Below are 56,907 nucleotides of genomic sequence, written 5' to 3' on the forward strand. Positions count from 1 at the left end.
GCCAACTCTGAGCCTCCACCCAACGGGGGGAGGTTGGGAGGGGGGACTAGGGCGGCCACCCCGCCCGAGACGCCCGCTCGGCGTCCGTCCCCCACCCCGCCCTTCGGGTCCGGTCCTTCCTCGGCGGGGGAGGGAGACCCTCTACTACGCGCTCTGAAGGTTCGCTGTGCACCCGCCCCGCCCCAGCGCCCACTACAAAGTCCCCTCCCCCGCTGGGAGAGGGACAGGGCGGGGACACGGGCGGGGTGGCGAGCGCCTCGCGAACTCAGCGATCTCGTGTACCAAACAGGTTCTGGGGGCGGGGCGGTCCGTGCGCCACCCCGCCCGGGCGGGGCGGTCTGGCCCCGGCCGCTCAGAACGCGAGCTGGCCCTGCAGGATGACGAGGTGGGCGTCCGGGAGCACGGCGCCGTCGCGGTACTGGTAGGCCAGCGTGAGGCGGGCGCGGTGGTAGGGACCGCGGAGCGCGCCGCTCGGGCTGTAGCTGAGCCCGGCCGTGAGGTAGTCGTCGGCGTCGGCGTCCGTGTCGGCCCAGAACCTCTCGGCGCGGGCGAACGCCTCGCCGTGGTCGAGCACGCGGACGGCCCCGAGCGCCGAGAGGCCGACGGCGCTCTGGCCGCCCCGCCCGTCGTCGGCGTACCGGAGCGCGAGGGCGTCGAGCTTGAGGCGGACCGGCTGGTTGCCCGGCACGGCCCCCCAGTACAGGTGGGCGCCGCCCGTCGTGTAGCTCCGGCCGCCGGCGCCGCGGTCCGTCCGCTCCGGGCCGGCCGCGTTGAGCCCGGCGAACGCGCCGACCTCGACGCCGCCGCCGACCTGGTGCGACGCCGCGGCCGACACGGCGAGCCCTGACGTCTCGGGGCCGCCCGCGACGTCGGGGTTCGAGATCCCCTCGCGGACGTTGCCCGCCGCCGGGTTGAGCGTGCCGGCCCCGTTGTGGACCGTGAGCGTCGCGAGCGTCCGCCCGCGGGCGACCGTCACGTCGACGCCCAGGTCGCGGCCGTCGCCGCCGACCGTCCCGGCCAGCCACCGCTCGGCGACGACCGCCCGGTCGACGGCGTCGATGAGGAAGTACGGCGTGAGGATGCCGCCGCGCGGCTGGGCGACGGGGAAGTAGCCGGCCCGGGCCTGCACGCCTTCGGCGAGGGCCACGAACGCGAACAGGTCGACGCTCTGGACCCGCCCCGCCCCGCCGTCGACGTCGTACTCGACGCCGGCGAGGTCGCGGTACAGCACGCGGACCTGGAGGCGGGCGCGGCGGATGCCAGCCCCGTACCGGACCTCGTCGTCGCCCTCGGCGTCCTCGACGCCGACGCTGACGCGGGGCTGGATGCCGCCGGAGACGACGAGGTCGAAGTCGGGCGCGAGCGGCGCGCGCTGGGCGCTCGCGGGCGGGGCGGCGAGCAGAACGACGAGGGCGGCGGCGGCGGAAAAGCGCACGGGCTGGGATGCAGAGCGGCCCGGAGCACGAACGCGCGCTCCGGGCCGCAGGAGGAAGGGCGGGAGTGGGGGCGGGGCGGTTAGCGGCCGATGGTCTCGGACGTGAGCATCGAGTCTTCGAAAAACTCGACCTCGCCCGTCGCCACGTCGTGCATCGCGCCGATCACGATGAGGTCGCCCGCCTCGACGAGCTCGTGGAGGACCGGACTCCGCTGGACCACGTTCTGGACCTGAATATCGACGTTCTCACGGGCGACGGCGTGGACGAAGTCCTTGTTGGCCGCCGTCCGCGGCCCCTCGATGTCGTTCACCGAGTAGATGGCCGGGGCGATGTTGGCGAGCGTCGACGTCAGGTTCCCCAACTCGACGTTGTCGCAGGCGCCCTTGACGGCCCCGCAGTCGGTGTGGCCGAGGACGACGAGCAGCTTCGCGCCGGCCACGGCCGAGGCGAACTCGAGCGAGCCCAGCATGTCCGTGTTGACGAAGTTGCCGGCGATCCGGGCCGAGAAGATGTCGCCGACGCCCTTGTCGAAGACGATCTCGTGCGGGACGCGGCTGTCGATGCACCCGAGGATCGTGGCCATCGGGTACTGGCCGCCCGCCGTCTGGCGGACTTGGTCGAGGAAGTCGCGCGAGACCGCCTGCTCGTCGACGAATCGTTCGTTGCCGTCTTTGAGGCGCTGGAGCACCTCCATCGGCGTGAGCGCAGCCTGGCTCTCCGCCGTCAGGGCGACGGCCGGGTCGTAGTCGTAGGTCGCGACTTGGGCCTCGGTCGAGGCGCAGCCAAGGAGAAAGAGGGCGGAGGCGAGGGTAAGGAGTCGGGAAGTCATGGGTCTGGGAGGGCGGCGCCCGCGTACAGCGGACGCGTAGATCGAAGGCCGGGTAGCCCGGGGGAGCGAGTCGGTCACCCCGCGCGGGAGCGGGGTAGGGGAGAGGCCGGCACTCAGCGCCGGCCGGTCGACCTACTCCGGGGGCGGGACGGCGGGCGCGGCCATCCACACAGGCGCCGCACGGCGGGCACCGGGCGGGGCGGGGTGGGCAGCAGGACCCACCGCCACTGCTGGGGCGCCGTGGAATGCCTCCTCCTCCGCCCCGCTCTCGGCCGGGGTCTCGGAGGCGTGCGCGGTCCCGTGGACTTCGACCGCGGGTGGAGCGTCGGGCCACGCCGTCGCCGCCCCGCCCGCGAGGACCAAGGCGGCAAGAGCGAGCAAAGACGTCCACCATGACATGCGTGTGAAAGTCTGCCCGCTCTTGGCCCGTTCCCCCGGCGGTCCGCCTTCTTCCCTCCTTTGCATACGCTCGTGCCCGCCCCGCCCCGCTCCCTCGCCTCCGATGACCGCCTCCGTCACGAGGTGGCGGCCCTGCTCCAAGGCCGCCAGGCCCACGTCGACGCACGCGCCGCGCTTGGCGGCGTGCCTGCCGACCGCGTCGGCGACCGCGCGGGCGGCGAACACTCCTTGTGGGAGCTGCTCTGGCACCTCCGGTTTACCCAGGCCGACATCCTGGAGTTCGTTCGGTCCCCCGGCTACCGAACCAAGGACTGGCCCGCAGACTACTGGCCCGACCGCCCCGCCCCGCCCCACGGCTCGGAGTGGGAGGCGACTCGGCAGGCGTTCCTGGCCGACCTCGACGCGCTCGTCGCTCTCGCCGAAACGGGCGACCTGTTCGCCGAATTGGACCACGCGCCGGGCTACACGCTGCTCCGCGAGCTGCTCCTGGCCGCCGACCACGCCGCGTACCACCTGGGGCAGGTCGTCGCGCTCCGCCGGCGGCTCGGGCTGTGGCCGCCGGACGAGCCGTGAGGCGGTGGGCGGGGCGGCTCCGTCCGCGTCGCTACGACCGCCCCGCCCCCGCGGCGGCCCGCGTCGCCGTCCGCGCGAGGCGCACGAGCGCCGTCGCCGCGGCCAGCCCGTGCTGGGCGGGCGGGGCGGGGAGGGCGTCGAGCACGAGGGGGCCGTCGAACCCGGCCGCCGCGAGCGCCGCCAGCTGGTCCGCCCACTCTGCGGCGCCCTCGCCAGGCGCCGCCTCGGCCCACCCCGCCCCGCCGGGCGGGACGGCCCCGTCGCGGACGCCGACACAGACGACATCGACGCCCGCTCCGAGGAGCGCGTCGAGTCCGGCACCCGGCGCCTCGCCGGCGGCGAGCGCGTCGGACGGGCGCCAGTCGGCGCCGACGGCCTCGTGGCCGGTGGCGCTCAAGAGGGCGGCGAGCGCGGCGCCCGTCTCCAGCCCCGTCCCCGCCCCGTTGCGGACGGCGAGGCGGACGCCGCGCGCGCCGGCCACGTCGCCCGCGCGGCGGAGGGCGCCGGCGGCTACGTCGGCGTCGTACGGCCCGCCCTCGCCGCCCAGCGCGCCCGTGCGGACGACGCCGCACCCCAGCCGGACCGCGAATGCGGCTGCCTCGTCGAGCAGGGCGAGGTCGTTTAGCCACCCCGCCCGCGCCGACCACGGCCCCTCCAGCACGCCGGGGTCGACGGCCACCACCGGGAGGTCGGCCTCGTCCAGGCGCCGCCGGGCCGCGGCCTCGTTTACGAACGGCACGCGGTCGCCCACGCCGCCCACCGTCCGCAGCGAGACGCCCTCCAGGCCCCACAGGAGCGTGTAGTGAACGGCCCGCTCCAGGTTGGGCGTAACGACGTCGGGGGTCCAGGCGGGTGTCATGGGGCGGGCGGGGTGGGTACGATGGGCGGGGCGGCGGCTCGCTCCAGGACCGCCCGAACTACGCGAGCGGCGAGGTCGGGGGCGTCGGCCGGAACGCGGGTGACGGGGACGCCGCCGACGACGTCGGGGACCGCCCCGCCACCCACGACGACGACGGCCGCGACGGCCGGGCGCGGCCACAGGGGCGAGCGGAGCGTGAGCGACACGCCTTCGCGGGCGCTGTACGTCCCGGGCCACAGCGCCACACGGACGGTCCGCTCGGGGACGACCTCGACCAGGGACAGGGCGACAAGGACGCGGGCCGCCTCCAGAACGTCGGCCGCCGCCGCCTCGCTCAGATTGGCCGCGACCACGACGAGTTCGGACGCTCGGCTGGGCACGCGGCCCGGCACGAATCCGCCGACGAGTGGGGCGCCCACGCCGGTCTCGAACAGGTCGCCGGCGAGCGGCGTCACGCCCGCGGCGCGGAGCGCGCGCACGGCGACGGCGCGGCGCGCGGCGGGTGACGGGGCCGCCGCGATCGAGTCGCGAAGCGCGGCGACCGCGGCGGAGTCGGGGGCGACTGTGCTCGGAGGGCGCACGGCGCTCTCCGACCCCGCGCACCCGGCGGCCACGAGGCATGCCGCCAGTGCGAGGGCGAGCGGGGCGGGGCGGGGTGAGGGCATGGGCAGGGGGTATAAAAAGAGGCCGCCCCGCCCAAGCGGGACGACCTCTCAAGGTCGGTCAGAGACCCTTAGTCGATCATTCGAAGCCGACCGTGAGGCCCGCCGTGAAGCCGACCGACGGCTTGATCGAGTTGGCGCCACCGATCGGGTACCCGAACTCGGTGTACTCGTCCAGCACCGCGCCCTTCACGAAGAAGGCGGCCGGGAAGCTCGGCGGGGTGATCCGGAGGTACGGGGAGACCGTGCCGGCGTGGCTCCCGATCCCCCTCGTGTTACCCACGTCGAGGACGGTCGGGTTGTTGAGCCGCGTCTGGATCTGGAGCGCCGCGCCCAACTCGAAGACGCTGATCTTGACGCCGGCGCCGAGCAGCATGTTCAGGATGTCGTCGTCCTGGTACGTGGACTCGTCGAAAGCCGTGTTCTCGTCGTTGTCGGCGTCCTGGAGCATGTAGTAGTCGATCCCACCGAACACGCGGAAGTGGTCGCTCGGAACGTCGAAGTCGGCGCCGAAGAAGATGGCGTCGCGGCCGCCCGACGTGGCCAGCTCCGTGGGCGGGACAACGGGACCAAAGGGCGTGTCCACCGCGGCCCCGAACTCGCGCGCGTCGCCGAGATCGAAGATGTACCCGCCGTGGAGGCCGACGACGCGGCCGCGAGCCGATCCGAAGACCTTGAGGCTCTGGAGCCCGAAGCTGCTCTCGATGTCGTCCGCGAGGAGGCCGCCAGCGGCGTCGTCGCGCTCGAACTTGTTCTTCGCGAGGTTCAGCTGGGCGCCGCCGCCGAGCTGGAAGACCGGGAAGCTCACGAAGTTGATCTGACCGCCTACGGTCAGCCGCTGCGTGACGATGTCGCCGTTCGTGCCGGCGACCTGGAGCTCAGCGTCCTCGCCCCGGGTGTCCCAGACGTCGTCGACCTGACCGTACCCGTATGTCACCCACAGCTTGATGGGCGCCACAGCGGACGGCGTGCCGAACGCGTACGTGTCCTGCGTGATCGAGCGGGGCGTCTCGGCCTCCTCGTCCTGAGCGAACACGCCGTCGGAGACGTCGGCTGGTGCAGGCGTAAAGGCGGCGGTGTAGACGGAGTCGGAGGGGACGTCCAGAACCGGCGACACTGAAGCGTCGTCGGCTGGGGCGCCGAGGGCGAAGGTTCCGGCGAGAAGGCCAGAAAGTAGCACGTTCGTCATGAGGGGGCCTCGGAGTCGAGGGAAGTCGGGGGGGACAGGAACAGGAACGGCGTGGAGCGGCCGGTGTCCTGTGGGGGGCTCCTAAGCGGCCCGAGCAAGGCGGTTCCGCCGGTGACCCCCGGGGGACAGAGTTTCGCCCTCTCAGGCGCTCTTATAAAGCCAGGGGCGGGCTCCGCGTACCTTCTTCGTGCACGCTCCCCACTCATTTCCCACTCGTATGGACTCCCCGGCCCGGTCCGCCCACGCCTTCCTCGACCGCGAACGGGGCCTTCTCGCCGCGCTCGGCGCGCTCCTCGACCGCGCGGCGGCCCCCGAGCCCACGCGCCGCCGCACCCACGACCTCGCGCAGTCGCTCGACGAGCTGTTCCTGCTCGTCGTGGCCGGCGAGTTCAACGCCGGCAAGTCGACGCTCGTCAACGCCTTGTTCGGGCGGCGCGTGATGGAGGAGGGGCCGGTCCCGACGACCGACAAGATCACGGTCCTCCGCTACGGCGAGGCCGACGAGACCCACCGCCGCGGCGACTTCGTGACCGAGCGGACGGTGACCGCCCCGCTCCTCGAAGGCCTCGCCCTCGTCGACACGCCGGGCACCAACTCGATCGTCCTCGAACACCAGGCGCTGACCGAGGACTTTATCCCGCGCGCCGACCTCGTCCTGTTCGTGACGAGCTACGACCGGCCGCTCTCGGAGTCCGAGCGCCAGTTCCTGACGTACGTCCGCGGCGACTGGGGCAAGCAGCTCGTCGTCGCCCTCAACAAGGCTGACCTCGCCGACACCGAGGCGGCGCTCGCCCAGGTCGTGGCCCACGTGCAGGACGGGCTCCGCGGCCTGCTCCGCGAGACCGACGACGGTGAGGCCCGCCGCCCCGCCCCGCAGGCGAGTCCGGGCGCAACCGCCCCGCCCGAGCGGAGGTCCGGGAACGGTGCCGGGCGGGGTGGGGGAGAGGGCGGGGCGGTCCCGCTCGTGTTCCCGGTCGCCGCCCGGCTCGCGCTGGCCGCCAAGCTCGACGCCGCCCCGCCCGCTTCGTCCAGTGCGTCGGGCACGGGCGGGGCGGGCGACGTGCGGACGGACCCGCGGTGGGAGGCCAGCCGCTTCGGCCCGCTCGAACGGTTCCTCACCGAGACGCTGACCGACGACGCCCGGCTCGCGCTCAAGCTGGCCGCCCCGCTCGACGCCACGCGCGCGCTCGTGGCCGACGCCCGCGCGCGCCTGGAGGCCCAGCGCGGCGTGCTCGCGGACGACGAGGCCGGGCTCGCCGCGCTCGACGGCCGCTTTGCCGAGGTCCGCGACGCGCTCTCCGAGACCGTCGGGCGGGCCGTGGCCGACGTCGACCGCGAGCTGCTGGAGCTCGAAACGCGCGGCGTCCGGTTCCTCGACGACGCCATCCGCGTGTCGCGCCTCAACCTGCTCCGCGATCGGAACGCGTTCCGCGAGGAGTTCGCCCGCCAAGTCACGCGCGACGCCGACCGCCGGGTCGAGGCACGGCTGGGCGAGGCCGCCGACGCCGTGCTCCGCCGCGTGTTCGAGCTGTGGAACGAGACCTACGCCCGCCTCGCCGACCTCCGCCGCGACCGGACGACGGACGGCGGCGGGTTCCTCTACGACCGCGACGAGGTGCTCCGCGACGTGCTCCGCGAGGCGCGCCGGACGGTCGACCAGTACGACATGCACGAGGAGGCCCGGCGCCTGCTCGAAAACGCCCGCGCCGCGATCACCGTGGGCGGGGTGACGGCGGCCGGCATCGGCACGCTGGCCGTCGTCCTCATCGCGGCCACGGCGTTCGACGTGACGGGCGGGGTGGTCCTGGCCGGCGCGCTCGCCACGCTCGGGTTCGTCGTGCTCCCGGTCCAGCGGCGCCGGGCCGTCCGCGATTTTACCGACCGCGTCCGCGCCCTCCGCGCGGACCTGGAGGCGGGGCTCCGCCGCGAGCTCGACGCCGAGGCCGACGAGGCCGTCGGGCGCGTCCGCCGCCTCGTCGAGCCGGTCGCGTCGGTCGTCGCCGCCTCGCGGGCCTCGCTCGACGCGGCGCTCGCCGAGGCCGACCGCATCACGGCCGAGGCCGCCGCCCTCCGAGCCGACGTCGAGGCCGCCTTCGGGGCGCCGCTGGAGTCGGTGGGGCAGCTGGCCAGTGGGTCGGGGAGTCGGTGAATCAGTGGGGCGGTGGGCCGCCCCGTCCGTGGTGCCGCCCCGCCCGTAGTGCCATCCTGTAGCGTCGTTGCATGCAACGACGCGACGCCGACGCCGGCCGTTCGCAGGCGGGGCGGGGTGGTCGAGCGCCGACCACGTCGCCACCCCGCCCGGACACGCCGCCGCCCCGCCCGCGACAGAGTGGGGCGGGGCGGGGCGGGGCGACGGACCTACTGACTCACTGGCCTGACTGACCCACCGGCTTACTGGTCCACGCGGACGGGGTCGGCGGGCTCCGGCAGCTCCAGCCGCTGGCCGGAGCCGGCGTTAAAGCGGTCCATCCGCTCGCGGACGTCCTCGCGCTCCTGGCGGAGCAGCGAGCGCGGGAGCTCGCCGGCCTGGCGCGTGCGGAGGTCGTCGACGACGCGGGCCTGGAGGACCACGATGAGCTCCTTTTTCGTCACCTGCTTCTGCTTGTACGAGAACAGGTACTTCAGGATCGGGATGTCCTTGAGGATGGGCACGCCGCTCCGCGTGAAGCTCTCCTCCTGCGAGGTCAGCCCGCCGATCGCGCGCATCTCGCCGGAGAGCAGCGGGATCTGGGTCGTCGTCGAGTTCTTGTTGATCGCGATCCCGAACGCCGACGGCGTCCCCGACGACTTCTCGACGTTGACGTCGAGGTGGATAAACTCGACCGGCGCGCCCTCGCGCTCGTCGACGATGAGCGTGGGGAGCGCGTTGATGATGACGCCGGTCGAGACGAACGACGAGACCGTGTTGCCCGAGAAGTCGCGGAGGTTGATCGGGATGTCCTGGCCGCTCTGGATCTTGGCCGTCTCGCCGCTCTGGACGGTGGTGAACGGAGCCGCGATCGTCTGGCCGAACCCCTCCTGCTCGAGGTAGCGGAACAGGTTGAGCAGGAACGAGAGCTCGATCCGGTCGGACGAGACCTCGAGGAACCCGTCGAGCGCGTCGAAAAAGGTCCCGCCGTCGACGTAGAACGTGGGCCGAGCGCCCGCGTTGCCGGCCTGCTCGCCGCCGCCGCCCCCGACGCCGCCGCCCTGCCCGCCGCCCGCCCCGCCCTGCCCGGCCGCCTGGCCGAAGAGGGCGGCCCAGTTGGTCCCGACCTCGCGCGAGCGGCTCGTGTTGAGCTCGAAGATGATGGCGTCGATGCGGATCTCGCGCGTGTCGGCCGTCGCCGGGAGCGTGGAGGCCGCCGCCGCGACCGGCCCGGCCGCCCCGATCGGCGTGGCCACCTGTCCGTCCGATGTCGTCGCCACGACGGCCGGGTCGGTCACGATGAAGTAGCCGTCGGACTCGGCAAAGTCCAGCCCGCCGCGGTCGAGCACGAGCTCGAAGGCGTCCACAAAGTGGACGCCGCTGAGCGAGACGCCGATGGCGTCCTGGCGGTCGAGCGGGTCGACCACGCGCTTGCCGGTCACGCGGAAAAACGTCGGGTTGACGAGCCGGAGGAACTGGTCCATCGGCGTCGACGCCGGGAACGAGACGAGCTCGGCCGGGGGCACGTATCCGCGGACGAGCTCGCTGGCCTGGGCATGCGCCGCGGGCGCCCCGAGGGTCGGGAGCGCGAGGGCCGCCAGGAGCGCGGCCCCGAGCAGGGACGGCGAGGCCAGCGCCAGGAGGCGTCGGGGGCGGGGGGCGGGGTGGGTCATGGTCGGGGAGGTGGGCCGGCAGACGTACGTATCGGCGGGCCGGGGGGCGGGTAAAGCGCCGTCGCGTCGGGCGGGGCGGGGGCGGGGCGGTCGGCCTCTCAGCGGCGGGCGCCCCCGGACTGACGGATCATCTCGTTCAGCTCGTCGACCGTCCGGCCCCGCGAGCTCTGGCTGGGCGCTGGGGCCGCCCCGCCCCGGAGGCGCCGGAGCATCTCGGCCTCGCCGGTCGAGACGCCGACGCGCTCCTGGCTGGGCGAGGAGCGCGCGGGCGAGGAGGCCGGGTAGAGGCCGGCGGCGTCGGCCTCGGGCGTGCCCGGCGCCGGCGGCGCCTCGTCGAGCGTCGGACCGGGCACGACCTCGCCGAGCCGGGGCGGGGCACGGTCGAAAAACTGGCGGTAGCGCGGCTCGGTCTCGAGCTCGAGCGTGACCCGGTCGCGGACGCCGCCGCGGTTGAGGTCGACCGTCACGCGGGCCTCCTGCGGGTCCACGTTGGCGATCCGCCCGAGGTAGACGCGGTCGCCGGCCCGGAGCTGGCGGAGCTCGCCGCCCCGCTCGAACACGGCCGCCCCGCCCACGACGCTCACGAGGGCGTCGGCGCCGACCTCGACGAGGTCGTCGACGTTGGCCGGCAGCGCGTCGAGGACGAACGGGAAGAACGGGTTGACGGCCACGCGGCGGGCCGGGAACGCCTCGGGCGGCGGCTCGACGGCGCCCTCCGGTGCGCTCACGTCGCGGTCCGACGAGAAGAAGGCGTCGACGGTCATTGAGAACGAGGCCAGAACCGTCTCGCGGCCCGGCGACGCCTCCCGCCCGTACGACTCCTCGGTCGCCCCGACCGTCACCACAGACTTGTCGATCGAGAGGTCGCGCACCTTGTAGAGCGCCCGGCTGTTCTCGAGGTGCCACAGGAAACCGAACAGGCTCTCGAAGTACGCCTCGCCCGTCACCTGGTAGGTGTACGACGAGGCCGCCGCGCCCGGCGTCACGCCGACGAGCGAGAGGTCGAAGCGGTGGAAGCCGCGCGCCGAGAGCGCGTTGAGGTAGGCCACGACGTCGGCCGACGAGAGGGACGACGGGAGCACCTTGTAGCGGGCGTTCCACCGGGCGAGCGTGGCCGCGGCCTCCTCGCTCGCGGCCGTCTCCTGGAGCAGGAGCGACTCGACCTCGGCGTCGCGGTTCTCGATGGCCTCGATGTCGGCCTCGATGGCGTCGATCTCGGCGGGCTGCACCCGCTTCGTCACGTAGTACCCCCCGCCGACGGCGACGGCCAGAAAGGCGGAGAGGATGAGCGTGTTGAGGACCTGGTTCGACATGTCGGGCGGGGTGGTCGGTCGCCGGGGGCGGGGTCGGGCGGGGCGGAGGAGTCTCTTGCTCGGCTCGGGCGGGGCGGGGCGCTACGGGCTGGGCGGCGCGGCGTCGGGGGCCGGCGCGTCCAGGCCGCGGAGCGGCTCGGGCGCCGCCCGTTCGAGGTCGGCCTCGGCCCGTGCGCGGAGCACGCGCGAGACCTGCGGGAGCTCGGGCGGCTGCGTAAACCGGAGCCGGTAGGCGTAGACCGGGAAGCCGCGGATGTCCTGGTAGGTGACCTCCTCGATCGTCGCGCCCAGCCGCTGGGCCAGCCCGACGACCCGGCCGCGCTCGGTCGCGAAGCCGGCGAGCGAGACGTCCGCCCCGCCCGGCTCCCACTGCTCGATCCACGCCCCGCCCGTGGCCGCGGCCGCGCGCGTGGTGCGGAGCAGGGTCTGCGTCCAGCGGTCGGTGTCGAGAAGCAGCGAGTCGAGGGCGACGAGCGAGGCCGTGAGGCTCGCTTGGCGGAGGCGGAGGCTGTCGATTCGGGCCTGGAGCGCCGGGGCCGAGAGCCGGGCCTCGGGCGGGAACTCGGCCAGCCGCTGCTCGGCGTCGGCGATGTGCCCCTCCTGCGAGACATAGAGGTAGCTGAAGTAGAGCACGCTCATAAACAGGACGGCGGCGACCACGAGCGTGTGCCAGCCGACCGAGAACTCGACGCGGCGGGACCGCTTGCGGAGCGCGTCGGGGAGCAGGCTCGCGTCGTCGAACGGGCTCCGCTTCGCCGTGCTCAGGTGGCCGGCGAGCGCGGCCCCGGCGGCGCCGACGAGGACGGGCGCGAGCGGCCCGTAGGGGCCGACGAGCCCGAACCGGGCCAGCCCCTCGCGGAGCGTCTCGATGCGGGCGTCGGGGTAGAAGGCGGCGAACCCCTGGACGAGCTCCTTTTCGCGCTCCTCCGACGCCACGACCACGTTGTGGACCACGCCGACGCCCTGGACGTCCTGCTGGAGGAGCACGCGCGAGCACACCGTGTCCGGCCCGTCGAGGGCGGTCACCGACTGCATCTTCTCGTAGTGCCGGACCCGGTCGCCCGAGAGCAGGAGGACGACCGTGTCCTCGGCGCCCACGCGCACGAGCGCCGTGTTCTCGCCGGGCTCCGGGGCCAGCGTCATCCGCACGAGCCCGACGAGCAGCGGGACCTCGGCCTCGATCGTGCGGAACGACGTCTTGCGGTGCGCGCTCTGCTCGCGGAGCATGGCGAGCGACTCGGCGACCGGCTCGGTCGGCTCGGGCACGACGGCGAGGTAGCGGCGCGTCCGGTCGCGGGGCGTCATGGGCACGAACGCGACCCGGTCGCGGTCGACGCCGGCGCTGAGCTCGGGGAGCCGTTCGAGGAGCCGCTCGCGCTTGACCGGCGCCGAGCCGGCCGCCTCGGGCGGGGCGGGCGCGTCGGCCGCCTCCCCCTTTTTCTTTTTGTCCCGGTCCTTCCGCTTGTCCTTCTGCTCCGGCGGCACCTCGACCTCGACGTACTCGACGTCCGGGGCGCCGACGGCGAAGGCGAGGGCGGGGCGGCCGAACCCGGCCGAGGCGCACTCTTCGAGGATGTCGCGGACCTCGAACACGATGGGCTGAACCGACGGCCCGACCCCGCCGACGGCGTCGGGCTCGAAGCCGCCGCCCAGGCCGCCGTCGAGCCCGTCGTCGAGGCCGGCGAACTCGGCCGAAAAGTCGATCTCCGCGGCCGCCTCGAACTGGACCGACACGTCGCCGTCGGCGACGTCGTCGAACAGGAGCTCGTCGGAGCCCGGGACGTCGTCGGGCGAGAGGGCGAGGCCGCCCGCGAGGTCGCCGCCCTCGCTCCGGTGGCGGACGAACTGGCGGAGCGGCTCGTAGCCTCCGTCCGCCGGGCGGACGAGGAGGCCGTAGACCTTGGCCGGCGTGACGTGGAGGCCGAGGACGAGGTCGTCCTTGGCGCGCCTCTTCGGGGCCGGCCGCGCCCCGCCCCGCTCGGGCGCGCGCTCGGCCGGCGGCCCGGCCACGGGGCCGGCGCTGATGGTGGCGGCCTCGGCGAACGAGACGTCGTAGGCGTCCGGGGCCTCCGCCCCGCCCTCGTCGGGCGCGTCGAACGGGGACCCGAACGTCGGCGCGCCGGCGGCCGGAGCGTTGCCCGCCCCGCCCGGAGCCGCGGGCGGGGCGGAGCCGCCCTCGGGGAGCGCGGCTCCAAACGAGGGGGCGTCAAACTCTGCGGTCTCGAAGGCCGTCGCCCCGAAGGCGGCAGCGCCGAACCCGGCGTCCTCGAAGCCCTCTACGTCGAGCACCTCGCCCCCGGAGCCCGCCCCGCCAAAGTCGCCGAGGTCGCCGAACGCCGGGACGTCGGCGGCCGACGCGTCGAGCGCGGGCACGTCGTCGGGGAGCGGCTCGAACGCCCACCCCTCGGGAGCGGCGCCCTCGGGGGCGCCCGCGGAGGCCGCCCCGCCCAGGCCGTCGTCGGGGGCGGGGCCGTCGTCGGCGCCGTCGTCGGGGAAGATCATGGAGTCGCTCATCGGCGTGGGGCGGGGCGGGGCGGCGCTAGCGGCCCTGCATGAGTTGCTGGAAGCGACGCTTGTTGTTGCTGTACTGGAGCCCGGTCTCGGGCGTGATCTTGCGCTCGCGCGCGAGCCGGTAGAGGTCCTGCTCGAGCGTGGTCATCCCCTGCCGGCCGCCCTCCCACATCATCTGGTAGATCTCGCCCGTGTTGTTGTTGTGGATGGCCGCCTTGACCGACGCCGTCACCCACAGGACCTCCTTGGCGAGCACGCGGCCGCCGCCGATCTTCGGCGGCAGCTTCTGCGAGACCACGCAGTTCAGGACGTCGCCCAGCCGCGAGCGCACGCGCTCCTGCTCGAAGGGTGGGTACTCGGCCACGATGCGGTCGATGGACTCGACGGCGCTCGCGGTGTGGAGCGTCGAGAACACCTTGTGCCCGGTGTCGGCCGCCTCGATGGCCGAGTCGATGGTCTCGGGGTCGCGCATCTCCCCGATCATGATGATGTCGGGGTCCTGGCGGAGCGCCTGGCTCACGCCCACCTTGAACGACGGCACGTCGGGGCCGACCTCGCGGTGCCGCACGATGCACCGGGCGGGGTGGTGGACGTACTCGAGCGGCTTGGCGATGATGACGATGTGGCCGTCGAAGTCCTGGTTGTTCGCGTCGATGACGGCGTCGAGCGTCGTCGACTTGCCCGAGCCCGTGACGCCGGTCACGAGGGCCAGCCCGGACCGGACGTTCGAGAACAGGAGGCCGCGCTGGATGACGGGGTGGAACCCCAGCGACTCCAGCCCGCGCACCGTCTCGTTCACGGCGCGCAGACACACGCCGAGGTGCTGGTTGTCGAAGTAGGCCGTCGAGCGGAACCGCTTGCGGGCGCCGTCCTCGCCCTCGACCTGGTACGAGAAGTCGGCCGACTGGGCGGCCCACAAGTCGCCCAGCTGGCGGTCGGAGAGGAGGTTGAGGATGAGGAGGTCGACCTCGTCGTTGGAGGCGATGCCGAGCTCGAAGTGCGGCGTCTTCTCGCCATCGACCCGGTACCACACGCGGCCCGACGTGGCCGGCCCGCCCATGTCGAGGTCCGACGCCTCCATGCCGTGCATCCGCGCCGCGTACTGGTCCACGACGTCGCGCATGGCCCCGCGGTGCTCGGTCGGCAGGCGCCCCACGGCCTCGGCGTAGAACTTGAGCCGGTCCTCGCCGGCCAGCAGCCGCGGGGCCGACCGCGCGACCTGGCGGACGAAGGGCGGGATCCGCTGGAACCCGTCGGCGTCGACGCCGGCCGAGGGAGCGGCGCCCAGGCCGGCGGCGCCCGGGCCGGCCGCCGGCGCCGTCCAAACGGGGGTCGTGCCGGGCAGGGCTCCGGGCACGGCGCCGGCCGCAGCGTGGGGCGGGGCGGGGGGCGCGTCGGCGAGCTCGCGGGGGGAGAACGGGGAGGGCGTCACGGGGGCGGGGCGGGGTGGCGGCCGGGGGCGCAAGGACTGCGCCGCGCCGGCGGCGGGCGCGGAGGTGGCCCGTGGGGTATCGCCGCCCCGCCCGGCGGCCCGCGCCGCGCCCCTCTGGCGGGTCGATCGGTAACGCGGGCCTTCCGAAACCACCCCCTGGGCGGGGCGGCGCTCGCGGGGCACCGCCCCGCCCGGGCTCGCCCCGCTCCCGGCACCGCCCCGCTCAGGCCACCAGCGCGGCGCTGCGCGTCCGGCCGGCGACCGACGCCGCCCCGCCCGAGCGTGCGGGCGGGGCGGTCCGTACGGCGCGGGGGGCGGCCGGACGCGAGTCCAGCCGCCCCCCGTGGGCGTCGGCGGCGGGGCAGGGTCAGCTCCCGCCGAGCCTCCCGCTGCCCGGGGTCGTGGCGACGACGTCGCACGGCTTGGACGCCGGGGTGACTTCGACGAAGATGACCTGGTCGCTAAAGTCGGCGGGGCGGCCCGTGTCGCGGAGGTCGTGGAAGCCGTCCGGCCCGTTGACATCGCTCACAACGTAGCCCCTCGGCCCGTTCTCGACGATCCGGATCTTCCGGTTGTCGTTCCAGCCGTCGCCCTTGCCGTCGCCGTCGGTGTCGTACCCGAACCGCTTGGTGGCCCAGAGGCTCCTGTTCGGGTCGTCGTAGCCGGCGTCGTCGGGGCCGAGGTTCCAGTCGGGGATGTCCTCGAACGAGATCCGCCAGCGCTGGCGGTTGTTGGGGTCCGTCTCGACCATGCCCCACGGGGCCTCCTGCGGGTCGCCGTCGCGGAGGGCCGTCCCGTCGAGCGCCCAATGCGTCCACGCCCAGTCGTCGGGGCGGTACGTGTACCGGGCCATCTCGGCGGCGAGGCGCTCAGCGCCGTAATCGGGGTTCTCGCCGGTCGGGTCCTTCTTCGCGAGCAGGGCCGAGGCCGACGCCATGCGGAGCCTGGGGTGGTGGGTCGGCCGCGTCCCGCCGCGGCCGCATCGGTCGTCGACGCCGATCGCGAAGTTCATCTGGGTCCCGGGCTGGAGCAGGACCTCGTAGCCCGTGTTCCGCTCGCCGTTCCGGTCATTGCCCGGGGCGTAGACCATCTCGGGGGGCAGCGCCGCGCCCGCCACGGTCCGCTGGAGGAAGATGGCGGAGCAGTACCCGGCTCGCGAGTCGACAAACTGGATCTTGAGCTCGCTGCACTGCGTGCTGCTCGGGTCCACCTGGAGGACGTTGACGGAGTGCGACTCGTTGATCTTGTGCGTCTTCGAGACGGGGCGGTCGCCGGCCTGGTAGCCGAACGTGCCCGCCGCGTAGATGTCGATCCCGTTGCCGCCGTCCACGCTGGCCTCGACCACGTAGGTGCCGTCGAGCATCTCGCCGGTCCGGCGCGCGCAGATGGGCTTGCCGTTGGCGCACTGCTCGTCCTCCGGCACCCTCGCGCTCTCGATCCGGGTGCCGAAGTCGAGGAGCGCCTGGTCGATGTCGGTCCCGTGGCGGTTGACGTCGGCGACGCCGGCGTTGTACGCCGAGCGAGCGATCTCGCGGGCGATCACGTCGGCTTCGTACACGCCCTGTGTAGCGGACGCCCTGACGTCGGCTTCTTTGGCGGTGAAAAAGATCGTGGCGCCGGCGATGCCGAAGGCGGACACGAGGAGGAGGGACACTTTACCCATGGAAATAGGAGGTTCGTGAAATGGAGCGGGGCTGGGCGGGGTGGGCGCTAGAAGGGGCGCAGCTCGATGGTCGTCGCCCAGTGCAGCCCCTCCTTGGGGACCAGCCGGGCGCGGTGGAGCGGGAAGAGCGTGGGCACGACCGTGAACTGGAGGCGGGCGTAGTCAGCCTTGTGCGCGTAGTCGTCGGCGTGGCCAGGCGTCAGGTCGTCGAACTCGCGGCCCTGGCTGTCGAGGGGCTGAACCTGAAAGTGGCGGAGGCCAACGGGCGCCTGGTAGCTGGGCGTCGGGACCGGGGCGGGGCGGGAGCCGGCCAGCCACGTTTTGGACTCGGGGTTGTACAGGCCGCTCAGCGAGTCGCGCCGGAGCCGGTACACCGGGATGCGGACGTCGTCCGCGGGCGTATCGCCCTTCTCGACGACGGCCCGGGTCTCGGTGTCCGGCACGAGCCGGTACGAGATCTCGACGCGGCGGACGGCGCCGTCGGACTGGACCTCGCTGTTGTAGTGGAACGTGAAGGCCTCGGTGAACTTGACGCCGCCCTCGGGGCGGGTCTTCATCGAGAACCGCCCGCGCTCCTGGCCGAACCGGGACCCCAGCTTGACCACGTCGTCTTCGAGCCACTCGCCGAAGGCGAGCGCCTGGGCCTTTGCCGAGTAGACGGAGATCCGCTCGATCGACGCCTGCCGGTTGTTGATCTGCTGCGCCATCATCGCCACCGTGAGGATGGCGGCGACGACCGAGGCGATCATGTGGTCGAGGATGAACTGCATGGGCGGGGCGGTCTAGCCGCAGTCGGGACGTGTGCCGTCGTGGTCTCCGAGCGCGGCCCGGGCGTCGGCGGCCCGCTGGTCGGCGGCGGCCTTGACGGCTTGGGCGGTGCCAAACGCGGTCTGGGCGGCGGTGTGGACGGTCCGGGCCTCCTGGACGACGGCCTCCTTGGCGGCGACGACGGCGGCGGCGGCGGCGCGGACGGCGGTGGCCGCATCGTAGGCCGCCTGGGCCTGCGCTTCTGCGCGGGCGGCCGGCCCGACGGCGGCGGAGGCCTCGTTATGGGCGGCCTCGGCTCTTGGGACGGCGGCCCGAGCGCGCTCCAGGGCGGCGGCGGTCACACCTACGTGGGCTTCGGCCTCCTCGGCGGCGACCCCGGCGTTCTGGACCTCAGTCTGGGCGTTGGTCTCCGCCGTGCGGGCGTCGTCTCTCGCTGTCTTGGCGTCTTTGGCGGCCTTGTCGGCGGCGTCTTTGGTCTCCTCGGCGTCGTCGGCGGCGTCGTCGGCGGCCTCCGAGGCTGCCTCCGCCTCCAGGTAGCGGGCGTAGGCTCTTTGGAATGCGGTCCGAGCAGCTTCCGATCGCCATACCCATCGGCCGTTCCTGTAGTAGCCCGCGGCGCGGTACGCGTCGAGCGCGGTTCGGCCCGCGGCCTCCTCGGCGTCTTGCGCGGCCTCAGCACGGGCCTGGGCGGCGGCGAGCGCGGTCTGGGCGGCCTCAGCGCGGGTCCGGGCGTCGGCGAGCGTGGTTTGGGCAGCGGTGGCGGCGGCTTTGGCGGTGTCGAGCGCCGTCACGGCGTCGCTGGCTCGGGTCCGAGCGGCGGCGAGCGCGGTCTGGGCGGCAGTGGCCGCGGTCTCGGCGTTGTCGAGTGCGGTCCGGGCTGCGCTTAGAGCACGGTTCGCCGATTCCTCGGCGCGACGAGCCCGTTCGTGCGCGTCTTTTGCTGCGTTCAGCGTCCGCAAGGCCGCACGGGCCGCGTCGTCTGTAGGTCTCCACGCGGCCTTTGCGTCATCGAGTTGGGCCTGGGCGATGCCGAGGGCTTCCTCGGCCGCCTCGAAGTCCGCTTTGGGGCCTTCGAGCGCCGCGGCCGCCTCCGCCTGGGCGATCTCGGACTGCCTGAGCTCTTTCTGGAGCTGGCCTCGGGTGGCGGACCACGCCTCGTAGGCGGTGCAGGAGCCGACGACATCGGCCGAGCGGCGGAGGTACTCGGCCGCGACCGCCGGGTCGAAGCTGATCACGCGCCGGAGCTGGACCACGTGCGGGTTGTCCTGGCCGCTCGCGGTCTTGAACGCCGTCGACCGGGCGTACACCTCGACCCGCTTGTGGAACGTCTTGTAGCCAACGGCGACATCCGGAGCCTCGGCCTCGACGTAATCCACCGTGGCGCGGACCTCGACGGGGAGCGGGTGGCCGTCCATCGTCTTGAACGTGACCTCCTGCCACTCCCCCCCGTGGAGGTCATGGAGGACGCTGCACCCCGGGCTCTCCCACGGCTCCAAGACGTTGCACACGACGCCTCCAAACGCGGTCGGGTCCGAAAAGTCCGCCGGCGTGATATCGCTGAAGTCGTCGGACGAGATCGTGTCGCGCTCGGCCTCCGACATGGACGAGAGGAGGTGGTACCGCGTGCGGAGGGCCTCGGGCGTCGTGGCCTCGTCGAAGGCGCGGGCGTCGGCGAACTCGAGCGTGTGGAGGAGCGCCCCGGCCGCGGCCAGCTCGAACTGGTCGCGCATGACGGACTCGGTCGTGCTGTGGACCGCCCGGCTCTGCGAGAGCGTGAGGAAGCCGGCAGCGACAATCGCCGCGATCGCGAGGAGGGTCTGGGGCATCGGGGCGGGGTGGTCCGGCCTGAAGGACGTGCACGGACCCGTCCCCGTCGTCTCACCTTGATATCCTCGCCCCGATTGACACGCCAGCGCCCCGCGCGCCGGCGCCAACGCGTTTCCGCCCCGTTTGGCCGCCCCGCCCGCCGCCCCGCCCGGGGTAGAACCGCCCGGGGCGTGGGGCGAAACGACCCGGGCGGGGTGGAGCCGGCCGCCCCGCCCCGCCTACGCCGCGCGGCGGAGGGCGTCGAGCACTTGGCGAGCCGACGCCCGCTGCGTGTAGTCGGCCTCGACGAAGGCGGCGCGGATCGTCCCGTCCGGCTCGACCACGTAGGTGGCGGGGACCGGGAGCTCCCAGGCGTCCGTTCCGTTGACGGCCGCGAGGTCGACGCCGACGGCTCGGTACCGCTCGCGCGTCGCGTCGTCGACCGTGAACACGAGCCCGTACTGCCGGGAGACCTCGTTGCCGACGTCCGAGAGGACGGGGAAGGCGAGCCCGTTTCGCTCGGCCATCGTCATCGAGCCGTCGGGCGCCTGCGGCGAGACGGCCACGAGCGTGGCGCCGGCCGCCTCGATCTCGCCGAGCACGTCCTGGTAGTCCCGGAGCTGGTTGTTGCAGTACGGGCACCACGCCCCGCGGTAGAACGTGAGCACGACCGGCCCGCGGTCCAGGAGCTCGGACAGCCGGACGTCCTGGCCCATCGCGTTGGGGAGGACGAAGTCGGGGGCCTGGTCGCCCACGCCCAAGGCGCGGCCGGCGGCGGTCTCGGGCGTGTCGGCCGACTGGGCGGTCGGGACGACGGGCGTCGGGCTCTCTTGCACAGCCTGCTCCTCGGCGGGCGGGGCGGAGGGCCGGGAGCACCCGGCGACGACGAGGCCGGCGACGAGCAGGACGAGGACGGGGCGGGGCACGGCGGGCGGGGTGGGGACGAGCGGGACGGGGCAGGACCCGCGAACCTTTCGCCACCCCGCCCCAGCGAGGCGCGTGATCCGAGGGCGAGGCGGTCTCGTGCCGCTTCAAAGCCATCTTGTCGGGCTGGCGACGTGTTGTGTATCGCGTGTTGCGTGTCCTGAACTCCAATACGCAACACGGAATACGCGACCAATCGAGGCGAACCTGTCGGAGACCGCTTGAAGCGGCACTAGAAGGCGGGCGTTCCGAGGAACCGCGAGAGCGAGGCCCCGAGCGCCGGGTCGGACCCGTAGTAGGCGACGACGAGTGGGCCGCTCTGGTACACGCGCAGCGCGCCGGCGACGCTCTGCGCGGCCACGTTCTGCACGTCGCGCTCGGCCTCCTCGGCGGACGAGAACGTGTAGACCTGGAGGTACCCGCGCCCCGTCCCGCCCACGACGTACTCGTTGGCCGTCGCGCTCACGAGCGGGTCGGTCGAGAACCCGCGCGGCGAGAGGAGGAAGCCAGACTGGCCGAGGGCGGCCTCCAGGCCCGCCTCGGTCGTGACGCGGTCGCCGTCCTCGATCGCGAGGTCATCGGCGGGGCGGGGGGCGCAGGCGGCGAGCGCGAGCACGAGGGCGAAGAGGGCGGGGCGGCGCATGGCGGGGTGAGGGAGAGGGGCGAAGGCCAACCGCCCCGCCCCGCCCGGAGATCCGCGGCGCGGGCGGGGCGGCCGCCGTCTGGGCCGCAACCTCACCGGCACCGGGCGGGTTGGAGGACTACGTTTTCATGCGAACCCGGAAGCCCTCCCACCTCCGATGGCCTACACCCCGACCCACCCCGTCCGATTCGTCACCGCCGCCGCGCTCTTCGACGGCCACGACGCGGCCATCAACATCATGCGGCGGATCCTGCAGGCGCAGGGCGCCGAGGTCGTCCACCTCGGCCACGACCGCTCGGTGGACGACGTGGTCACGACGGCCATCGAGGAGGACGCCCAGGGCATCGCGGTCTCGTCGTACCAGGGCGGCCACATGGAGTACTTCACCTACATGGTCGACCTCCTCCGCGAGCGGGGCGCGGGCCACGTCAAGGTCTTCGGCGGCGGGGGCGGGGTGATCGTGCCCGAGGAGATCGCCGAACTCGAGGCCTACGGCGTCGCCAAGATCTTCTCGCCCGAGGACGGCATGCGGATGGGGCTCGAGGGCATGATCGAGTCCATGATCCGGGCGTGCGACGTTGACCCGCTCCGCGTGTCGGGGACTGGGGACTGGGGACCGGGGACTGGGGAAGACGAGGGCACCGCCCCGCCCGTCGAGGCCGCCGTCGCCACGGACAAGCAGGCCGTCGCCCGCGCGCTGACCGCCGTCGAGCAGCGCGCGGCCGAGCCGTCCGGCGACGGCGCCCCGGGCTACCAGCCCCCGTCCCCCGTCCCGAGTTCCTCTGTCCCCGTGGTTGGCATCACGGGCACGGGCGGGGCGGGCAAGTCGACGCTCACCGACGAGCTGGTCCGCCGCTTCCTCAACGACTTCGACGACCTCCAGGTCGCCGTGCTCTCCGTCGACCCCACGCGGCGGCGGACGGGCGGGGCGCTCTTGGGCGACCGCATCCGCATGAACTCGCTCACCGGCGAGCACGCGGGCCGCGTCTACATGCGGTCGTTCGCCACGCGCCAGGCGCACCGGGCGACATCGCAGGCGCTCCGCGAGGCCGTCGACGTGTGCCGCGCGGCGGGCTTCGACCTCGTGGTCGTCGAGACGGCCGGGATCGGGCAGTCGGACACCGAGGTGGCCGAACTCGTCGACGTCAGTCTTTACGTCATGACGTCCGACTTCGGCGCGCCGACGCAGCTCGAGAAGATCGGGATGCTCGACGCGGCCGACCTCGTGGCCCTCAACAAGTTCGAGAAGCGCGGGGCCGAGGACGCCCTGCGCGACGTCAAAAAGCAGGTCCAGCGCAACCGCGGCGACTTCGCCACCCCGCCCGCCGACATGCCGGTCTACCCGACGATGGCGGCCCAGTTCAACGACCCCGGCGTGAGCCGGCTCTACCTCGCGCTCCTGGACGCGCTCGACGAGCACGGGTTCGGCCGCACGTCGTCGCTGTTCGACGCCGACGCCCTCCCCGCCCTCGACCCGAGCGAGCTCGCCGTCGTGCCGCCGGCCCGGCAGCGCTACCTCGCCGAGATCGCCGACGCCGCCCGCGGCTACCGCGCGTGGGCCGAGGCCGAGGTCGAGACGGCCCGGAAGTGGGGCCAGGCCGTCGGTGCCCGCGCCCAGGTCGAGGACTGGGACCCCGACGACCGCGACGCCCTGGCGGGGCGGCTCGACGAGATGGCCGGCCACTGGTGGGACAAGCTCGACTCCCGCTCGCGCTCGATCCTGGAGAACTGGGACGCGCTCGCCGAGCAGTACCGCAGCGACGAGCTGGTCTACACGGTCCGCGGCAAGGACATCCGGCAGCCGCTCACACGCGAGACGCTGAGCGGGACGAAGGTGCCGCGCGTGGCCGTCCCGCGGACCGAAGCTCCCGGCGAGCGGCTGCGCTACGCGCTCCTCGAAAACCTCCCCGGCCGCTTCCCCTTCACCGCCGGCGTGTTCCCCCTGAAGCGCGAGGGCGAGGACCCGACACGGATGTTCGCCGGCGAGGGCACGCCCGAGCGGACGAACAAGCGGTTCCACCTCGTCAGCCTCGGGATGCCGGCCAAGCGGCTCTCGACGGCCTTCGACAGCGTCACGCTCTACGGCCGCGATCCTGACCGGCGTCCTGACATCTGGGGCAAGGTGGGCACGAGCGGGGTGTCCATCGCCACGCTCGACGACATGAAAAAGCTGTACTCGGGCTTCGACCTGTGCAGCCCCAAGACGTCGGTGTCGATGACCATCAACGGCCCGGCGCCGACCATCCTGGCCATGTTCATGAACACGGCCGTCGACCAGCAGGTCGAGCAGTTCCTGAAGGACGAGGGCCGCTGGGAGGCCGCCGAGGCGCGGATCGCGGACGAGCTCGGTGATGACCGCCCACGCTACGTTCCCTTCGAGCCGGGGGGCGGGGCGGACGCGGGCGGGGCGGAACCCGCCGAGGCGCCTGTCGACCCGGACCACCCCGCCCTCCCCGACGGCCACGACGGGGGCGGCCTCGGGCTGCTCGGCACGAGCGGGGCGGAGCTGGTCGAGTGGGGCCTCCTCACCGAAGACGAGTACGAGGCGATCCGCACGCGCGCGCTCCAGTCGGTCCGGGGGACGGTTCAGGCCGACATCCTCAAGGAGGACCAGGCGCAGAACACCTGCATCTTCTCGACCGAGTTCTCGCTGCGGTGCATGGCCGACGTGCAGGAGGCGTTTATCGACGAGGGCGTCCGCAACTTCTACTCGGTCTCGATCTCGGGCTACCACATCGCCGAGGCCGGGGCCAACCCGATCTCGCAGCTCGCCTTCACGCTCTCCAACGGGTTCACCTACGTCGAGGCCTACCTCGCGCGCGGGATGGACGTCGACGACTTCGCCCCGAACCTCTCGTTCTTCTTCTCGAACGGGATGGACGCCGAGTACGCCGTGATCGGCCGCGTGGCGCGCCGCATCTGGTCGGTCGCCATGCGCGAGCGGTACGGGGCGTCGGAGCGGGCGCAGAAGCTGAAGTACCACGTCCAGACGTCGGGCCGGTCGCTCCACGCGCAGGAGATCCAGTTCAACGACATCCGCACGACGCTCCAGGCGCTGCTCGCCATCTACGACAACGCCAACTCGCTCCACACGAACGCCTACGACGAGGCCATCACGACGCCAACAGAAGAGAGCGTGCGCCGCGCGATGGCTATCCAACTCATCATCAACCGCGAGCTGGGGCTGGCCCAGAACGAGAACCCGATCCAGGGCGCCTACATCATCGACGAATTAACGGACCTTGTCGAGGAGGCCGTGCTGCAGGAGTTCGAGCGGATCTCGGACCGCGGCGGCGTGCTCGGCGCGATGGAGTCGATGTACCAGCGCGGCAAGATCCAGGAGGAGTCCATGCTCTACGAGCACCGGAAGCACTCGGGCGAGCTGCCGGTCGTCGGCGTGAACACGTTCGTCGCCGAGGGCGGGGCGGAGCCGCAGGACGTCGAGCTCATGCGCGGGACGGACGCCGAGAAGGAGCGGCAGCTGGAGGGGATCAACCGGTTCCACCGCCGCCATGCCGACGACGCGCCGGACGCGCTCGCGCGGCTCCAGCGCGTGGCCCGCGAGGGCGGCAACACGTTCGAGGAGCTGCTCGACACGGTCCGCCACGCGTCGCTGGGGCAGATCACGGGGGCGCTCTTCGAGGTCGGCGGCCAGTACCGGCGGAACATGTAGGGCGGGACCGCCCCGCCCGCGTGGCGAGGGCGGGGTGGTCGCACGTTCCGATGCCCCACCCCGCCCGCTGGGTGTACGCGATCATGTGCCCTCCCACCTGACCGCCCTCCCGTCGCCGCCGCCCACCGCCCCGCCCGTGAGCTACAGGACCGTGATCACGCGGGTCAGAGCCGCCTCGTCGCCCGCGAGGCGCAGGAGGTACGGCGCCGCCGCCAAGCCCGTCACGTCGAGCTCGACGCTGCGGGTCTGGCCGGCCCCAACTCGGCCCTCGAACGCCGTCGCCACGCGGCGGCCCCGCATGTCGTAGAGGGCGACGGACACGTCTTGATCCACGTCCACGAGGAACACGAGGCGCAGGCGGTCGCGGACGGGGTTCGGGAACGGACCCCGCAGCCGGAACGGGCCGTCCTCGACCAGCTCTCCCACGCCGAGTTCGGCCGCCGCGGCGAGCGCCCGGTCGCCGCGGACGAAGCCGACCCCGGAGCGCGGGTCGTAGCCCGGCCCCGTCCCCACGTTGAGAGTCCCTGACGACGCGGCGGACGGCGTGACGTCGGCGGCCGTCTCCTCGAGGAGGCGGTACACGTCGGCCGGGGCGAGCGAGCGCGGCCCGCCGGCGGCCGCGAGCATGAGGCCCGCGACCGCGGCGACGTTGGGGGCGGCGGCGCTCGTCCCGAAAAAGTTCGGGGCCGTGTCGGCGTCGAGCGATTCGGGGAGGTCGAACCCGAAGAACGTGTTGTTGTCGCCGTCCGAGCCCGTGACGTCCGGCTTCATCCGGTTCTGGGGCGTGGCCAGGCGGGTGCCGTCGTCGTCGAAGAGGATGAGGCTCCCGCCGAACGACGTGAACGGGTTGAGGACGGCCGGGACGCCCGCCGTTCGGAGGCTCTCGTTGAAGGCGGACGTGTTGAACCACGCCGCCGCGGCGACACTCAGGGCCGCGGCGGCGTTGTTGTGGGCGACCGACGTAGCGTTCCCGGACTGGCGGTACTCGAACTCGGCTTGGCCGTCGAACTCGATGTACTTGAAGAAGCGGTCGGCGCCGCTGAACTTCACGACGGCGAGGTAGAGCGTCTGGGAGCTGTCGGTCTCGTTCGCGTACTCGACGATCTCGACCGGCTCGCCGCTCCCCGTCACTGTAGTGCCGTCGTCGAGCACGACGGGCTCGATGCTGTTGTTGCTCGCGCTCGCGGCGACGATCTCGGCGTCGGGGCGGGCGGCGTCGACGAGGTAGACGTCGTAGTCGCTCGTCGCGCCGGCCCGGCCGTCGCTGGCCGAGAACGAGGGCTCGGCGTACTGGAACACGAGCGTGAGGCTCTCGCCCGGCTCGAGCGTCACGTCCTGGAAGGCGTCGACGCCGGGGCCGGGGTCGAAGTCGTGGAGCGCGCCGTCGAACGGGCCGACCGTCTGGCCGTCGGGGCCGGTGGACGTGAAGGCGGCCTCGGCCCCCGCGTCGTCGAAGTCGTCGAGGTAGGCGTCGTCGGCCTGGTTGCCGGCCGACGAGACGTACGCCACCCCGCCCGCGACGACCTCGGTCACGGCCCGGGCCACGAGGCCGTCCTGAAAGAACGGCTCGGCGAACAGGAGGACGTCGTCGACGACGATGTCGGCGCCGGCGGCGGCGAGGTCGAGGATGCCGCGGGCGAACGCGGCCTGCCCGAGGAACGCCGTGTGGAACGAGAACGAGAGGCCCGGGGCCACGTCGCGCGCGAGCTGCATCATGGCCCGGCCCTCGTCGCTCCCGCCTGGGGGACCTTCCCGGAGCACGCACGCCCCGACGGGGCTGCGCGAGCCGGCCCCGGCCGGGCACGCGGCGACGGTGGGGAGGTCGTTCGTGGCCACGTCGTCGGCCGCCGTCGTCCGGCAGGCGTCGGCGTCCTCGGGCCGGCCGGGCTCGGCGCAGGCGTTGTACGAGTCGGACATCACGCCCACGCGGATCCCGCTCCCGTCGACGCCCAGCGCCTGCCGGGCCGCGAGGACCCGGAGCGCGCGGGCGGCCTCGCCGTCGACGGCCCCGACGAACACCGGCGAGGCCGCCGGGCGGGCCGCCCCGCCCCGCCCCGCCCGCCGCCCGTGCGTCACACCCCGGACGGCCCGCGCCGAGCGGACGCCGTCGAGCACGGCGAGCTCGTCCAGGGCCGCCACCGGGATCTTCCCGCTGACGACGGCGCCGTAGGCCGCCCCTCCCTCGAGACCGAGCGCCTCGAGCCGCGTGCGGAGCGCAGCCCCGTCGCCATCGGCCGCCGCCACGTCGACGACGACGAGGCCGCCCGCGACGATCCCGCCGGGGACCCGAGCCGCTTCGCCCCGGGCGTGGGCAGCGGCTGCGGCCTGGAGCCCGCCGTCGAGCCGCGCGAGCGGGCCGTACTTGGAGGACGGGGCTTGGGCGGCCGCCGCCCCGCCTAGGCAGGCGAGGCCCACGCAGACGAGGAGGGCGGGGAGGAGCCGGGGGGCGCGGCGCATAGCGGGCGGGGCGGGGTGGGGCCGCCAACATAGTCCCGCCGGCGCGACACGCTCGGGCAGCGGCGGGCGCCCCAGAGCGCCCGCAGGAGGGGAGGGAGAACGGCCTCGGGCGGGCCGAGCCGGCCAGGCACCCCGCACTCCGCACCCTGCTAAAACGTGCTCTGGCGCCCTGCCGGTCGGACCGACGCCCCACCACACGCGGCCAGGCCGGCGGGGGCGGGGCGGCCCTCGGCGGGCCCCCGTCTGAGACGCGGCCTGTCTCGGACCCGGCCCGCTCTGGAACAGCAGTCGCCGCCGTCACGCTCGCGCTACAACGGGGCCGCTCAAACGGGCCGCAGAGCCAGTGGCGGATTGGCTTGCAACGCCCTGACGTGCCGCCGCTCCCCACCCCGCCCCCATGCCCACGCCCAACGTCCCCAAGTCCCCCGCCTACGTCGAGGCCATGATCCGCGAGGCTGTCACGCACGTCGAGGCGTGCGTCAAGGCGCCGCTGGCCGACCTCGGCTTTACCGGCCCCGAGGCCGGCCTCGACCTCACCGACGGCCAGCACGACTTCCTGGCCGGGTACGTCTGGGGCGGGCTCCAGCGCCTGCTCGAGATGGGCGAGCTGTCGTCGGAGGACGACGTCGAGCGGGCGGCGAACCGGCTCTACGCCCGGCTGCTCGGGCCGTTCGACCGCGAGGCCCGGCCGTGGCACATGTGGATCGTCCGCGAGGCGCTCCACAACCTCCACCGGCCCCACGCCGTGTTAGGCTACTGCGCCGGGCGGGGCGACGTTCTGGAGCGGATGCGGTCGACCGAGTTCCGGGCCGCGCTCGGCCCGGCGCTCGCCAACCTCACCGGTGGCGAGCCCGGCCTGGGCGAGACCGACGTCCAGATGGGCGGCCCCAAAGACGGCGGGCGGTAGCGGATCGGCCGGCGCGGGCGCGGGTAGGACCCGGCCTCTCTCTCCCGGAGCCACCCCGCCCGTGCTCGCCGACGCCCTCCGCCAGCCCGGCGCCGTCCTCCTCGACGCCTCGCGCCCCGACGCCGACACGGGCCGCCGGGGCGCGCTCTTGTTTTCGGCCCCGCGGCGGACGCTCGTCGCCTGGGCGCCGGAGGAGGTCGGCCCGCTCCTCGACGCCTTTGACCGAGCGCTCGCGGACGGCCACCACGTGGCCGGGGCGCTGGCCTACGAGGCCGGCTACGCGCTGCACCCGAGCGTCGGCGCCGCCCCGCCCGGCGGCGAGCCCGCCACCCCGCTCGGGTGGTTCGGCGTGTACGACGCGCCCAAGGCCGTGAGCGGCCCGGCCCTCGACGCGGCTCTCCCCGCGGGCGGGGCGGCGGTCCGCGACCTGGCGTTCGCGTGGAGCCCGGCGGCGTACGCCGAGCGCCTGGCGGCCGTCCGCGAGCACATCCGCCGGGGCGACGTGTACCAGGCGAACCTGACGGCCCCGTTCCGCTTTCGCCTGGACGGGGACGCGGGGGGCGACGCGCTGGGCCTGTTCGTCGCGCTCCGCGCGCGGCAGCCGGTGTCGTACGGCGCGTTCCTCCGCCTGCCCGCCCCGCCCGGCTCCGCCGCCGCGGGCGGACCGCAAACCGGCGGACCGCAAACCGGCGGGGCGGCCGTCGCGTCGGTCTCGCCCGAGCTGTTTTTTCGGGTCGACCCGCCCCGCCCACAGACGTCGGGCGGGGCGGGGCGGACGATCACGGCGCGGCCCATGAAGGGGACGGCCCCGCGCGCGGCGTCGGCCGCCGAGGACCGGGCGCTGGCCGAGGCGCTCCGCGCGAGCCCGAAGGACCGGGCCGAGAACCTCATGATCGTCGACCTCCTGCGGAACGACCTCGCCCGCGTGTCCGAGCCCGGGAGCGTCCGCGTGCCGGCCCTGTTCGAGCCCGAGCGCTACGAGACGGTCACGCAGCTGACGTCGACCGTCCGCGCCGCGCTCCGCCCGGACGCCGGGCTGGCCGACGTGCTCCGCGCGCTGTTCCCCTGCGGTTCGATCACGGGCGCGCCCAAGCTCCGCGCCATGCAGCTCCTCCGCGACCTGGAGGACGGCCCGCGCGGCGTCTACTGTGGGGCCATCGGCTACGCGGCGCCGGCGGCCGGGGGCGGGCTGGGCAGGGCCGCGTTCAGCGTCCCCATTCGCACGGCCGTCGTGGGCGCCGCTGGAGCGGGCCGCTACGACGTGGGCAGCGGCGTCGTGTGGGACAGCCGCGCGGACGCCGAGTACGCCGAGTGCCTGCTCAAGGCGCGCGTCCTGACCGACCTGTGACCGCCCCGCCCCGCCTGACCGAGACGATGCGGGCCGAGGGCGGGGCGGTCGCCCTCCTCGACCTCCACCTCGCGCGCCTCGCGCGGAGCGCCGATGCGCTGAGCTACGCGCTCGACGCCGACGCCGTGCGCCGAGCCGTCGAACACGCCGCCGTGTGGGCAGGGCGGGGCGGGGGAGAGGCGGCCCAGATCGTCCGCCTGACGCTCGGGCGGGGCGGCGACGCCGAGGTCGAGACGCGCCCGCTGGACGGCCGCCCGCTCCGCCTCGCCTGGATCGACCCGGAGCCGCTCGCCGAGGCCGGGACCGCGCTCTGCCAGCACAAGACGACGGCGCGCGCGCACTACCGCGCCCGCTTCGACCGGGCGCTCGCGCGGGGCGCCGACGAGGCCGTCTTGGTCAACGCCGCCGGGCTCGTGACGGAGGGCACGCGCACGACCGTCTGGGCCGAGCGGGGCGGCTGGCTCCTCACCCCGCCCCTCGCGGCGGGCGGGCTGGCCGGCGTGTTCCGCGCGCACGTCCTCGCGACGGACCCGCGCGCCGCCGAGGCGGACCTGACGCCGGACGACCTCCGCAACGCCGACCGTGTCCTCCTCACGAACGCCGCCCGTGGCTGGATGCCGGTCCGCCTGCTGCCCGCCCCGCCCGGAGACGGCCGCGGGGCGGGGTGAGGAGAAGAGGAACGGAGGAGGCGAGCACCCGCCTCTTCTCTTCTTCTCGTCCTCGCCTCTTCTCTACGTCGGGCGGGGCGGCGGACCCTGGGCGGGGCGGTCGGGGTACGCCCGGCCCCTCCCGACCCCCCGCCTTATGAACGGCCTCCTCGACCTCCTCGCCCAGAACATCGGCGGTCCGCAGATCGACCAGATCGCGCAGCGCATCGGCGCCGACCGCCAGCAGACGCAGACGGCGATCGGCGCGGCCCTCCCCGCCCTCCTCACCGGCCTCAACCGGAACACGAACGCGGCGGGCGGGGCGCAGAACCTGGCCCACGCGCTCGAGAACGACCACGACGGCTCGCTGCTCGACAACCTCGGCGGGTTCCTCTCGGGCCAGATGTCGGGCCGCCAGGCGAACGGCGGCGGCATCCTCGGCCACGTCCTCGGCGGCGAGCGGCCGCAGGTCGAGCAGGGCGTGGCGCAGGCGTCGGGGCTCGACATGGGCCAGATCTCGAAGCTCCTCCCGCTGCTCGCCCCGATCGTGATGGCCGCGCTCGGGCGCCAGAAGCGGCAAGGCGGCCTCGACGGCGGCGCGCTCTCCAGCATGCTCGGGCACGAGGCCACGCGGGCGCGGCAGGCGGCCCCGTCGGGCGTGCTCGGCGCGCTCTCCGGCTTCCTCGACCGCGACGGCGACGGGAGCATCCAGGACGACATCGCCGGGCAGGTCGGACAGGCCGCCCTCGGCAAGCTGTTCGGCCGGTAAGGAGCGACCAGCAAAGGATTGGCGAGCGACGGGCGGGGCGGCCGTCCTCACCACCCCGCCCGCGTCGTCCACGCCAGCCGGGGCGGGGTGGTCCGCCGTTGCGCCACCCCGCCCGCGCCAATCGCCTCCTGGGGCGGGGTGGCCTGGGCGGCGCGTTCCCGCCCCGTCCGTCTCGTCACCCCGCCCCTGTCCTGCTCGTCGCTCATCACCCGTACCCCTTCGCATGGACCGCTACCGCATCCGCCCCGGCGAGACCCTCCGCCTCGCCGAACGGTCCACCGACGACGACGGGGGGCTGACGAAGGACGAGGGGAAAGAGCGTCTGAAGGCCAACACCGAGCGGGCGCGGGACCTCCAGGAGCAGCTCTACGCCGAGGGGCAGCAGGCGCTCCTGTTCGTGTTCCAGGCGATGGACGCCGGCGGCAAGGACTCGACCACGGAGCACGTGTTCGGCCCGCTCAACCCGCAGGGCGTGAACGTGGCCTCGTTCAAGACGCCGACCGAGCTGGAGCAGCGCCACGACTTCCTGTGGCGCGTCCACGCGCAGGCGCCGCCGCACGGGCTCATCAAGGTGTTCAACCGCTCGCACTACGAGGACGTCTTGATCGTCCGCGTCCACGGGTGGGCCGCGCCCGACGTGATCGAGCGCCGCTACGACCACATCCGCCACTTCGAGTCGCTCCTCGCGGACGCCCGGACGCGCGTGGTCAAGGTCATGCTCCACATCTCCAAAGACTACCAGCTCGAGCGCTTCCGCCGCCGCCTCGAACGGCCCGACAAGCACTGGAAGTTCAACCCCGGCGACCTCGACGAGCGGAAGCTCTGGGACGACTACCGCCGCGCCTTCGAGGTCGCCATCGAGCGGACGACGACCGAGGCGGCGCCGTGGTACGTGGTCCCGGCCGAGACGCGGTGGTACCGGAACCTCGTGGTCAGCCAGATCCTCGTGGACACGCTGGAGGCCATGGACCCGCAGTACCCCGAGCCCACGTTCGACCCGGCCGACTACCCGCCGGGCTCGATCGCCTGACCGCCCCGCCCAAGGCTCCGGCCTCGGCATCGAGATCCCTCGTCGCTCCGCGCAGCCAGGGCGGGGCGGCTCAGGTGGCACACCCACCGTGAGGTCCGGTGTCAGCCGAGCACCGTCACGCGGACCGCGTTGGACCCTGCGTTCCCGTACCCCCCGCCACCGCACGCCGTGTAAGTAGGGACGTTGCCCGTCCCCACGACGTAGACCTCCGAGAGGTCGGCTCCGGCCCGGACCGAGTCGAGGAGGACTTCGGTGTCGATCACGAACGTTCCGGCCTCCCCGTCGAGGGGCTGCTCAAACAGCGTGGTCCCCGGGAAAAGACCGAGCCGCTCGTCTACGAGCGCCACCCCGACCCCCGACACGTTGCCGACGGCTTCCACGTCGGCCCGGAACCGGAACGGCTCTCCAATCCGGAGGGTGTCCCCTGGAGACGGCGACGTGATCCGGTAGTGGATCTGGGAAGGGGAGGTGATCCGGTCGTCGACTCCAAGCTCGGTTTCTGGTCCGGAGCGGCATCCTGCGGGCTCGGACGAGTCACAAGCCGTCAGCGAGAGCGTGAGAGCGACGAGGACGAGCGGGCGCATGGCTGCTGCGGAGAAGTGCGCGGAGAGAGCCGGTCCGCGGGCGCTCAGAGTAACACGCACGCCGCCGACCAACGAGCCGCCGCTTCTACACCACCGCTCTGCCCGGGCGGGGCGGCCGCCCCGCCCTCAGTACGGCGGGTTGAGCGTGTCCGGGTCGGCCGGCTCGTTCGACAGCTCCCAGTCCTCAAACCGCGCGAGGTCGTCGCGGATCGCCTTCATCACATAGGCCACGACGACGGCGTCGTCGAGGAAGCCCGTGCCGACGATAAAGTCGGGGATCAGGTCGAACGGGGTCACGAAGTAGAGGAGTCCCGCGGCGACGAAGGCGATCGACCGCCACGGGAGCCGCCGGTACTCGCCCCGCGTGATGGCCGAGCCCAGCCGAATAAGCCGGGGGATGTCGGCGCGGAGCGACCCGATCCGGCTCCGGTTGTCGCGGAGCTGGGCCTGCGACCGGCGGATGAGGGCGCGGAGGCGGCTGGGGCTGTCGGCGTACTCCTCGGCGTCGGCCTGGACGAGGTGGAGGCCGCGGCGGGCGAGCTGGCGGTCGGACTTGGACACGGCGGGCGGGGCGGGGCGGGGGGGCTGAGCGGGGCGGGGGGGAACCTACGCGGTCCGCCCCGCCCGGTTGCCGAGGCAGTCGGGGGGGAACGGACCACCCCGCCCGGCCGTGCCTCAGGCTGGCGCTCGATTCGCCCCGTCCGCTCCTGGGGCGGGGCGCCCTCGGCCGACCCCGGTGCAGCCGCCTCTACGTTTTCATCCCACTCCGATCCCGATGCCCACTTTGCTCTCCTCTGGGCGCCCGCTGGCGCTCGCTCTCGCAGCCCTCGCCGCCTCCGCCCCGCCCGCGGCCCAGACGTCGTACGGGTACGACGGCGGCTCGGCGGGCTCCGTGATGACCCAGGCCGGCCCCGTCGTCGTGCAGGCCCTCGTCGACGGCGACCTCGACCACCCGTGGGGCATGGCGTTCCTCCCCGACGGCCGGCTCCTCGTGACCGAGCGGCCAGGGCGGCTCCGCATCCTGGGCACCGACGGCGAGTTGTCGGGCGCCGTCGAGGGCACGCCGACCGTGTTCGCGCAGGGGCAGGGCGGTCTCCTCGACGTGGCGCTCGACCCGGACTTCGCCGAGAACGACCTCGTCTACCTCTCCTACGCCCGCCCCGGCCCCGAGGGAAGCGCGGCGACGGCGCTCGGCCGCGGACGCCTGGTGACGGGCGGGGCGGACGGCGAGGCCCGCCTGGACGGCTTCGAGGTCCTGTTCACGCAGGAGCCCTACGTCACCGGCCCGAACCACTTTGGCAGCCGGATCGCGTTCTCTCCCGACGGCCACGTGTTCTTGACGACGGGGGAGCGGTTCCAGTTCGACCCGGCCCAGGACCTCTCGAACCACCTCGGCACCGTCGTCCGCCTGAACCGCGACGGCTCGGTCCCCGACGACAACCCGTTCGTGGGCGACCCGGACGCTGAGCCCGAGGTGTGGTCGTACGGCCACCGCAACGTCGAGAGCGCGGCGATCGACCCCGAGACCGGCGACCTCTGGATCGCCGAGATGGGGCCGCTCGGCGGCGACGAGCTCAACCGCCCCGAGCCCGGCCGCAACTACGGCTGGCCGGTCGTGAGCTGGGGCATCAACTACGACGGCACCGCGATCCCCGACCCGCCCACGCGGCCTGACTTCGCCGACGCCGCCACGCACTGGTCGCCGGTCATCTCGCCGTCGGGCATGGCGTTCTACACCGGCCGCGTGTTCCCCGAGTGGACGGGCAGCGCGTTCATCGGGAGCCTCTCGCGCGAGGGCGTCGTCCGCGTGCGCCTCGACGGCGGGGCGGTGGCCGAGGAAGAAGTCGTCCCGCTCGGCGCCCGCGTCCGCGACGTGGAGCAGGGGCCGGACGGCTACCTCTACCTCCTGACCGACCAGGACGACGGCGACCTGTGGCGGCTGGCGCCGCTGGAGGCGGAGGACGAGTAGGCCACCCCGCCCGAGTGGAAGGCGGCCGGGCGGGGCGGGCGCTACCTCACGTCCCGCCGGTCCTCGACCTTGCCCAGCCGAACGAGCCGAGACCGGACTGCGCCGGTGGACCGCTGGTGCGAGGCCGCCAAGTCAGCCGCGGAAGCGCCTGCCTCAAACTGTGCCACGAGGTCTTTGTCCTCGCGCGTATCCCACGACCTCCCAGACCGCCCGGGCCGCGACACGGGCCGCACCGTTTCCTCCCCAGCGCGTCCGAGCGCTTCGACTCCGGTGTACAGCGCCCGCACCACGTCGGGGTGCTGGAGCGGACTCGCCGGATCGAATACGTCGCCGGTGATCGGGTCCACCCCGTTAGCGAGTACGCGCAGTAGCTGAGCGGCTCGGTTAGCGTCCACAAGCGGGCGGGGCGGGGTGACTGCGCAGAAACTACACAAGCCGCCCCGCCCAGGCATGGGGGAGCGTGCCGGTCGCCCTGAGCTTCGGCTCGTCACGGCAGACGACCGGGGCGGGGTGGCGCGCATCCCGGGAGCCGCCGCCCCGCCCCAGCGTACCTGCCCATCCCTTCTGCCTCTTCCTCCTCCATGAACAACTTCTTCCGCGCGATCATCGCCGGCTACGGCGCCAAAAAGCTCGGCGGCGGCTGCTTCTCGACCGTCCTCGTGTTCGTCCTGCTCTGGGTCCTCCTGGGCCAGTGCGGCGCCGCGCTCCCGCCCCCCGACGCCGACGCCGCCCCGCCCGCGGCCGTCGAGGCGCCCGCCCCGCCCGCGGAGCCCGCCGTCGCGCTCGTCCCCGCCGGCTGACGACTCGGGCGGGGTGGCTACTCCTGCGGGCCGAGCACGTCGTCGATCGTCAGCGTCTGGAGCGGCCCGAGGTCGAGCGCGCGGACCTCGTCCTCGATCGTCGCCCGGTCGCCCACGAGGACCACGGCCACGGCGGCGGGGTCGACGTACTCCGCCGCTACGCGCTCCAGGTCGTCCGCGGTGACGGCCAGCACGTCGCGGGTGTAGGTGTCGTAGGCGTCGAGCGGGAGGCCGTCGAGGTAGAGGGCGCCCACGAGCGCCGCCGTCCCGCGGACGGACCCGAACGGCTCGGGGAACGACAGCGCGAGGTAGTTCCGGGCCTTGGCGAGCTCCTCGTCCGGGACGCGCGTGCGGATGCCGTCGAGCTCGCGGAAAAACTCGGCGAGCGCCGGCCCCGTGACGTCCGTCTGCACGTCGGCCGAGGCCACGAACGGGCCGGCCACCGGCCGGAACGAGAACGACGACCCGGCCCCGTAGGTGTAGCCGTTCGTCTCGCGGAGATTCTGGTTGAGCCGGCTCGTGAAGCTCCCCCCGAGGATCGTGTTGAGCACCTGGAGCGCCGCGTAGTCCGGCGTCGACCGGGCCGCCCCGACGCGGCCGATGCGGACGACCGTCTGGGCCGCGCCGGGCTTGTCGACGAGGTAGACCTCGCGGCCGGTCACCTGCGTCGGCTCGGGCACCGCCCCGCCCGCGAGCGCGCCGCCCGCCCCGCCCTCGGGCCACGCGGCGGCGCCGAACAGGGCTTCGAGGCGCGGGGCGATGGCCGCGCGGTCGACCGCACCCACGACCACGAGCGCCGCGTTGCCGGGACGGACGGCCGCGTCGTGGAAGGCCTCGACGTCGGCGCGCGTGAGGGCGCCGACGGACGCCGGCGAGCCCGACGTCGGCCGGCCGTACGGGCTCGCGTCGCCGTAGAGCGTCTGGTCGACGAGGACGGATGCGATCGCGCGGGACTCGTCGCGGCGCTGGGCCAGCGACGTGAGCCGGCTCGCGCGGAGCCGCTCCAGCTCCGCCTCGGCAAAGGTCGGGCGGAGGGCCACGTCGGCAAAGAGCGCGAGGGCCGAGTCCAGCTTGGAGACCGGCGTGTGGAGCCGGACCTGGAGGCTCTGGAGGTCCGCCCGGCTCGTGAGGTCGATGCCCAGGTAGTCGACGGCGTCGGCCAGTTCGAGGGCCGTCCGGCCGCCGGCGCCCTCGTCCATCAGGTCGGCCGTGAGCGAGGCCAGCCCGCCCCGCCCCTCGGGGTCGGCCACGGCCCCCGCCTTCACCAGCAGGTCGACCTGGACGAGCGGCACGCCGGCCTTCGGGACGAACAGGACGGGCAGCCCGTTCGAGAGCTCGAACCGCTCGACGGCCGGCGGCTGGAACGCGGGCGCCGGCCCGAGCGCCGGCCGGTCGACGGTCTGCGCGCCGGCGGACCCGACGAGCGCGAGGAGAACGAGGCAGGCCGCGAGGCGGGCGGGGCGGGGCATGGTGGACGGGTGGCGAGCGATGAGTGACGAGTAACGGGCGGGGTGGCGGCTCGGGGCAGTGCGCCCGGACATGCTGCCCCGCCCGGCGCTGGACGAGTGCGAGGCGCGAGCCGACGGGGCGTTTGCTCTTTACCCGTCGCTCGTCACCCCTCTCTCAGTAGTCGCTCACGGCCGTCTCGCTGCCGGGAAGCGCGAGCGCCGGCTGGCCGGCGGGGACGACCGAGAGCGCCACGCGGCGGCCGAGCGGGAGGTACGACTGCGCCGCGTCCGTGAGGTCGCGCGGGCTGAGGGCCTGGAACCGGGCGAGGTCCTCCTCGAAAAAGTCCGGCGTGCCGGTAAACGTGAGGTACCCGTTGAGCTGGTCGGCCTTGCCGCCGACGCTCTCGAGCCCGTCGAGGAACGACGACTCGACCCCGTTCACGACGCGCTCCAGCTCGCGCGCCGAGGGCGGGGCGGTCTGGAGCCGGACGATCTCCTCGTCGACCACGGCCCGGAGGTCGTCGGCCGAGGTCCCGGGCCGGGCCGTCGCGATCACGTAGAACGCCCCGCCCAACTGCGACCCGCTCTGGAACGCGTACACGTCCTGTGCGATCTGGAGGTCGTACACGAGCCGCTTGTAGAGCCGGCTGTTTTTGCCGCCCGCGAGCACCTGCGAGAGCGCGGTCAGCGCCGCGTCGCCGGCGGCGTACTGGGGCACGGACGGCCACGCGAGGTAGAGCCGCGGGAGCTGGACCTGGTCCTCCAGCACGAGCCGCGTCTCGTCGCCCCGGGGCGTCGTCACGACCGTCTGCGGCGGGGGCTCGGGGCCGCGCGGGATCGGCCCGTACCACTGGGTCACGAGCCGCCGGGCCTCGGCGACGTCGATGTCGCCGGCCACGACGAGGCTCGCGTTGTTCGGTGTGTAGTAGGTCTCGAAAAACTGCGTGACGTCGTCGTAGCTCGCCGCCGAGAGGTCGGCCATGGACCCGATGACGGGCCAGCGGTACGGGTGGCCCTCGGGGTAGAGCGCCTGGCCCAGGATCGGGAGGGCGAGCCCGTAGGGCCGGTTCTCGTACGACTGCCGCCGCTCGTTCTTGACCACGTCGCGCTGGCCGTCGACGCTCTCGGGCGTCATGGCGTCGAGGAGCCCGGCCATGCGGTCGGCGTCGAGGAAGAGCGCGAGCGCGAGCGCGTTCGAGGCCGCGTCGATGGTGTAGTTGGTCCGGTCCGTGGTGGTGGAGCCGTTGGCGCCGCCGCCGGCCTCTTCGAGCCACGCGTCGATGGCGCCCTCGGGCACGTTCGCCGAGCCCTCGAACATGAGGTGCTCGAACAGGTGCGCGAAGCCGGTCCGGCCGGGCGCCTCCTGCGCCGAGCCCACGTGGTACCACGTGTTCACGCTGACGACGGGGATCGTCGCGTCGCGGTGCAGGACCACGTCGAGCCCGTTCGGGAGCTGGAACCGCTCGAAGTCGACGGACAGCTCGGGGCCGCTCGCGACGAGCGGGGCGGCCACGTCCACGCCGTCCGCGGGGGGCGGGGCGGTCTGCGGGGCGGGCGCCGTCGCCACCCCGCCCCGCCCGGGCGCGCCCGGTTCCACCCCGCCCGGCGAGGTCGTCGCGCAGCCGGCGGCCGTGACGAGGAGGGCGAGGGCTCCGAGGCGGGCGGGGCGGCGCATGGCGGGGTGGTGAGGGCGGGGCGGCGAACATACGCGCGCGCCGCGCCTTACTCCGAAGCGCCTTACTCGAACGAGACGCCCGCGAGCGAGCCCTCGGCCGTGACGACGAGCACGCCGTCTTCGACGCGGACGTCCGACACCTCCACCCCGCCCAGGTCGATGCCGCCCACGTCGGACAGGTCGAAGAGCGGGTTGACCTCGGCGCCGACGAGGTCGGCCACGCGGCCGCCCAGCCCGAGCCCGGCCGCGCGGACCTCGGCCACGTCGAAGCGGAGGCGCGGGCCGTCGCCGCGGACCGTGCCGGTCACCTCGATGTCCGCCCCGCTCGGGAGCGGGAGCCCGGCGATGTCGGGCTGGAGGCGGAGGACGAGCACGTCAGGCGCGCGGACCTCGGCCGTCGCCTCGCGGACGCGGCCGCTGGCCTCGACGTACGCCGCCAGGTCGGACGGGCGCACGCGGACGTCGGCGCGGACGCGCTCGGCCCGTTCGAGGCGGCTCTCGCCCCGGTCGAACCGGACGCCTTCGAGCACGGCGTCGAGCCGGTCGAGCGCGGGCGCCTGGGCGGGGCGGACGCGCTCGCCGACGATCGTGACGCGGTCGGCCGTCCCGTCGCCGGCGTCGAGCCCCTCGAACGAGACCTCGTAGCGGTCGGCGGGGCCGATGGCGCCCTGGAGCGCCTCCTCGACGCGCTCCTCCGCGATCGAGGTCGGGCTGCACCCCGCCCCGCCCAGGGCGGCGAGGGCGAGGAGGAGCAGGGCGGGGCGGAACGGGAGGGTCGGCACGGTCGATGCGGGCGGGGTGGGGGAGAGGAACGGGCGGGGCGGCCGCAAACGTTCCGCCCCGCCCGGACCGCGGCGCGTCCTCACGGCGGGGCGGGCGGGGCGGCTACCGCGACGCGCGGATCGCGTCGACGGCCGCCGGGTCTTCGAGCGCCGTCACGTTGCCCAGGTCGCCGTCGAGGTGGGCCGCGCGGACCACGCGGCGCATGACCTTGGCGTTGCGCGTCTTCGGGAGCGCGTCGGCAAAGCGGACGTCCCGGGGCTTGAGCGCCTTCCCCAGCGCGTCCGTCACGCGGCCGACGAGCTCGGTGCGGAGCGCCTCGGACGCTTCGGCCCCGCTCGCCAGCACCACGAACGCGACCACGGCCTGCCCCTTGACGTCGTCGGGGACGCCGACCGCCGCGCTCTCGAGCACGCGCGGGTCCGCGTTGAGGGCCGCCTCGACCTCGGCCGGGCCGAGCCGCTTGCCGGCCACCTTCATGGTGTCGTCGCTGCGCCCGAGCAGGAACCACTGGCCGTCGGCGTCGACCGCCGCGAAGTCGCCGTGGACCCAGACGCCGGGGAGCCGGCTCCAGTACGCCTCGTGGTAGCGGTCGACCGCCCCGCCCTCGGCGCCCGCGCCCGCCCCGCTCGCCGCCCCGCTCGCGGGGGCGGGGCGGTCCCAGAACCCGCGCGTCATGCCGATCCACGGCTGGCGCACGACGAGCTCGCCGACCTCGCCGCGCACCGGGCGGCCCGCCTCGTCGACCACGTCGGCGTCCATGCCGACGACCGGGCCGGAGAACCCGCACGGCTTGAGCGGCTCGACGTGGTTGCCGCACACGATGCCGCCCGAGATCTCGGTGCCCCCGGAGTAGTTGAGGATGGGCTTCGAGGCGTCCAGGACGGTCTCGAACAGCCACCGCCAGCTTTCGGGGTCCCACGGGCTCCCCGTCGAGCCGACGGCGCGGAGCGCGCTCAGGTCGTGGCGTTCGACCGGCTCGGCCCCGTGCGGCATGAGCGCGCGCACGAGCGTCGGCGAGAGCCCGAGGAGTGTGACCCCGTGGCGTTCGCACAGCGCCCACGTGCGGTCGGGCGCGGAGCCGCCGTCGGGCGCGGCGTCGGGCGCCCCGTCGAACAGGACCATCGTGGCCCCGTTGAGGAGCGCGCCGAACACGAGCCACGGCCCCATCATCCAGCCCATGTCGCTCATCCACCACACGACGTCGCCGGCGCCGACGTCCATCGGGTGCCGCATGTCCTGGGCCGCCTTGATGGGGAACCCGCCGTGCGTATGGACGGCGCCCTTGGGCGTGCCCGTGGTCCCGCTCGTGTACAGGAGGAGGGCCATGTCCTCGGCCGCCGTGTCCTCGGCCGCCCCGCCCCCCGCCTGGCCCGACGCCATGAGGACGTCCCACGGCACGTCGCGGCCGTCCGTGAGCGGGGCGCCGGTCCCCAGCCGGTCGACCACGAACACGGTCTGGACGCTGGGGACGTCGGCGAGCGCCTCGTCGGCCACCTCCTTCATGGGCACGGCGCGGCCCCGGCGCGGGGCGGCGTCGGCGACGACGAGCGCGCGGGCGGCCCCGTCGCGGAGCCGCGTCGCCACGGCCTCGGCGCCGTAGCCTGAGAACAGCGGCAGCACAACCCCGCCCACGCGGGCGATGGCCAGGAAGGCGACGACGATCTCGGGCGTCATCGGGAGGTAGAGCCCGACGGCGTCGCCCCGCCCGATGCCGTGCGCGCGGAGCCCGGCCGCGCACGCCTCGACGGCCTGGTGGAGCTCGGCGTAGGTCATCGTCCGCACATCGCCCTCCTCGCTCTCGTAGCGGACCGCGTCGCGGTCCCACGTCTCGGTCCCCGCCCAACGGTCGAGCGCGTTGTGCGTGACGTTCATCCGCCCGCCGGCGTACCACTGCGGCCGCTCCACCCCGCCCGACGTGTCGAGAATCTGGGTGTAGGGCGTCGAAAACTCAACGCCGAGGTCGTCCAGCACGGCGTCCCAGAACCGGCCCACGTCGTCGAGCGCCCACGCCTGGAGCGCGGCGTACGAGTCGAGCCCCTGGCGCCGCCAGAACCGCGCGAGGTTCGTGCCGGCCACGTGCTCGGGAGTCGGGGACCAGGCGACGGCTTGGCCAAACGGGAAGTCGGACACGGGCAGACCCAAGGGGCGGGGTGGAGCGGGGCGGGGGCGGCCGCCGGGCGGGGCGGCACAAAAAAAGCGGGGCGCGCCCAGAGGCGCGCCCCGCCAAACCTACCGCCCCGCCCGAGCCGCGGGCGGGGCGGTGCCGACTAGACGGCGTCGCGGCGGGTGGCCGCCACAGCCGGGAGGTCGTGCGGCGACCCGACCACGCCGCCCGCGATCGCGGCGACGGCGCCGAGCAGGAGGGCGATCGCCGACCACAGGGCCGCCGTGCCGAGCGCGTCGGTCGCATCCTCGGCCACGCGCGGGGCCTCCTCGCGGACCGTCTGCGCGGCGGACTCGACGTTGGCGCGGAGCGAGGCCGCCTGGTCCTCCCACTGGCTCACCGTCTGGCGCGCTTCGGCCTCGGACAGGTCCGTGTTGGCGGCCAGCGTCTGGATCAGGTCCTCGCGGTTCGCCTCCGAGACCGGCGCCGTGGTGCCGAGCGTCCGGTCGATCGCATCGCGGACGTCCTGACCGGCGGACTCCGGCGTCGTCACCACGTCGCGGGCGAGCTGGGCCGCCTCGTCCTGGATCTGCGAGAGGTCGATGTTCTGGAGCTGGTTCTGGATCGCCTGGCCCGCTTCCGGCGCTACGGCCGCGGCCGCCCCGCCCACGGCGGTGCCAACGGCCCCGAGGCCGCCGCTCACGACCGACTGGACCCCGTTAAGGACCGAGCCAACGCCCGACGCGAGAAAGTACATGCCGACGATCGTCGCGACGCCCCACGTCACCAGACCGTGGATGCCGCCGTCGACCTTGCGCGGCATCCCGGCCAGCCGCCCGGCCACCCAGCCGCCGGCGAACAAGGCGATCAGGCCGCTGATGATGAGCCAGATGCCCTGGCCCGTCCCGAACCCGCCCAGCGTGTCGTCGCTGGTCGCCGGGTCGAACGTGCCGAGCCCGATGCCCAGCCCGAACAGGTAGAGGAGAAAGTGGACGACGGCGGCCACGACGGCGCCGGCGAGAATGGCCCCCCACGAGACTCGCTTGATGGCGGCGCTCAGGCGGCCATAGTCGGTCGGTCCGTATTCGTAGGCGTGGTGGGGGTGGTCTTCCGTGACGTGTGTAGCAGGAATGTGGGCCATGTGGAGGGGGGTGATGAAGAGGGGAGCCGGCCGGTGCGGTGCACGAGCCGGATCGTGCTCTTACCGCTTTAGTGCCCGGACGATCCGCCGCCCCGCCTCAGGCCAGCCTCGGGGCGGGGTGGAGGCTCCGCTCGCAGGGGCGGCAGGGCGGCGCAACGGCCTGGAGGAGCGCCAGGAGGGGGGCGACGCGGGATCCTTAGGCGCTTGCGAGGGCAAACCCCTACGCAAAGCTAGGGGCACTCGGCGGAACGCCGTAGGGCGGGGAGGAGATACAACACGCCACTCCTTCACACGACCCGCCGTCCCCTCTCCCAGTATGGCCTCTCCCAACACTCCGAAATCCACGTCGGGCTCGACCGCCGGTAAGGCGAAAGCCGCCGCCTCGAGCACGGCCGACGACGCCAAGAAAGCGGCGTCCGACGTCGCAGACACGGCCAAAGATGCCGCCTCGGACCTCGCGCAGCAGGCGAAGTCGGAGGCCAAAGACCTCGCGCAGCAGGCCAAGTCGAAGGCGGCCGACCGGGCCTCCGAGCAGAAAGAGAAGGCCACGGGCGTCCTCTCGGACGTCGCCACGGCCCTCCACGACACCAGCGACTCGCTCCGCGACCAGGACCAGGACGCGTTTGCCCGCTACGCCGACCAGGCGGCCGACCAGGTCGAGCAGTTCACGTCGGCGGTCCGCGACCGGAGCGTCGGTGAGATCCTCGACGAGGCGGAGCGGTTCGCTCGCCGCGACCCCGGCCTGTTCGTTGGCGGCGCGTTCCTGCTCGGCATCTTCGGCGCCCGCTTCCTCAAGGCCTCGGACGACGGCCCGTCGGGCTCCACGTCCCGGTCGTCGTCGCGCATGAGCGGGGCGGGGCGGTCGATGCCGTCCCGGACGACGGGTACGACGGGCCGGACCACCGGCGACCCGTTCCCGACCGGCTCGGGCCGCCCGATGGACCGCGCGCTCTCGACGCCGCTCGTCCCCGGGTCGACCGGCACCGCCGGCGCCTCGTCGGCCGGCACGTCGACGACGGGCACTGGACGGACGACCTCCTAAGACATGGCTGATTCCCGAACCACCCCGCCCCCGCCCGACACGGTCGCCCTCGTTGAGGGCGACCCGGCTCCGGCCGCGCCGCGCGACGACCGCTCGATCGGCGACCTCCTCTCGGAGCTGACGTCGGAGACGACGACGCTCGTCAAGCAGGAGATCCGCCTCGTTAAGGCTGAGGCCACGCAAGAGGCCCGCGAGGCCGGCCGCGCCATCGGCGCCGCCGCCGCCGGCGGAGCCGTTGCCTACGCCGGCCTCATCCCGATCCTTATCGGCATCGGATGGGGACTGGGCCAGCTTTTCGGCGAGGACCTCATCTGGCTCGGCATCCTCATCGTCGGCATCATCGCGGCCATCATCGGCTACGTGATGCTGAAGAAGGGCCTCGACCAGATCAAGCAACTCTCCCCGCCCCTCGACACGACTGCTCAAACCCTCAAAGAGGACAAACAATGGATCAAGGAAGAGACCCGGTAACGGGCACACCCGCCGCCCCGCCCGTGGACACCACGCGCACGTCGAGCAACCCCGACGCCATCGCCCACGACATCCGCGAGACGCGGGCCGAAATGGACGAGACGATCGACGCGCTCGGCGCCAAGCTGGACCCGTCGAACCTCGCCGATCAGGCAAAGGAGGCGATCAGCGACTCGGCTAAGGACTACGGCTCGCAGCTTATGGATACGGTCAAGGACAGCTCAGTCCTCGACACGATCAAAGAGAACCCCATCCCGGCCGCCGCCGTCGGCCTGTCGGTCGCGTGGCTGCTCTCGAAGATGGGAGAGTCCGAGGCCGACCGCCACCGCCACGAGCGCTACATCGCCACTGGCGACCCGTACTACGCGCCCCGCCGTCGCGGCTACGCCCGCTACGAGGAGGTCGAGACGCGTGGGTACACCTACAACCCGTACACCGGCGCCCCCTACGCCCGCTCGGGCTCAGGCAACGGCGACGAATCGATCATCGACAAGGCCAAGGACGCGGCGTCGGACGCCGTCGACACCGTCAAGGACAAGGCCTCGGACCTGACCGACTCGGCCAAGGACCGGGCCTCCGACCTCGCGAGCGGGGCGGGCGACCGGACGCACCGGGCCGGCGGCCAGCTCCAGCGCTACGAGCGTCGGGCGGAGTCGTGGCTCGACCGCCAGATGAGCCAGAACCCGCTGGCCGTCGGCGCCGTCGCGCTCGCCGCTGGCGCGCTCGTCGGCCTCTCGATCCCCGAGACCGACTTCGAGGACGACCTGATGGGCGAGCAGGCGGACTCAGTCAAGGACCGGGCCGGTGATGCGGCGTCGGGCACGATCGAGAAGGCGCGGAACGTGGCCACGGACGTCGCCGAAAAGGCCGGCGCCGAGGCCCGTAAGGTGGCCGACGACGCCAAGTCCAAGGCGAAGGACGTCGCTGACGACGCGAAGGGCAAAGCAAAGGACGTCGCCGACGATGCCACCTCGAAGGCGAAGAGCTCCGCGAGCAGCGCCACGAGCAAGAGCAAAAGCACGTCGTCCAAGACGAAAAAGTCGTAAGGCGACCACCCCGCCCCGACGACAATGCGGGCCGCTCCTCCGGGGGCGGCTCGCTTTCGTTTGGACACTTGGGCGGGGTGGAGCCTTGGGGCGGGGCGGGCGCACGACCACCCCGCCCTAAGGCTCCGCCCTCAGCCGTGGCGGACGACGTACGACGAGCGGGGGGCCGGGGCGGGGTGGGCAACCTGAGCCACGAGCAGGCACGTGTCGTCGTGGCGGACCCCGTCGGTCCACGCCCGGATGCGGTCGACGAGCGCGGCGCCGACGGCGTCGGGGGGCAGGCGGCACGCTCCGCCGAGGGCGGACCGCATGCGACCGACCCCGAACAGGTCGCCCGCCGCGTTGCGGGCCTCGGTGATCCCGTCGGTGTAGAGGGCGACAAGGTCGCCGGGGCCGAGCGCTACGACGTCCGGCCCGTCCTGCTCCCAGTCGGGGAGGACTCCGAGCGGGAGGCCGCCGCAGGCGACGGGCTCGACCGCCCCGCCCGATCCGTCTAAGCGAGCGACGAGCGGGGGCTCGGCCCCGGCGACGGCGAACTGCACGGCGCCGGCCTCGACGTCGACGACAGCCACGGCAGCGGCCACAAACGGTGGCGTTTCCGGCTCGCTGGCGACGCCCGGCCCCGAAGCGTAGAGGTACCCGTTGAGGCGGGCGAGAGCGGCGGGCGGGGCGTGTCCTTCGAGAAGGAGCGTGCGGAGCATGAACTTAGCCTGCGCCGTGTGCGCGGCCGCCTGGAGCCCTTTCCCCATCACGTCACCGACGACGAGCGCGGTCCGCCCCGCCCCCAGATCCACGACGTCGAAAAAGTCGCCGCCGACGAGCGCCTCGTCCGAAGCCGGTCGGTAGACCGTGTGGACGCGGAGGCCGGTCTCGTTCGATGCCAGCGCCTGGAGGAGCGGGCGTTGAAGGGCTTCGGCGATGCGCCCCTGGTGCTCGGCCCGCTCGGCCAGCGTCCGCTCAGCCTCTTTCTGGGCCGTCACGTCCTGGGCGACTCCAAACGCCTGCGTCGGCCGCCCGTCAGCGTCGCGGGCAAAGACGGTCTCGCGCGCGCTCAGCCACCTCCAGCGGCCGTCGCGGTGGCGGACCCGGTACTCGAAGGCGGCGAACGCGCCGTCGGGGAGCGCGTCGCGCTCGGCCACGAACGCCGGCCACCGCGCGAGGTCATCGGGGTGGACGAGCCCATTGACGCCGCGGCCCATCGCCCGCATCTCGGAGGCCGTGTACCCCGTCACCTCGGCGACCTCGCGGTTGAACCACATGTTCCGGCCCGCCGCGATGTCGAACAGGTAAACGATGTCGGGGATCGTGACGAGGAGCGCCCGTGCGAGCCGCTCGCTCGCGTCCCGAGCCGTCTCGGCCTCCTGGAGCGCGGTCCCATCGCGGAGCAGGACCAGCCGCCCGCCGTCGGCCGTGTCCAGGCTGTCGGCCCCACGCCACAGATGGTCGCCCAAGACGCGCTCGGCGTCGCGCCCGACGACGGCCGCTGCGTCGCCGACCAGAATCGCGGCCGGCCCGTTGAGGTCTACCACCCGCCCCGCCCCGTCGACCCGGAGCACGGCCGATCCGAGCAGCCCGGCCGCCCGAGACACGGCGTCGCCGTCGGCCGCCGTGAGCAGGGCGGGGCGGGACGGCGCGGTGATCGCTACCGGGCGGTCAGGACCGGACGAGGTGGGGCGGGCGGGCATGCGGTGGAAGATGGGGCCACCCCGCCCGTGCCGGTCCGGCACCTGGGGCGGGGTGGGAAAGAGTACCCACGACCACCCCGCCCGCGCCCGCGGAACAGGGCGGACCCGTGCTCCTTTCTCGCACACGATTTGATCAGGGCGGCCGTCCTGATCCCCGTGGCGCCACCCCGCCCTCCTGAGGACGGAGCGTCGGGCGGGGTGGTCGCACGCGGCGTCGGTGGGGGACGAGTCCGGCGCACCGCCGGCGCCGACTGACGACTGGGGGCGCCGTTTCGCGTGGTAAGAGAGAGAAGGGGCGGAGCCCGGCCGCCCTTGTTCCTCGACCTCACCAGCCTTCCCCGACCCATGCCCCAGTTCGACATCGAGACCTACGAGGTCCACAGCACCGCCTTCCCCAAATGGCACCGACGCTACCTGATGCTCGTCAGTCCAGACCTCTCCCACGGGATCCGGCACCGAGTCCACATGCACTTTAGCTCCTCGCCAATGACTTTCAACAACGGGCGCATGATCGGTGTCGCAGGGAACGTCGGGGGACTCAACTTCGACGGAGTGAACTTCGCGGTATACTTCCGAGACAGCGCGTTCGACGAGATCTACGAGATCCTGCGGAGTGAAAACCCGGTCTCGTTCAAGTACTTCCTCCGCGACATCGCAACGGCTCCAGAGGCCACGGCCAAGTGGGTCTCTTCAGCGGGGATCGTGACGGGGCCGGAGCGTCTCGGCGAGGGGCCGGCCGACGCCGACGCCGGGCTCCTCCAGGCCCGGATGCTGCTCGGCGACCTCGCGCCCTCCGGCGACGGCCTGGAGCACGCCGTGCAGGAGCCGGAGGCGGCGTAACCCTCCACCCCGCCCGCGGCCTCAGCACATGACCGCCCCGCCCTCGACGTGAGGGCGGGGCGGTACCGTTGGGGCGGGGTGGCCTAGCCGCGCGCGGCGTCGATAGGCGGCGAGTCCGGTACCGCGCCCGCGGCGCCGTCGCCCGACACCGTCGCGCCGGGCGGGATGGGGGCGGCGTCGGGGAGCGGGTGCCCGTGCTTCTCGGGCTGCCACGAGAGGACGTAGTCCGGCGACTCGATCTCGAGCGCCGTCTTCGTCAGCTTGAGCGGCCGGAACGTGTCGACCATGACGGCCAACTCGTGCGTCTCTTTCGCCCCGATCGACGCCTCCGTCGTGCCCGGGTGCGGGCCGTGCGGGATGCCTCCGGGATGGAGCGTAAAGCTGCCCCGCCCGATCCCCTTGCGCGACATGAAGTCGCCCTCGGCGTAGTACAGGACCTCGTCGGAGTCGATGTTCGAGTGGTTGTACGGGGCCGGGATCGAGTCCGGGTGGTAGTCGAACAGGCGCGGGACGAACGAGCACACGACGAACCCATTCGCCTCGAACGTCTGGTGCACCGGCGGCGGCTGGTGGATGCGGCCCGTGATTGGCTCGAAGTCGTGAATCGAGAACGTGCTCGGGTACATGTAGCCGTCCCACCCGACGACGTCGAACGGATGGTAGCGGTACACGAACGGGAACAGCTTTCCGTGCTTCTTGATGAGGACTGTAAACCGCCCTTCCTGGTCCACCGTGTTGAGCTCAGTCGGCGGGTGGAAGTCGCGTTCGCAGTACGGGCTGTGCTCCAGGAGCTGGCCCACGTCGTTCCGGTACCGCTTGGGCGGCCGGAAGTCGGTTGGCGCCTCCATCACGAGCAGCCGCGGCTGCGTGCCGCCGTCGAAGGCCCAGCGGTGCGTGATCGTCCGCGGGACGTGGACGTAGTCGCCGGCCTCGAACTCAACCGTCCCCAGCACCGTCTCGAGCCGCCCCGCCCCGTCGTGGACGTAGACGAGCTCGTCGTGCGTGGCGTTTTTGTAGAACGTGTCCTCGGGCATCGACTCCGTCGGCGCGCAGAGCGCCATGTCGATGTCCTGGTTGCCCATGATGTAGCGGCGGCCGCTCAGCCAGTCGCCGCCGGGCTCGACCTTCGGTCCCAGAAAGTGCCGGTGCTTGAGGAAGGCATCCTCGACGTACTCCGCTCCGAAGTCTCGGGGCTCCTCCACCGCCTCCACGAGCGTCGGCGGGTGGATGTGGTAAGCGATCGAGCCGATTCCCGAGAACCCCTCCTCGCCCAGCACCTCTTCAGTGTAAAGCGCCCCGTCGGGCCGCGCGAACTGCGTGTGCCGCTTGGGGGGGACGTTGCCGAGGCGGTGGTAGAAAGACATGGCGGGGAGGGATGGAGGGATAGGGGATGGGGGGACGGGCGGGGCGGGGTGGGGCCGGGACTCTGCTCGTCCCTCGGTGCCTCCATCCCGCATCCCTCTTACAGATTCCCGCGCCGCTCCTGCTCGCGCTCGATGGCCTCGAAGAGGGCCTTGAAGTTGCCCTCGCCGAACGTCCGGGCGCCCTTGCGCTGGATGATCTCATAAAACACCGTCGGGCGGTCCTCGACGGGCTTGGTAAAGATCTGGAGCAGGTAGCCGTCCGGGTCGCGGTCGACCAGGATGCCGAGCTCGGCCAGCTGGTCCACGGGCTCGTCGATCTGGCCCACGCGGCCCTGGAGCTGCTCGTAGTAGTTCGTCGGGACGGTCAGGAACTCGACGCCGCGGGCGCGGAGCTTCGAGACCGTGTCGAGGATGTCGTCCGTCGCGAGCGCAATGTGCTGGACGCCAGCACCGTCGTAGAAGTCGAGGTACTCGTCGATCTGGCTGCGCTTTTTGCCCTGGGCCGGCTCGTTGATCGGGAATTTGATCCGCTCGTTCCCGTTCGACATCACCTTCGACATCAGCGACGAGTACTCGGTCTGGATATCGGAGTCGGTAAAGGTGAGCAGGTTGCGGAAGCCCATCGTGTCCGAGTAGTACTGGACGTACTTGTTCATGTCGCCCAGGTGCACGTTCCCGACGCAGTGGTCGACGTACTTCAGGCCGACGCCCTCGGGCTTCCAGTACGGATTGTCGTACGCCTCGAAGCCCGGCATGAACAGGCCGTCGTAGTCCTTGCGCTCGACGAACGTGTGGATGGTGTCGCCGTAGGTGCCCATCGCCGAGACCACGACCTCGCCGTCGTCGTCGCTGAGGACCTGGGGCTCCCGGACGGCCGTGGCGCCGCGCTTGGTCACCTCCTCGAACGACTTCCGGGCGTCGTCGACCCAGAGCGCGATGTCCTTGACGCCGTCGCCGTGCTTCGCCACGTGCTGGGCGATGGGGTGGTCGGAGCGGATGGCGGTCGTGAGCACGAACCGGACTTTGTCCTGGACCAGCAGGTAGCTCGCCGAGTCGCGATGGCCGGTCTCCGGCCCGCGGTAGGCCTTGATCTCGAAGCCGAAGCACGAGGCGTAGTAGCGCGCGGCCTGCTTGGCGTTGCCCACGTAGAACTCGATGTGGTCGGTCCCGTTGATGGGCAGGAAGTCGTCCTCGACGTGGTCGGGGGCGCCCTTCAAGCTCAGGCCCGCCTTTTCGGCCGTGTCCGCGTTCGTCTGCTGCGCGGCTGGCTCCGTGGCGACGGCGCCGAGGGCCGAACCGTCGCCGCTCTCGGTGGCGGGGTCGGACGTGAGATCGGCGGGATTGGGTTGCGTGCTCATGGGATGTAGAAAAGCGCTTTCGGAGAGGGACGTGTGCGTTGGACGGCTGCCGGCTCAGGCCGTTCCGGCGACCGCTGGGCGGGGCGGCGACCGAAGGTACGGGACCCGCTGCCCCGCCCGCGGGTTCGAGCCCGCGCCCCAGGACCGCCCCGCCCCGTCATGCCGCAGTTCGAGACCGCCCCGCTTAACGGCCCCTCCGCGTTCGTCCGTGCCCGGAGCGCCGAGGGCGCCGTCGCCGACGCGGCGGGGCGGGACGTCGAGGCCGTCGAGGTTGGCGACGCCGAGGCGGGGAGCGGGTGGCGCGAGGCGACCGTCGACGGCGCGCCGTGGGGGCGCGTCCGCCCGCGCGACCGGATGCGGTTCCGGCGCGATTGAGCGGCCGGGGTGGGGCGCGAGCGGGTCAGCGGGGGCAGCTGTTTCGCGGGATCCGGCCGGTGGCCCCGAAGGTGCACGCGACAGGACCGAACCACCCCGCCCCGACGTGTCCGTCCGCCTCGAACCGCTCGCGCTGCGCCACGCCGCTGCCTACCAGGCGCTCGCCGCCGACGCCCGCGTCGCCGCGACCACGCTCGTTCCGCACCCCTACCCGCCCGATGGCGCCGTCCGCCACGTGCGATGCGCCGTGGGCGCCCGCGACCGCGACGAGGCCTACTCGTTTGCCGTGATCGAGGGCGGAAACGGGCAGGCGGGCGGGGTGGAGACCGTCGTCGGCTCGTGCAGCCTCAAGCACGTCGACCGCGAGGCGGGGCAGGCCGAGGTCGGTTATTGGATCGGCGTCCCGTTCTGGGGGCGAGGCTACGCGACCGAGGCGGTCCGGCTGGCCGCTCGCGTCGCGTTCGACGAGCTGGGCCTCGACCGCGTCGTCGCTGAGGTGCTGGAGACGAACCCGGCCTCGGCGCGCGTGCTGGAGAAGGCGGGGTTCGACGTTGTCGGTCGGTTTGCCAACCCGCACGCGCGGTACCTCGGGGCGCCGACCGTGCTCTACGACCTCGCCCGCCCCGCCCACGTCCGCCTTGCGCGGACGGACTGAGCCGGACCGCCTGCGCCCGAACGCGGGGCGGGGTGGTGCGTAGGCCCGGCCCCCTCCTGCTGCTGCCGATGCCGACCGCCCGCCCCGCCCGCTCTGCCTTTCTCCCAGTGCTCGGCCTCACCCTGGCCGCCGCGCTCGCCGGGTGCGCCACGACCGCCCCGCCCGAGGCGCCCGCCTCCGCGGCGGTGGCCGAGGCGGAGGCCCCGCTCGCGGTCCGGTGGGCGCGGCGCTCGGCCGAACACGACGCGCTCTTCCTCCAGACGTACCGTGCGGCGGCCGAGCACCTCCGCGCCGCCGCCGACACGGTCGCGGGCGATTGGGGCGTGATCCTCGACGCCGACGAGACGATCCTCGACAACTCGCTCTACCAGCAGGAGCGGGCCGCGGCCGGGCTGGACTACACGCCCGAGAGCTGGAACGCCTGGGTCCGCCGCGAGGCGGCGCCGGCGCTGCTGGGCGCCGTCGCGTTCACGGACGAGGTGCGGGCGCTGGGCGGCCGCGTGGTCGTGGTCACCAACCGGGACGAGGCCGTGTGCCCCGAGACGCGGGCCAACTTGGCGGCCGTCGGCGTCGTCGCGGCGGCCGTCCTGTGCCGGACGGACGAGGGCGACAAGACCGCACGCTTCGAGGCCGTCGAGCGGGGCGGGGCGGACGGCCTCCCCGCCCTCCGCGTCGTGATGTGGATCGGCGACAACATCCAGGACTTTCCCGGGCTGGGCCAGGACGCCCGGCTCGCGGGCGGGGCGGGACTCGGCGCGGTCGGCGGGCGCTACTGGGTGCTCCCGAACCCCATGTATGGCTCGTGGACTGGGAACGCGGAGTAAGGCGGGCGGGGTGGTGAGCCCGGGCGGCCGCCCCGCCCTACGCCGCCCCGCTCACTCCGCCGTGGCCTGCGCGGTGATCCACTCCGTGAGCAGGTCGAGCACGGCCGGCGCGACGGTCGTCTCGGTGCGCCCGATCTCGTCGGGGAGCCCGGTCGTCGCCGGCTGGAGCCAGTGGTTCACGCCGTCCACGACGACGACGGTGCCGCGGCTCCCAAGGGCGTCGCGGAGCGCGGGCTCGTTCGCGTCCGGCGGCGTGAACAGGTCGGCCGAGCCGACGACGGCGAGCGTGGGCACGCGGACGGCCCGGAGCGCGGGCGCGGGGTCGTAGCGGACAAAGTCGCGGTACGGGCGCGACGTGTGCGCGCGGACGGCCCCGTCGAGCGCCTCGCCCGACCACCCCGCCCCGGCAAAGGCGGCGCGGACGCGCCGGGCGGCGTCGGCGGAGTCGGCGTCGGAGCGGGCGGCCGCGACGACCTCTGCCATGACGGACCGGGCCGCGTCGACCTCGGAGGCCGGGGCGCCGGTGGCGGCCACGAGCCGCGGCGTCTGCTCGGCGAGCGCGTCCCCGATGGGCGTGGCCGGGGCGGCGAGGAGGACGAGGAACGACGCGCCCGCCGCTCGCGGCGCGACGAGCCCGCCCTCGCTGTGCCCGACGATGCCGACGCGCGCCGGGTCGACCGTCGGCTGAGCGCTCAGGGCGCGGAGGGCGGCCTCGGCGTCCCGCGTCAGGTCGTCGAGGCGGGCGCCGCCGGCTGGCCCGTCCCCATCCCGTTTGTCGTAGCGGAGCGCGGCGACGCCGTGGCGCGCGAGGTGGTCGGCGAGGACGAGGAACGGCCGGTGCCCTTCGATCTCGGCGTCCCGGTCGGTAGTCCCCGAGCCCTGGAGGAGCACGACGCCGGGGAACGGGCCGGCGCCCTCGGGGACCGTGAGCGTCCCGGACAGCTCGACGCCTGCGTCGGACGCAAAGGTCACGTCCGTAGACGCGTAAGGGTGCGGCGGGAGCGGGGTCTGCGGGCGCCAGATCCGGGTCGGGTCGTCCACGGCGGCGGGCACCAGCGTCAGCGGGACCGAGCGGTCGCCCTGCGTGAACGTCCCCACGATCTGCTCGCCGTCGCGGGAGATGCGGCCTCGGAACGTCATGGACAGCCGGTCGAGCGCGAGCAGCAGCGAGTCGCCGCGGACGGCGGCCGCGGAAAACGGGTTGTCTCGGGCCTGGCTCGCGTCGGTCAGGTACACCACGAGGTCCCCGCCCGCGTTGCGCTCGACGAGGAGCGTCGGGGGGAAGTAGGGCTCCACCGCGCGCCACGCGCCCACGACGTCGGCGCCCTCCGTCTGGGCGGAGACGCCCGGGACCGCCAGGCAAGCTCCGGCGAGGATCAGGCCGACGGCGAGAACAGCGCGCATGAGGACGGCTCCGGGAGCGAAAGGGGCGGGGCGGCAACCTACGCCGCCCCGCCCTCGGCGTCCGCCCCGCCCGCTACCTTCGCTGCGCCCCCGCCCCGCCCGACGTGCCCGAGCCCCGACGCCCGGCCGCCGCCCCGCCCCCCGACGCGCCCCGCGAGGGCGGGGCGGCGCCGTGACCGACCTGACGCCCGCCGTGCTCCCGCCGCTCGCGGGCATCGCCGCCGTGCTGGCGACGCTGGCGCTCGCGCTGGTCGCAGTCCGCCGCGTGCAGGTCCGGCGCAGGCTCCCGGCGGAGGCGGCGCGGAGGGCGCTGCACGTGGCGGTGAGCGTCGTCGCGCTGGCGCTGCCGTGGCTGTTCGACGCCGACTGGCCCGTCGTCGTGCTGACGGCCCTGGCGCTCGTCGCCGTGCTCGCCGTCCGCGCTGTGCCCGCGCTCCGGGGCGGGGTGGGCGGCGTGCTCCACGAGGCCGGGCGGCCGTCGCTGGGCGACCTGTGTTTCCCCATCGCCGTGGGCGCGCTGTACCTCGTGGCAGGCGACTCGCCGGTCCTCTACGCAATCCCGCTCCTGCTCCTCGGCTTCGCGGACCCCGCCGCCGCGCTCGTGGGGCGCCGGCACGGGCTGGCCCCATACGCGACCGACGAGGGGACGAAGAGCCGTGAGGGCTCGGTCGCCTTCGCGTTCGTGGCCTTCCTGTGCGTCCACGTCCCGCTCCTCCTGTTCACGCCCGTCGGGCGGCCGGAGTCGCTGTGGATCGCGGCGGTCGTGGCCGTGCTCGCGACGATCGTCGAGGCCGTCTCGTGGCGCGGGCTGGACAACCTGTTCGTGCCGCTGGGGACGTACGCCCTCGTGCTCCGCCTGCTCACGTTCGACGCCACGCTCCTGGCCGCCCACTTCGTCGTGCTCGTGGCGCTTGTCGGGGCCGCCGCCATGCTCCGCAGCGAGACGACCGTGGGCGGGGCGGGCGTGTTCGGGGCCGCGCTTGTGGCCTACCTCGCGTGGTCGCTGGGGGGGACGGCGTGGCTGCTCCCGCCGGCCCTCGTCTACCTCCTCTACGCCCGGATTTGGCCGGCCGCCCGCGAGGCCGACGGGCTCCCGCACGACCCGGCGCGGCGGCCGCACACGGCCCACAACGTGTTTAGCGTGGCGTCGGTCGGCGTGCTGTGGCTCCTCGCCGCGCGGGCGCTCGACGTCGACCTGCTCTACCCGTACGCGCTGGCCTGGGGCGCCCCGCTCGCGTTCCTCGGCGTGGACCGGATGCGCGAGGCGCGCCCGGCGTGGGGGCCGGCGGCGCTCGCGTGGCGGGCCGCGTGGCGGAGCACGCTGGTCGCCGTCGTGCCCGTGCTCGCGGTCGTGTGGCTCCGCGTGCTGGCCGGCGTGCCCACCGCCCCGCCCGCCCCGCTCGCGGCGACGGCGGCGTTCCTCGCGGTGGGGCTGGTGGCGACGGGCGGGGCGGCCCTTGTGCTCGCCGTCTACAAGGAGCCCATCGACGTGTGGACGTCGGCGTTCGAGGGCCGGCTGTGGCGGGCGGCGATCGTGGCGGGTCTCTCGGCGTTGGGGCTCGCGGCGCTGGCCGTGGCGTGAGCGGGGCGGGGCGGGCGCGGAAACGCCGTGGTCGTGCGTATACATGCGCCACCCCGCCCGCCGCCGTGCTCCGCCGTTGCACGCGACGGCGGCACCCGCCCCGCCCTCGCGCCCTGCGAGCGCCCCCGTCTTCCGCCGCTCGGCCCTCATCGGCGCCGTCCCGCCCCTGGTCCCCATGCCGCTCCTCCGCTTTCTCGCCGCCCGCCGCGGCGCCCGCCGCCTCGCCGCCCTCACGCTCGACGGCGCCCGCGCGCGGGCGGGGCGGGGCGCCGCGCTCCTCGACGAGCAGGACCCCGGCTGGGCCGGCCGCGTCGACCCGGGCGCCCTCGCACTCGGCGACGGGCAGGCGTGCGTGCTCGGGCAGCTCCACGGCGACTACCGGCGCGGGCTGGGGCGCGCCCGCGTCATCGACCTGTCGAGCGCGCCGGGCCGGTTCGTCTCGCCGGTCGACCTCGGGTTCCAGGCCGTCGGCGGGCTGGGCGGGGCGGCCGAGGCCCTCGACTACGCGCTCCTCACGCGGGCCTGGCGCGAAGCCGTCGCCGAGCGGCGCCCCACCGAGGCCGCCCTCAGGAGGCCCCCGACGGCGCGGGCGGGGCGGAACGCGGCGGCGGCGGCCGGGTAGCGGCCGGGCACCCACCCCGCCCCGATGCCCCTCGACTGGACCGACGACCAACAGGAGACCTACGACGCCTTCCACGACGCCGTGAACATGGCGCCCAAGGAGCTCGAGGAGTGGCTCGGGACCGACGACTCGCAGTCGGTTGGGATGACGCGCGAGGGCGAGTCCGAGGCCGTCGGCCACCAGTCGGGCGACCGGATCGTGGAGGTCAAGCGGACGAAGAAGGACGACCTCACGGAGGACGACCTCGACCACATGCAGACCGTCGTCGGCTACGTCCACCGCCACCTCGCGCAGGGCCCGGACGGGAGCGCCCGCGATACGCCGTGGCGCTACTCGCTCATGAACTGGGGCCACGACCCCTGCAAAGACGACGACGTCGACTGCTCTTAGCCGCCCCGCCCGCTACGTCACGCGCGGCGGCTCGGGCGGGGCGGCGGCCCTGACGAGGTCCGTCCCGCACCGCCGGCAGAACCGGGCGTCGGGGGCGTGGTCGTCGAGCCCGCACGTCGGGCACGTCTCGGCGCGCCGCGTGGCGAGCGCCGCCTGGTGGCCCCGGGTCATCTCGGCGGTCACGATGCCCGTGGGCACGGCGATGATCCCGTAGCCCATCACCATGAGCACGAGCGCGAGCCCCTGCCCCAGCGGCGTGGCCGGTGAGATGTCGCCGTAGCCGACCGTCGTGAGCGTGACGACGGCCCAGTAGACGCTCCGCGGGATCGAGTCGAACCCGTTCTCGCCGCCCTCGATGAGGTACATCATCGAGCCCATGACGGTCACGAGCGTCAGGATGACGAAGATGAACACGGAGATCTTCCGCCGGCTGCCCCGGAGCGCCCGGCTGAGCTGGTCGGCCTCGTCGAGGTAGTTGGCCAGCTTGAGGACGCGGAACACCCGGAGCACGCGGAGGATGCGGACCGAGAGGAGCACGATCGCGCCCGGCGCGATGAGGCTGATGTACGTCGGCAGGATCGAGAGCAGGTCGACGATCCCGTAGAAGCTCCGCGCGTAGTAGAGCGGCCGGCGGACGACGGCGAGCCGGACGGCGTACTCGATCGTGAAGAGGACCGTGAAGAACCACTCGGCGGCGAGGAACAGGCCCCGGTAGTGCTCATGGACCGACTCGACGCTGTCGAGCATGACCACGCCCACGCTGGCCAAGATGGCCACGATGAGGACGAGGTCGAACGCCCGCCCCGCCTCCGTGTCGGCGAGAAAGACGATCTGGAAGATCCGTTTGCGGAGCGGCCCCGCGTGGGGGTTGATCTCTTCGGCCATGCCAGAAGCTAGCGGCGGGCCGCCCCGCTCGGCGCGGGCGGGGCGGGGTGAGGGACCCCCTTACCGGCGCCGGGCGACGGCGTCGGCGAGGACGGCCTCGAAGCGGTCGGCGACGGCGTCGAGGTCGAAGGCGGCCTCGGCGTAGGCCCGGGCGCGGGCGCCCATCGCAGCGCGGCGGCCGTCGTCGGCGAGGAGGGCCAGGACGCGGTCGGCGAACGCGC

49 protein-coding genes (1 of these 49 only partly in view) are annotated in these 56,907 nt (G+C 73.8%); 20 read left to right on the forward strand and 29 right to left on the reverse strand.

The window, feature by feature from the left end:
• Window positions 1-352: 352 nt before the first annotated feature.
• The 3 genes from RM540_RS02205 to RM540_RS02215 all read right to left on the reverse strand — a co-directional run bounded on the left by RM540_RS02205 (window position 353) and on the right by RM540_RS02215 (window position 2,646).
• Window positions 353-1,435, reverse strand: a complete 1,083-nt coding sequence (locus RM540_RS02205; protein WP_311661736.1) for a hypothetical protein — start codon at window positions 1,433-1,435, stop codon at window positions 353-355.
• Window positions 1,436-1,515: 80 nt separating this feature from the next.
• Window positions 1,516-2,265, reverse strand: coding sequence for a carbonic anhydrase family protein (locus RM540_RS02210; protein ID WP_311661737.1), 750 nt, complete (start codon window positions 2,263-2,265; stop codon window positions 1,516-1,518).
• 132 nt (window positions 2,266-2,397) lie between these two features.
• Window positions 2,398-2,646, reverse strand: coding sequence for a hypothetical protein (locus RM540_RS02215; protein ID WP_311661738.1), 249 nt, complete (start codon window positions 2,644-2,646; stop codon window positions 2,398-2,400).
• A 90-nt stretch (window positions 2,647-2,736) separates the two neighbouring features.
• On the opposite strand from RM540_RS02215, the gene RM540_RS02220 reads away from it, so the two are divergent.
• Complete coding sequence (locus RM540_RS02220) at window positions 2,737-3,237, forward strand: DinB family protein (RefSeq protein ID WP_311661739.1); 501 nt, start codon at window positions 2,737-2,739, stop codon at window positions 3,235-3,237.
• A gap of 31 nt (window positions 3,238-3,268) precedes the next feature.
• Here the strand turns inward: RM540_RS02220 and RM540_RS02225 are convergent, their stop codons facing one another.
• The 3 genes from RM540_RS02225 to RM540_RS02235 all read right to left on the reverse strand — a co-directional run bounded on the left by RM540_RS02225 (window position 3,269) and on the right by RM540_RS02235 (window position 5,947).
• Window positions 3,269-4,096 carry a sugar phosphate isomerase/epimerase family protein gene (locus RM540_RS02225; RefSeq protein WP_311661741.1) on the reverse strand — a complete coding sequence of 276 codons (828 nt, stop codon included), beginning with the start codon at window positions 4,094-4,096 and terminating at the stop codon, window positions 3,269-3,271.
• Entirely contained in the window at window positions 4,093-4,761 is a 669-nt protein-coding gene (locus RM540_RS02230; RefSeq protein ID WP_311661743.1) for a hypothetical protein, read from the reverse strand. Before RM540_RS02230 ends, RM540_RS02225 begins: the two co-directional genes overlap by 4 nt.
• Before the next feature lie 76 nt (window positions 4,762-4,837).
• The gene (locus RM540_RS02235; RefSeq protein ID WP_311661744.1) at window positions 4,838-5,947 is read right to left on the reverse strand and encodes a hypothetical protein; all 1,110 of its coding nucleotides are present in this window, start codon (window positions 5,945-5,947) and stop codon (window positions 4,838-4,840) included.
• Window positions 5,948-6,164: 217 nt separating this feature from the next.
• Between RM540_RS02235 and RM540_RS02240 the strand changes: the two genes are divergently transcribed.
• Window positions 6,165-8,096 carry a dynamin family protein gene (locus RM540_RS02240; RefSeq protein ID WP_311661745.1) on the forward strand — a complete coding sequence of 644 codons (1,932 nt, stop codon included), beginning with the start codon at window positions 6,165-6,167 and terminating at the stop codon, window positions 8,094-8,096.
• Between the two features lie 242 nt (window positions 8,097-8,338).
• Here RM540_RS02240 and RM540_RS02245 read toward each other — a convergent pair whose 3' ends face one another.
• From RM540_RS02245 to RM540_RS02285, 9 genes are all read right to left on the reverse strand, one after another.
• The gene (locus tag RM540_RS02245) at window positions 8,339-9,748 is read right to left on the reverse strand and encodes a type II and III secretion system protein (protein WP_311661747.1); all 1,410 of its coding nucleotides are present in this window, start codon (window positions 9,746-9,748) and stop codon (window positions 8,339-8,341) included.
• A gap of 98 nt (window positions 9,749-9,846) precedes the next feature.
• Complete coding sequence (locus RM540_RS02250) at window positions 9,847-11,061, reverse strand: hypothetical protein (RefSeq protein WP_311661748.1); 1,215 nt, start codon at window positions 11,059-11,061, stop codon at window positions 9,847-9,849.
• Between the two features lie 81 nt (window positions 11,062-11,142).
• A complete protein-coding gene (locus RM540_RS02255) occupies window positions 11,143-13,575 on the reverse strand; it encodes a hypothetical protein (protein ID WP_311661749.1) in 2,433 nt (810 codons plus the stop codon).
• 25 nt (window positions 13,576-13,600) lie between these two features.
• Window positions 13,601-15,004, reverse strand: coding sequence for a type IV pilus twitching motility protein PilT (locus RM540_RS02260; RefSeq protein WP_311661751.1), 1,404 nt, complete (start codon window positions 15,002-15,004; stop codon window positions 13,601-13,603).
• Window positions 15,005-15,371: 367 nt separating this feature from the next.
• Window positions 15,372-16,667, reverse strand: coding sequence for a hypothetical protein (locus RM540_RS02265; RefSeq protein WP_311661752.1), 1,296 nt, complete (start codon window positions 16,665-16,667; stop codon window positions 15,372-15,374).
• Window positions 16,668-16,714: 47 nt separating this feature from the next.
• Window positions 16,715-17,437, reverse strand: coding sequence for a hypothetical protein (locus RM540_RS02270; RefSeq protein ID WP_311661754.1), 723 nt, complete (start codon window positions 17,435-17,437; stop codon window positions 16,715-16,717).
• Window positions 17,438-17,449: 12 nt separating this feature from the next.
• Window positions 17,450-19,261 (reverse strand): hypothetical protein, encoded by a 1,812-nt coding sequence (locus tag RM540_RS02275; protein ID WP_311661755.1) that lies wholly within the window; start codon window positions 19,259-19,261, stop codon window positions 17,450-17,452.
• Window positions 19,262-19,480: 219 nt separating this feature from the next.
• Window positions 19,481-20,167, reverse strand: coding sequence for a peroxiredoxin-like family protein (locus RM540_RS02280; RefSeq protein ID WP_311661757.1), 687 nt, complete (start codon window positions 20,165-20,167; stop codon window positions 19,481-19,483).
• 230 nt (window positions 20,168-20,397) lie between these two features.
• On the reverse strand, window positions 20,398-20,808 hold the full coding sequence (locus RM540_RS02285) for a hypothetical protein (RefSeq protein ID WP_311661759.1): 411 nt from the start codon (window positions 20,806-20,808) through the stop codon (window positions 20,398-20,400).
• Between the two features lie 157 nt (window positions 20,809-20,965).
• On the opposite strand from RM540_RS02285, the gene RM540_RS02290 reads away from it, so the two are divergent.
• Window positions 20,966-24,481 (forward strand): methylmalonyl-CoA mutase family protein, encoded by a 3,516-nt coding sequence (locus tag RM540_RS02290; RefSeq protein WP_311661761.1) that lies wholly within the window; start codon window positions 20,966-20,968, stop codon window positions 24,479-24,481.
• 141 nt (window positions 24,482-24,622) lie between these two features.
• Here RM540_RS02290 and RM540_RS02295 read toward each other — a convergent pair whose 3' ends face one another.
• Window positions 24,623-26,938 carry a T9SS type A sorting domain-containing protein gene (locus RM540_RS02295; protein ID WP_311661763.1) on the reverse strand — a complete coding sequence of 772 codons (2,316 nt, stop codon included), beginning with the start codon at window positions 26,936-26,938 and terminating at the stop codon, window positions 24,623-24,625.
• 397 nt (window positions 26,939-27,335) lie between these two features.
• Here RM540_RS02295 and RM540_RS02300 point away from each other — a divergent pair, with 397 nt between their 5' ends.
• The 5 genes from RM540_RS02300 to RM540_RS02320 all read left to right on the forward strand — a co-directional run bounded on the left by RM540_RS02300 (window position 27,336) and on the right by RM540_RS02320 (window position 31,639).
• The gene (locus tag RM540_RS02300) at window positions 27,336-27,845 is read left to right on the forward strand and encodes a hypothetical protein (RefSeq protein WP_311661764.1); all 510 of its coding nucleotides are present in this window, start codon (window positions 27,336-27,338) and stop codon (window positions 27,843-27,845) included.
• 61 nt (window positions 27,846-27,906) lie between these two features.
• Window positions 27,907-29,193: a chorismate-binding protein gene (locus RM540_RS02305; RefSeq protein WP_311661766.1), complete on the forward strand. Its 1,287-nt coding sequence runs from the start codon at window positions 27,907-27,909 to the stop codon at window positions 29,191-29,193.
• On the forward strand, window positions 29,190-29,861 hold the full coding sequence (locus tag RM540_RS02310; protein WP_311661767.1) for an aminotransferase class IV: 672 nt from the start codon (window positions 29,190-29,192) through the stop codon (window positions 29,859-29,861). The genes RM540_RS02305 and RM540_RS02310 overlap by 4 nt, the downstream gene beginning before the upstream one ends.
• A 136-nt stretch (window positions 29,862-29,997) precedes the next feature.
• Window positions 29,998-30,609: a DUF937 domain-containing protein gene (locus RM540_RS02315; RefSeq protein WP_311661768.1), complete on the forward strand. Its 612-nt coding sequence runs from the start codon at window positions 29,998-30,000 to the stop codon at window positions 30,607-30,609.
• A gap of 223 nt (window positions 30,610-30,832) precedes the next feature.
• Window positions 30,833-31,639 (forward strand): PPK2 family polyphosphate kinase, encoded by an 807-nt coding sequence (locus RM540_RS02320; protein WP_311661769.1) that lies wholly within the window; start codon window positions 30,833-30,835, stop codon window positions 31,637-31,639.
• Window positions 31,640-31,740: 101 nt separating this feature from the next.
• Here the strand turns inward: RM540_RS02320 and RM540_RS02325 are convergent, their stop codons facing one another.
• Window positions 31,741-32,223, reverse strand: a complete 483-nt coding sequence (locus RM540_RS02325; RefSeq protein ID WP_311661771.1) for a hypothetical protein — start codon at window positions 32,221-32,223, stop codon at window positions 31,741-31,743.
• A gap of 126 nt (window positions 32,224-32,349) precedes the next feature.
• Window positions 32,350-32,784, reverse strand: coding sequence for a YkvA family protein (locus RM540_RS02330; protein WP_311661773.1), 435 nt, complete (start codon window positions 32,782-32,784; stop codon window positions 32,350-32,352).
• A 214-nt stretch (window positions 32,785-32,998) separates the two neighbouring features.
• On the opposite strand from RM540_RS02330, the gene RM540_RS02335 reads away from it, so the two are divergent.
• Both RM540_RS02335 and RM540_RS02340 read left to right on the forward strand, forming a co-directional pair.
• The gene (locus RM540_RS02335) at window positions 32,999-34,192 is read left to right on the forward strand and encodes a PQQ-dependent sugar dehydrogenase (RefSeq protein WP_311661774.1); all 1,194 of its coding nucleotides are present in this window, start codon (window positions 32,999-33,001) and stop codon (window positions 34,190-34,192) included.
• A 581-nt stretch (window positions 34,193-34,773) separates the two neighbouring features.
• Entirely contained in the window at window positions 34,774-34,992 is a 219-nt protein-coding gene (locus tag RM540_RS02340; protein ID WP_311661775.1) for a hypothetical protein, read from the forward strand.
• A gap of 17 nt (window positions 34,993-35,009) precedes the next feature.
• Here RM540_RS02340 and RM540_RS02345 read toward each other — a convergent pair whose 3' ends face one another.
• The 5 genes from RM540_RS02345 to RM540_RS02365 form a co-directional block, all read right to left on the reverse strand.
• Complete coding sequence (locus tag RM540_RS02345; protein WP_311661777.1) at window positions 35,010-36,461, reverse strand: M16 family metallopeptidase; 1,452 nt, start codon at window positions 36,459-36,461, stop codon at window positions 35,010-35,012.
• A 154-nt stretch (window positions 36,462-36,615) separates the two neighbouring features.
• A complete protein-coding gene (locus RM540_RS02350) occupies window positions 36,616-38,115 on the reverse strand; it encodes a M16 family metallopeptidase (RefSeq protein ID WP_311661778.1) in 1,500 nt (499 codons plus the stop codon).
• Between the two features lie 62 nt (window positions 38,116-38,177).
• The gene (locus RM540_RS02355) at window positions 38,178-38,897 is read right to left on the reverse strand and encodes an LmeA family phospholipid-binding protein (protein ID WP_311661780.1); all 720 of its coding nucleotides are present in this window, start codon (window positions 38,895-38,897) and stop codon (window positions 38,178-38,180) included.
• A 103-nt stretch (window positions 38,898-39,000) separates the two neighbouring features.
• A complete protein-coding gene (locus tag RM540_RS02360; protein ID WP_311661782.1) occupies window positions 39,001-41,028 on the reverse strand; it encodes an AMP-binding protein in 2,028 nt (675 codons plus the stop codon).
• A gap of 137 nt (window positions 41,029-41,165) precedes the next feature.
• Window positions 41,166-42,143, reverse strand: a complete 978-nt coding sequence (locus RM540_RS02365; RefSeq protein WP_311661784.1) for a hypothetical protein — start codon at window positions 42,141-42,143, stop codon at window positions 41,166-41,168.
• Between the two features lie 316 nt (window positions 42,144-42,459).
• Here RM540_RS02365 and RM540_RS02370 point away from each other — a divergent pair, with 316 nt between their 5' ends.
• The 3 genes from RM540_RS02370 to RM540_RS02380 are packed head-to-tail and all read left to right on the forward strand — an operon-like array spanning window position 42,460 to window position 44,702.
• On the forward strand, window positions 42,460-43,185 hold the full coding sequence (locus tag RM540_RS02370; RefSeq protein WP_311661786.1) for a hypothetical protein: 726 nt from the start codon (window positions 42,460-42,462) through the stop codon (window positions 43,183-43,185).
• 3 nt (window positions 43,186-43,188) lie between these two features.
• Window positions 43,189-43,656 carry a phage holin family protein gene (locus RM540_RS02375; RefSeq protein WP_311661787.1) on the forward strand — a complete coding sequence of 156 codons (468 nt, stop codon included), beginning with the start codon at window positions 43,189-43,191 and terminating at the stop codon, window positions 43,654-43,656.
• Window positions 43,657-43,679: 23 nt separating this feature from the next.
• Complete coding sequence (locus tag RM540_RS02380; protein WP_311661788.1) at window positions 43,680-44,702, forward strand: DUF3618 domain-containing protein; 1,023 nt, start codon at window positions 43,680-43,682, stop codon at window positions 44,700-44,702.
• Window positions 44,703-44,833: 131 nt separating this feature from the next.
• On the opposite strand, the gene RM540_RS02385 is transcribed toward RM540_RS02380, so the two are convergent.
• The gene (locus RM540_RS02385; RefSeq protein ID WP_311661789.1) at window positions 44,834-46,387 is read right to left on the reverse strand and encodes a PP2C family protein-serine/threonine phosphatase; all 1,554 of its coding nucleotides are present in this window, start codon (window positions 46,385-46,387) and stop codon (window positions 44,834-44,836) included.
• A gap of 345 nt (window positions 46,388-46,732) precedes the next feature.
• Between RM540_RS02385 and RM540_RS02390 the strand changes: the two genes are divergently transcribed.
• Window positions 46,733-47,227, forward strand: coding sequence for a hypothetical protein (locus tag RM540_RS02390; protein ID WP_311661790.1), 495 nt, complete (start codon window positions 46,733-46,735; stop codon window positions 47,225-47,227).
• Window positions 47,228-47,310: 83 nt separating this feature from the next.
• On the opposite strand, the gene RM540_RS02395 is transcribed toward RM540_RS02390, so the two are convergent.
• Complete coding sequence (locus RM540_RS02395) at window positions 47,311-48,591, reverse strand: homogentisate 1,2-dioxygenase (protein ID WP_311661791.1); 1,281 nt, start codon at window positions 48,589-48,591, stop codon at window positions 47,311-47,313.
• 98 nt (window positions 48,592-48,689) lie between these two features.
• Window positions 48,690-49,949, reverse strand: a complete 1,260-nt coding sequence (gene hppD, locus RM540_RS02400; protein ID WP_311661793.1) for a 4-hydroxyphenylpyruvate dioxygenase — start codon at window positions 49,947-49,949, stop codon at window positions 48,690-48,692.
• A gap of 159 nt (window positions 49,950-50,108) precedes the next feature.
• Here hppD and RM540_RS02405 point away from each other — a divergent pair, with 159 nt between their 5' ends.
• The 3 genes from RM540_RS02405 (at window position 50,109) to RM540_RS02415 (ending at window position 51,803) form a co-directional block, all read left to right on the forward strand.
• Window positions 50,109-50,324 carry a hypothetical protein gene (locus RM540_RS02405; RefSeq protein WP_311661794.1) on the forward strand — a complete coding sequence of 72 codons (216 nt, stop codon included), beginning with the start codon at window positions 50,109-50,111 and terminating at the stop codon, window positions 50,322-50,324.
• 106 nt (window positions 50,325-50,430) lie between these two features.
• Entirely contained in the window at window positions 50,431-50,979 is a 549-nt protein-coding gene (locus tag RM540_RS02410) for a GNAT family N-acetyltransferase (protein WP_311661795.1), read from the forward strand.
• 107 nt (window positions 50,980-51,086) lie between these two features.
• Window positions 51,087-51,803: an HAD family acid phosphatase gene (locus RM540_RS02415; protein WP_311661796.1), complete on the forward strand. Its 717-nt coding sequence runs from the start codon at window positions 51,087-51,089 to the stop codon at window positions 51,801-51,803.
• Between the two features lie 51 nt (window positions 51,804-51,854).
• On the opposite strand, the gene RM540_RS02420 is transcribed toward RM540_RS02415, so the two are convergent.
• A complete protein-coding gene (locus RM540_RS02420; protein ID WP_311661797.1) occupies window positions 51,855-53,207 on the reverse strand; it encodes an alpha/beta hydrolase family protein in 1,353 nt (450 codons plus the stop codon).
• A 172-nt stretch (window positions 53,208-53,379) separates the two neighbouring features.
• Here RM540_RS02420 and RM540_RS02425 point away from each other — a divergent pair, with 172 nt between their 5' ends.
• From RM540_RS02425 to RM540_RS02435, 3 genes are all read left to right on the forward strand, one after another.
• Complete coding sequence (locus RM540_RS02425) at window positions 53,380-54,789, forward strand: diacylglycerol/polyprenol kinase family protein (protein WP_311661799.1); 1,410 nt, start codon at window positions 53,380-53,382, stop codon at window positions 54,787-54,789.
• Between the two features lie 175 nt (window positions 54,790-54,964).
• Window positions 54,965-55,411, forward strand: a complete 447-nt coding sequence (locus tag RM540_RS02430) for a hypothetical protein (RefSeq protein WP_311661801.1) — start codon at window positions 54,965-54,967, stop codon at window positions 55,409-55,411.
• 24 nt (window positions 55,412-55,435) lie between these two features.
• A complete protein-coding gene (locus RM540_RS02435) occupies window positions 55,436-55,801 on the forward strand; it encodes a DUF3140 domain-containing protein (RefSeq protein WP_311661802.1) in 366 nt (121 codons plus the stop codon).
• Window positions 55,802-55,813: 12 nt separating this feature from the next.
• Here the strand turns inward: RM540_RS02435 and RM540_RS02440 are convergent, their stop codons facing one another.
• On the reverse strand, window positions 55,814-56,686 hold the full coding sequence (locus tag RM540_RS02440; protein WP_311661804.1) for an ion transporter: 873 nt from the start codon (window positions 56,684-56,686) through the stop codon (window positions 55,814-55,816).
• Window positions 56,687-56,746: 60 nt separating this feature from the next.
• Window positions 56,747-56,907, reverse strand: partial view of a glycosyltransferase gene (locus RM540_RS02445; RefSeq protein WP_311661805.1) — the 3' end only. It continues 1,087 nt past the right edge of the window; only the last 161 of its 1,248 coding nucleotides appear in the window; the start codon falls outside the window, past its right edge; its stop codon occupies window positions 56,747-56,749.

Source organism: Rubrivirga litoralis, assembly GCF_031846415.1.
GTDB classification, from domain to species: Bacteria; Bacteroidota; Rhodothermia; order Rhodothermales; family Rubricoccaceae; genus Rubrivirga; species Rubrivirga litoralis.

What these genes read in the sequence shown, in the direction of transcription:
- RM540_RS02210 (WP_311661737.1), bottom strand. Translation starts at nt 2,265, where the DNA reads ATGACTTCCCGACTCCTTACCCTCGCCTCCGCCCTCTTTCTCCTTGGC.
- RM540_RS02225 (WP_311661741.1), bottom strand. Translation starts at nt 4,096, where the DNA reads ATGACACCCGCCTGGACCCCCGACGTCGTTACGCCCAACCTGGAGCGG.
- RM540_RS02230 (WP_311661743.1), bottom strand. Translation starts at nt 4,761, where the DNA reads ATGCCCTCACCCCGCCCCGCCCCGCTCGCCCTCGCACTGGCGGCATGC.
- RM540_RS02235 (WP_311661744.1), bottom strand. Translation starts at nt 5,947, where the DNA reads ATGACGAACGTGCTACTTTCTGGCCTTCTCGCCGGAACCTTCGCCCTC.
- RM540_RS02240 (WP_311661745.1), top strand. Translation starts at nt 6,165, where the DNA reads ATGGACTCCCCGGCCCGGTCCGCCCACGCCTTCCTCGACCGCGAACGG.
- RM540_RS02245 (WP_311661747.1), bottom strand. Translation starts at nt 9,748, where the DNA reads ATGACCCACCCCGCCCCCCGCCCCCGACGCCTCCTGGCGCTGGCCTCG.
- RM540_RS02250 (WP_311661748.1), bottom strand. Translation starts at nt 11,061, where the DNA reads ATGTCGAACCAGGTCCTCAACACGCTCATCCTCTCCGCCTTTCTGGCC.
- RM540_RS02255 (WP_311661749.1), bottom strand. Translation starts at nt 13,575, where the DNA reads ATGAGCGACTCCATGATCTTCCCCGACGACGGCGCCGACGACGGCCCC.
- RM540_RS02265 (WP_311661752.1), bottom strand. Translation starts at nt 16,667, where the DNA reads ATGGGTAAAGTGTCCCTCCTCCTCGTGTCCGCCTTCGGCATCGCCGGC.
- RM540_RS02270 (WP_311661754.1), bottom strand. Translation starts at nt 17,437, where the DNA reads ATGCAGTTCATCCTCGACCACATGATCGCCTCGGTCGTCGCCGCCATC.
- RM540_RS02275 (WP_311661755.1), bottom strand. Translation starts at nt 19,261, where the DNA reads ATGCCCCAGACCCTCCTCGCGATCGCGGCGATTGTCGCTGCCGGCTTC.
- RM540_RS02285 (WP_311661759.1), bottom strand. Translation starts at nt 20,808, where the DNA reads ATGCGCCGCCCCGCCCTCTTCGCCCTCGTGCTCGCGCTCGCCGCCTGC.
- RM540_RS02290 (WP_311661761.1), top strand. Translation starts at nt 20,966, where the DNA reads ATGGCCTACACCCCGACCCACCCCGTCCGATTCGTCACCGCCGCCGCG.
- RM540_RS02295 (WP_311661763.1), bottom strand. Translation starts at nt 26,938, where the DNA reads ATGCGCCGCGCCCCCCGGCTCCTCCCCGCCCTCCTCGTCTGCGTGGGC.
- RM540_RS02300 (WP_311661764.1), top strand. Translation starts at nt 27,336, where the DNA reads ATGCCCACGCCCAACGTCCCCAAGTCCCCCGCCTACGTCGAGGCCATG.
- RM540_RS02315 (WP_311661768.1), top strand. Translation starts at nt 29,998, where the DNA reads ATGAACGGCCTCCTCGACCTCCTCGCCCAGAACATCGGCGGTCCGCAG.
- RM540_RS02320 (WP_311661769.1), top strand. Translation starts at nt 30,833, where the DNA reads ATGGACCGCTACCGCATCCGCCCCGGCGAGACCCTCCGCCTCGCCGAA.
- RM540_RS02325 (WP_311661771.1), bottom strand. Translation starts at nt 32,223, where the DNA reads ATGCGCCCGCTCGTCCTCGTCGCTCTCACGCTCTCGCTGACGGCTTGT.
- RM540_RS02335 (WP_311661774.1), top strand. Translation starts at nt 32,999, where the DNA reads ATGCCCACTTTGCTCTCCTCTGGGCGCCCGCTGGCGCTCGCTCTCGCA.
- RM540_RS02340 (WP_311661775.1), top strand. Translation starts at nt 34,774, where the DNA reads ATGAACAACTTCTTCCGCGCGATCATCGCCGGCTACGGCGCCAAAAAG.
- RM540_RS02345 (WP_311661777.1), bottom strand. Translation starts at nt 36,461, where the DNA reads ATGCCCCGCCCCGCCCGCCTCGCGGCCTGCCTCGTTCTCCTCGCGCTC.
- RM540_RS02350 (WP_311661778.1), bottom strand. Translation starts at nt 38,115, where the DNA reads ATGCGCCGCCCCGCCCGCCTCGGAGCCCTCGCCCTCCTCGTCACGGCC.
- RM540_RS02365 (WP_311661784.1), bottom strand. Translation starts at nt 42,143, where the DNA reads ATGGCCCACATTCCTGCTACACACGTCACGGAAGACCACCCCCACCAC.
- RM540_RS02370 (WP_311661786.1), top strand. Translation starts at nt 42,460, where the DNA reads ATGGCCTCTCCCAACACTCCGAAATCCACGTCGGGCTCGACCGCCGGT.
- RM540_RS02375 (WP_311661787.1), top strand. Translation starts at nt 43,189, where the DNA reads ATGGCTGATTCCCGAACCACCCCGCCCCCGCCCGACACGGTCGCCCTC.
- RM540_RS02385 (WP_311661789.1), bottom strand. Translation starts at nt 46,387, where the DNA reads ATGCCCGCCCGCCCCACCTCGTCCGGTCCTGACCGCCCGGTAGCGATC.
- RM540_RS02390 (WP_311661790.1), top strand. Translation starts at nt 46,733, where the DNA reads ATGCCCCAGTTCGACATCGAGACCTACGAGGTCCACAGCACCGCCTTC.
- RM540_RS02395 (WP_311661791.1), bottom strand. Translation starts at nt 48,591, where the DNA reads ATGTCTTTCTACCACCGCCTCGGCAACGTCCCCCCCAAGCGGCACACG.
- hppD (WP_311661793.1), bottom strand. Translation starts at nt 49,949, where the DNA reads ATGAGCACGCAACCCAATCCCGCCGATCTCACGTCCGACCCCGCCACC.
- RM540_RS02405 (WP_311661794.1), top strand. Translation starts at nt 50,109, where the DNA reads ATGCCGCAGTTCGAGACCGCCCCGCTTAACGGCCCCTCCGCGTTCGTC.
- RM540_RS02420 (WP_311661797.1), bottom strand. Translation starts at nt 53,207, where the DNA reads ATGCGCGCTGTTCTCGCCGTCGGCCTGATCCTCGCCGGAGCTTGCCTG.
- RM540_RS02430 (WP_311661801.1), top strand. Translation starts at nt 54,965, where the DNA reads ATGCCGCTCCTCCGCTTTCTCGCCGCCCGCCGCGGCGCCCGCCGCCTC.
- RM540_RS02435 (WP_311661802.1), top strand. Translation starts at nt 55,436, where the DNA reads ATGCCCCTCGACTGGACCGACGACCAACAGGAGACCTACGACGCCTTC.
- RM540_RS02440 (WP_311661804.1), bottom strand. Translation starts at nt 56,686, where the DNA reads ATGGCCGAAGAGATCAACCCCCACGCGGGGCCGCTCCGCAAACGGATC.